A 57671-nucleotide genomic window follows, 5' to 3' on the forward strand; every position below is an offset into this window, starting at 1 on the left:
GTTTGGTTCAAACCATACTGAAGTAATTTGTACTAAAAACGAAGCTGCTGCAGAGCTATTCCAACGCAGTGTTGATGCTTCTGTAGTGATGGTTAATGCGTCATCTCGCTTTTCTGATGGGTCACAACTAGGGTTAGGCGCAGAGATTGGTATAGCAACTTCTAAGCTTCATGCTTACGGTCCAATGGGGCTTGAGTCGCTAACTACTGAAAAGTATTTAGTTAATGGGGTAGGCCAAGTTCGCGGATAACGACTAAAGCTTAATTTTATTAAAAAAGCCGAGCATGAAAATGTTCGGCTTTTTGGTTTTTAGACTACTCTGTAGTTAATTTAATTTATCAAGCCAATCATTTGCAGGTTCAGGTTTATGCAAATGGTAGCCTTGTAATATTACTTCAGGGTATTCTTTAAATAAATCAAAGTGAGATTGATTTTCCACACCTTCAGCCACTATTTCGAGTTCAAATACACGGCCTAAGTTTACAATCATATCAATAATTAATTTATCATTATTATCGGTAGGTGCTTCTAAAACAAAAGAGCGGTCTATTTTTAGTTCTTGTATTGGTAATTGTTTTAGGTAAGTTAAGCTCGAATACCCAGTACCAAAGTCATCAATTGATACTCTTACACCTAACTTTTTAAGACGATGGACAGCGCTAATGGCTGCTTCCATATGATTAAGTAAAGTCCCTTCAATAATTTCAATAGTCAGCTGTTGAGGATTAATCCCATATTGTTCTATTTTATTGCTGATGAAGTCTAAAAAGCGTGGCTCATGAAAGTGGCGTCCACTTATATTTATAGATAAGTTTAAATCAGGGTGTGTTTTACTAATCTGCGTTAAGATTTTTAGAGCGTTTGAGCTGACCCAGCAATCCAAATCATAAATAATATCAGACTCTTCAGCAATCGATATAAACTCCCCTGGGCTAATAAAGCCTTTTTGGGGATGTTCCCACCGTAATAAAACCTCAGCACCTTTAAGTTTATGATTTCTATCAAATTGAGATTGTAGATAAAGGGAAAGTTCATTTTGCGTAATTGCTTTGCGTAAATCTTGCTCAATTTCAAAACGACGCTTTGCTTGCTCGCCAAATGAGGTATCAAAAAAGGTAATTCTGTTACCCCCTTTCTCTTTTGCTTTGTAACAAGCAGCTTCGCAGTTCCTAATTGTTTCTATAGCACTTTCCCATTGATCTTCTCGAGGAAAAATATACGTGCCAATACTCACAGTTAAACTTATTTCTTGTTCATCAACAAAGAAAGGCTGATTTACGGCAATTAATAACTCTTGTGCTTTTCTTTGGGCAACTATTTGAGCTCTAGTTCGGCCTATACCTTTATCAAGTGTACACAATACTGCAAATTCATCACTGCCTAAACGAGCAATAATATCTTTTTTATCAAGATGGGAATGAACACGCTTAGTAAGCTCTTTTAGTATTTTATCGCCGGCAAGTAAGCCTAAACCATCGTTAATTGAGTGGAAGCTATCTATATCAATAATGTAAATATAAGCGTAATTTTTTTCAGAGGTGCAGACTTGGAGCTGTTGTTCTAATTGTTTTAAAAATCCATTTCGATTAGGTAGGCCTGTAAGTTCATCATGCCATGTTAGGTAATCTATTCGTTCTTGAGTGACTTTTAAGCTAGATATATCGCTAAAGACACCAATGTAATGTACGTTTGTATCTTGATCGCCTTTAACCATACTGAGAGTTAGTAATTCGGGATAAAGCTCGCCATTTTTTCGTCTTGTTACCAGCTCACCACTCCAGTAACCCGCTCTATTTGCATGATGCCAAACTTGATCAAAGCTAATACTTGGATGATTATTTTGTTTAATATCGTGCAACTGCATTTGCAGAGAATCAGCTTCACAGTAACCTGTAATACGACAAAAAGAGGGATTTACAGCAATTATTTTGCCATCACTATCTGTAATAACAACGCCATCTGCAGTGCCTGTTAAAGCTTGATAAAATAATTTTTGTTTTGAAGAAAGCTGTTTGAGTTCTTCTTCACGCTCACTTAATTCTAATGCAAGCGATTCTATTTCGAGGAGTTTATCGTGCAGATCAAAGTTTTTTTCTATAAGCCTATCTAGCATGCCTTGAGCGGTAATATGAGTGCGAATACGCGCTCTAACGAGTGCTAATTTATAAGGCTTATGTATGTAATCAATTGCGCCCATGGCAAAACCTTTTTCTTCAGACTCCTCTTCGGTAAGCGCTGTTACAAATATGACAGGGATCCCTTTCGTGTTCTGTTTAGCTTTAAGTATATTACATACTTCATAGCCATCCATGCCCGGCATCATTATATCGAGCAAAATTAAATCTGGACGTGTTGACTCAACAAATACGAGGGCTTGTTCACCACTTGTAGAAATACGTACGTCATAATCAGTTAAAAGTCCTTCAACTAATACGTGTAAATTACTAGGTTCGTCATCAACAATAAGAATTAAAGGTTTTTGCTTTTGCTCTGCAGTTAATCCATTGCCATTTGCGAGATAATTTGAATGCACTATCTATCCTTCTTTGCGTTCTTTGCAACATTAAATCTAGTTCAGGTTGGTGGTTATGCCTAATTTTTATTATTGTTGTTTCTATAGTTATCAATTAGCTCAATTACTAACGCGTAGCTAAAATTATCGATAGCTTCTTTGACCTTAAATAAAGGATGGTCTCGATCGTACTGATTTCTGTCTAATTGTCTAATCAAACTGCTAGGTATTGGACGAGCCGTTAATGCTAATGAATATATATCATCAATAACTGAATCTTCACTTCCTAGTTCTTGTAATTGTATATGCTCTTTTTTTAGATTTTCAGCTACTAAAAACTGTTTTACAGCAAAAAGTGTGAGTGTTAATTGATCAGTAAAGCTGGATGATTTAATGCTTTTTCCATCAATTAATTTTTTCTCAATACTTTGGGTACTTTGTTCTAGTACTTCCAAACCTAATGTACCAGCTAACCCTTTAAGTGTATGCACTAGTCGAGTTAGGCTTTCGAACTCTTCATTTTTGATTAATATATCAGCTTTAATCGAAAAGTCATTGTAATCGTTGACGAATTGAGTAAATAATTTCACTAATAATTCGTCATTATTCTCTAAGTTTTCTTTTGCTAATGGGAGGTTTATAGTGCTTAGTGGTTCGCTACTTTGTAGGTGCTTTTCTATACTGTTGTAAAGCGCATCAAAAATAATTGGCTTGACTAAAAAGTCATCCATACCCGCTCTAAACGCTGCTTTTCTATCACTAGGATCGGCGGCGGCAGTAATTGCAATTATTGGGGTTTTGAAGCCTCGTTCTCTTAATATTCTTGTTGCCTCTAGCCCATCCATAACTGGCATTTGTACATCCATAAAAATAATATCGATATCATTTTTATCTATTTTCTGTAAAGCCTCTTGTCCATTATCAGCAATGATTACAGTCATATCTAGTCTGGCTAAAAGAGCTGAGGCTATTTCTTGATTAATTTTGTTGTCATCAACAACCAGTGCATTAAATCCAGAAAATTTAGGATGAGGTTTTAATGGCTTTTCTTTAAAGTTACTAGGTGAAAGCTTTCTTAATACTTCTACTTCGCTATTTTTATTACCAATAATGATAATGTCTATATTTTCATTTTTTGTAATTGGTTCCGGGGACTCTTCATCGGTAATTAATAAAATGAGCGTCAATTTTTCATTAGTGTTTTTATTCTTAGCGTAAAGTTGTTGTAAAATAAAGTTATCGTTGAGCTCTTTTTGTTCTATAGACATTATTACAATACTAAATGGACTATTAGGCTGAGACATTTTAGCAATGGCTCTTAATGGTTCTTGTGTGGTTTCTGTTGTTATATTTATATCACTTAGCAAGTTCATTAATTTTTTAATTTGCTCATTATCGGGGCTAATTAATAGGGCATGCTTTTTAAGTTTTTGCTGCTCAGATAAGGTAAAGGGTAGAGTAAAGAAAAACTCGCTACCTTGATTAATCGTGCTTCTTACTTGAATATCTCCGCCAAGCAGTTTAGTTAATTGTTTGCTTATAGTGAGTCCTAAMCCTGTCCCGCCGTACTTCCTTGTTGTGCTCGAATCACCTTGTGAGAAAGACTGAAATATAATTTTTGATTGATCTTCCGTCATTCCAATTCCGGTGTCTTTTATACTAAAGCGTAGGTTTATTGTTTTTTCGTGTTGAGATGTTGCTTCTATAATTAATGATACTTCACCATGCTCTGTAAATTTAATTGCGTTGCCTACACAATTATTAATTATTTGGTTTAGGTGCATGGGATCGCCAATAAGTTCAAGGCCAGCATCTACATGTAAAATAAAGTTTAATCCTAAGCCTTTTTGTTTTGCATTAGTTGAAAACAAATTTTGAACGTTAGAAACAATAGTATGTAAGGTAAACGGGATTTGCTCTAGCTGAACTTTGTCAGATTCTAGCTTAGAGAAATCTAAAATATTATTTAAGATTTGTAATAGGTTTTGAGCGCTTGAAAAGGCTTTATCTGCATAGTGCTTTTGTCTTGAAGGAAGTTCGCTACTTTGTAAGAGTTGCAGCATGCCTAATATACCATTCATTGGAGTGCGAAGCTCATGGCTCATGTTAGCTACAAAATCTATTTTTGTTTTATTGGCTTTATCGGTTTGCTGCATAGCACTCGTTAGATCGGCATTCATTGTCTCCATTTGGGTATTTAATACACGAGTTTCGTTAAGTAGCTCTTTGGTTTGCTTATTTTTCAGATATAAAGCATTAGCTGCTTTTATTACCGATGCTATTTCAGTTTGGTTTTGGCTGTAATTAGAAATAGTTACGGGCTTTTCGTTATTCATATCTCTAAGCAATAAATTGAGTTGAGTAATCGGTTTTATAACCGATCTAAAAATAAAATAGCTTAAAATTAAAACGATTAACATAATTAAAGCGGCAAATATATTCGCCTGCTCTGTGTTTGTAGTTAAGTGATTACTTAGCTTATCTTCAGTTTTAGTTAGTTTGTTTTTTTCTATCTTTTTAATTTCATTTGTTAAGTATAGTAATTCGTTTTCTATACCTGTTAAAACTACATTTACAGAAAAAGTGTAGCTGCGGGTAAGCAGTACAAGTTGATTGTAAGCTTGTTTTAAATTTACTGCTTTATTAGAAAATGATTCATTAATGATCGAGGTGCTCGTTAGCTTTTTATATAAGTGATCTAGGTTTTGTTTAACATTTTGTGCTTCATCAAAATTAGGTTTATAGAGGTAACTTACCGCTGCGTGTTTTAAATTACTAATTGTAAGTAAAACATCGTTAAAAATAACTTTATTACTATTATTTGAAGACTCTTCTAAGTCACTAATTGTTACTTGTAATTCATCAATAGGTTGTTTAAATTGAGTACTGTAAAGATGCTCACGTTTCTTTCTGTTTATGACAACTTGGCCAAATGTATCTTGATAACTATTTAAATACTCGCCAAGGCGAACTAATGAGTTACTGTGTTCTGGTGCGTGGTTTAAGGTGCTTGTTTTTAGTTGTTCAAGATTCAGATTTGCCTTATTTAAATAAAAATTAAATTTGGTAATCGTATTTTCATTTGCATTGTCAATAAATGAGACTGCATGCGCTTGTAGGGAAATAATATCATTTTCTAAGTGGTTTACAGCTTCACTTTGAATTAGCGCATTATGCTGAGACTGTTGTAAGCTAAGTAAAGCGTTTTGTGAATAGTTAAATAGGTAACTTTGCAAAATAAGTAGCCCAACAAGTAAGCATAAGGCTAAAATTATTTTTGATTTAATAGAATTTATTATCATTATCGGCTAATCAACTCATACCATTTTTGCAAGCTGTAGTCATAGGTTGACATAACTGTATTCCATACTGCTACATTGCTAAAGCGTTTATGGTAACTACCACCATTACGTTGTCCACCTGCCTTTACTGCTACGTCGCCATTTGTATTTAATAAGTCTATGTTTGTTACCTGTCCACCGTACCAGTAATCCCATTCAGACTGAGATAGGAGTAGCTTAGAGCGCTGCGGGTTACTAATGTAATAACCTTGGCGAGCAATAAATGCACCTGGCCAGCCTGAAAGCCACCAATTCATATAATCGTAAGCTGCATCTTTTACGCTACTTTGTGTTTGTGATGATAAACACATAACACCATGCCAGCCTCGGTAGCCTTCTTTTGGCGCGGCAAATCGTACATTAATATTTTGGCTGTTTAACGCAGAAACAGCAGGCGAAAACATACTTTCTATATGGGCTCGTTTACTTTTCATAAATTCAATCGACTCAGGAACCGAGTTCCAATAGCCACTAAAGTGACCTTGGCGTTTAAAGTCGAGTAATATACTAAACAATCTATCAAGTTCTGGGCGGGTTATTGCACCTATATCGTTAAACTTTATAAGTCCTTTACTTTGTGCTGCTAGGGCTAGGTCAAATAATCCAATGGTAGGCGCATTTACGATAGCTACTTTACCTCTGCTCTCGTCATCAAGCAGCCAACTCCAGCTTTCGGTTTCGTATGCGATACCGGGCTTAATAAAATCGGTGTTGTAACCAAAAGAGTCAACATTATGCACATAAGGCAAAAAGCTAATGTGATCGCTCTCTTGTGCGCTTAATGTGCCATCGGGTTGAACATTTAATAATTTATAAGGGGCATCACCTGCACCAATACTTGCAGTCTCGGTTAGTTTTCCCGTTTTAGTAAGTGGATTTATCTCGTTAAAGTAGGTGAGCCGTTTTTTTTCTATTGGCTGTATAGAACCTGCATCCCAGAGCACATTAATGCTGTTTGACCATTGTTCGTATAAATCAAAGGAGCTAGGGGCCATTGATGCCTTTTGCAAAACAGCAGCGCTGCCTGCAGGAGTAAATTCTATATTAATACCTAAGTCACTCATCGCTTGTTTACGGATAGCCTCTTGGAGTGTTACATGCGTACCAAGCACCCTTAATGTGACTTTTTTTCGGGCAAAAACATAAGGCGCATGTGTTATTGCACCAGCTGTTAAACCTATTGCAGCTAGCTTTTTTAGCGTTGAACGCTTAGGGTTGTCCATGTTAAGCCTAAAGTATTAATGTGTGACATTATGTATAGCTAAGAACTTGTAAAGACACAAGTTGAATGGATAAATTTAAAATTATTTAGAATGAAAAATTAGAATGAAAAATTAGAATGAAAAATTAGAATGAAAAATTAGAATGAAAAATTAGAATGTTAGGGTGTCAAAAAATAATAAAAACAATGGAAAAATAGAAGAGTAGAGCGAATTTGAAAAGGAGTAGGAAAGTGGTGGAGCTAAGCAGGATCGAACTGCTGACCTCCTGCGTGCAAGGCAGGCGCTCTCCCAGCTGAGCTATAGCCCCACATTCCTAAGTTACATATAATGTAACTGCTTGACTGCTGAGTTCCAAGCGGGACGAACTTTAAGTTTTTTTATAAAATTGGTCAAGTATTTTTTCGTAAATTTTCACTGTTTACGTCAATTTTTGTTAGACTCGGCTTAATTCAAAACTAAAACGATAAAAAACAATGAAAAAATGTGTTCTAGCGCTTATGGTTTTACTCGCTGGCTGTGCCTCAAATGTTGAGCCGCCTTTTGAAATAAATAATAAACAGTTTCACGAAAAGCAAGATGAGCAAGGCAATAAGCTTTTTGCTTATGTTGTTTCGGTAAAAGCTAAGCATCGTGAAAACTTTAACTTAGACCGTGGTCCTAACAAGAGACCAAGTCGTGGTGAGGTTAAGCAGTATATAGAGAAAGAGCATTTTGAAGAATCGAGCATTTTGAAGTTACAGCTAGAAGACCAAGCAGTTGAATTATTAAATCAAGAGCTAAAAGAACGTAAATACTGCGATAACAAACATGAAGTTAATGATGTCTTATGGCGAGATTTGAGTGTACAGCTAAGAGGGCGTTGTTTGTAATATGTTGGCTGATAAAACTAAGTTAGCAGAGCTTTTGGCGCACCTAGATATTACTTACGATGCAATAGAACATCCACCGCTACATACTAGCTTAGCGGCAGATGAGTTTATGATTGAGCGCCCAGGTACTCGTCTTAAAAACCTATTTTTACGCGATAACGAAGGCAAGCGACACTTTTTAGTTATTACAGCGCACAATAAGCAACTCGACTTAAAGGTATTGTCAAAGCAGCAAGGTCTTTCACGCTTAGGGTTTGCATCAAGTGAGCGGCTAGCTAAATATTTAAAAGTGGTTCCTGGGTGTGTATCTATGTTGGCTCTTTTAAATGATAAGCAAAACGAAGTGAGCTTATGGGTCGATCAAGATATTTGGCGCGGTGATTTGTTTCATTGTCATCCATTTGAAAACACCCAAACATGGTTGCTTAGTAAAGCTGATTTAAAAACATTTTTTAATCACACAAAGCATCAACCGCGCGTTGTATTTTTACCCTCAAAATAAGCCCACATAATTAACGATAAACCACATAAGCAAACTGCAAGCAGCGTAAACATAAACGCTGTTTGCCCATGATGTTGGTATACCACACCGGGTAATAACGACCCCAATGCACCGCCACTGTAATAAAACGATACATATCCGCCATTGGTTACACTTGGCGGGGCTTTACTTATTTTATTAACGAGTGGCGCTGCGGTTGAGTGAATCACAAACATAGCACCACAAAACAAAGTAAATGCGATTAAAAATAAGCTAAGCTGGTGGCTGATTAATAAAATAATACTCACACTATAAAAACTAAATACCGCAGTTAATAAATGCCAAGGCGAAGGGACTTTTTTGAGTAGCCAAGGTGCAGCAATAGAGGCGAGGGCACCAATTAAATAACCACTGTAAACTAAACCTATGTCACGAGTATTGGTAATTAAAAACGTGTTTTGTAATATAAACGGCAAGTAATTAAGTAGTGCAGCGAAACAAAAAAACATACAAAAAACGGCGCCGTAAACTTTAAGTACAGCGCCTTCTTTAAGTTGTTTAATGTAATCGAGTGGGGAAAGTTGCGACTGTGTAGCTGGGTTTGTAAAGCGAGAATGCTTAATTGTCAAAGCTAAACAAATAAGCATAAAAGCAATTAGGTAATAAAAGCTCTGCCAATTCCATAAGTCGCTAAACAAAGCTGCGAGCACACGACCAAAGTAACCACCAACTATACTGCTACCTATATATAGGGTCATATTTTTTTGAAGTGTATCAGCGCTATAACTCATGCCTATATAACTAGTCATTGCAGTTAAAGCTGCGGGGAGCGTTAAACCTTGTAAAAATCTGACTAATAATAAAAGCTCAAAGCTATGTACATAAATAAAAAGTAAGCAGCTAAGGCCTAAAAGCACCATTGCAATACGTAATATAAGTAGTGGATTTATTTTTGCTAAAAATAAACCATAAACCAGCGGGGCAATGGCTAAGGGCAGCATAGTTGCAGTCATTAAGCTGCCAGCTACCGCAGGTGCTACATTAAATTCGCTCGCAAAAAGGCTAAGTAGGGGTTGCGGTGCATAAAGCACAAAAAATATAAATACCGAGCAAACGAGTAGATGAGGTAAACGCATTATATGGCTTGTGCATTTGCTTATTGGTTGCGTGGTATTGTATTAAAAATTGCTTTTAATTCATAATTAAAACCATAGTCATTGCGCTATATCATGATTTGTTTTAACTAGTTTGCTAGATTAATGTCGATAGCGCTGTTATTTGAACTCGTTGGTGATTAAAATAGCGATAATATTAGTTTTTAGTGGAACAAAGTCATGGGTTCATTACAAGACCAATTGCTTCAAGCAGGATTAACAACATCGCATAATGCTAAGGTTGCTAAATCAGAAAAGCGTAAGCAACAAAAAAAGCAAAAGAAAGGGGCGACTAGCAACCCAAGTGATCTGCAAAAGCATATTCAACAAACCAAGCTAGAGCAGCAAAAAAAAGCTGAAGAGCTTAACCAAACACGCCAAGTGAGCTTAAAGCAGCGCGAACAAGAAGCGCGTGTTAAACAAATTTTAGAGCACCACAACCAAGATGCTATTCGTGGTGAGCGCACATTTAATTTTACTTATCAAAACAAAGTAAAAAATATCGACGTGAACGAGAAAACGCAAAAAGCGTTATCGGGTGGTCGTTTAGCTATTTGTGTACTAGAAGGGCAATTTTACGTATTAGATGACGAACCAGCACGCAAAGTGGCTGAAGTTGACGAAAAGTATATTGTTTTTCATGTAGAGCCAGAAAATAAACCAAAAGATGAAGATGACCCGTACGCAGACTTTGAAGTACCAGATGATATAGTGTGGTAATAGTCTATTAAGGGTAAGCTCATTTTTATTTGCTAAAGTATATAAAAGTGAGATAGAAACGAGTTAGCGGCTTTTGGTTAAGTTGATCGTCTAGCGTCGTTTCGTACGTATGCTTTTTATTTGATTGTTTACTACAATCAATAGAACAGTTTTTCTAACCGTCAAAAAAGAAGAGTAAATACAATGAGCAAGATGAAAACACTACTATTAGGCGCGGGTATTACTTTAGCCGCAAGCTTCTCGTTTAATGCAGCTGCTGCCGATGGCGCTGCACTTTATACCGCTAAAAATTGTCAAACTTGTCATGGCGCTGAAGGCAAAGCACCAATTATGGGTATGTACCCTAAACTAAACGGTCAAAACAAAGACTATTTAGTAGCGCAAATGAAAGATATTAAGTCAGGTGCACGTAATAACGGTATGACAATGGCAATGAAAGCAATGGTTGCAACGGTAACAGATGAAGAGTTTGAAGCAATTGCAGATTACCTAGCTAACGTAAAATAATTTACGCAGTTATACCATTTAAATGCAATTGGTATTTTAGTTTTATAAACAGCCACACAATAGTGTGGCTGTTTTGTTTGGTGTTTGCTATAAAATAGAGACTGCTTTAGACTTCTAAACATCTGTTCGTACAGGTTAATAATGTACGTTTTTATAAGGCTCATTATGTTTGATTTACCCCAACTCGATTTAAAAAATAAAGTATCAGCACAAGAGTGGCAACTCCGTGTTGATTTAGCCGCGTGTTATAGACTGGTAGAGCACTTTCGTTGGGGGGATTTAATCTATACGCATTTATCAGCACGTTTGCCTGGCACAGATCACTACCTAGTAAATGCCTTTGGTTTAACCTTTGATGAAGTAACTGCGTCTAATTTAGTAAAGGTTGACTTAGACGGCAACATTATTGACGATACGCCATTTAGTATTAATCCAGCTGGCTTTACTATTCACAGTGCGATTCACGAGGTACGCGAAGACGCTCATTGTGTTATTCACCTTCATACTAAAGAAACAATCGCAGTCGCTACACAAAAAAATGGTTTATTACCGCTTAGCCAATATTCAATGTTTTCATTGCCATCGCTTTCTTATCATGGCTACGAAGGGCTTGCAGTAAACGACGACGAGCGAAAAGTGCTGCAAGATGATTTGGGCAGCACTAACCATATGTTATTAGTAAACCACGGTGGCTTAACAGTAGGCCCAACGGTAGGCGATGCGTTTATGCGCTTTTATGATTTACAGCGAGCGTGTGAAATACAACTAGCGCTACAATCAAGCTCGCAAGAAGCAATTGAAGTACCGCAACCTATAATCGACAATATTTATAATCAAGCAAACGTAGTACACAGTGGCAGCACCGGCGGGCAACTTGCGTGGCCTGCAATGTTACGTAAAGCGTATCGACTTGACCCTAGTTTTGCAAAATAACCCATAGCGGTTAATAAGGAATTTTAATGAAAGTAAATCGCGTTGAAGTATTTGATATTCACTGTCCAGATAGACCTTCTTGGACACCTGTGTTTGTACGTATTCATACTGACGAAGGCATTAGTGGTGTTGGCGAGGCGGGCCTTGCATACGATTTAGGTCACAGTGCTGCAGCGGCTATGATCAAAGAAATGGCCGACGCCTTTTTAATAGGTCACGACCCATTTCAAACAGAAAAACTATGGTCACGTATGTTACGTGAAAGCTTTTGGGGTTTAGGCGGCGGACCTGTTGTATATGCTGCAATGAGCGCAATTGATACCGCACTTTGGGATATAAAAGGTAAAGCGCTTGGTTTACCTGTATACCAGTTATTAGGCGGTAAGGTTAACGACAAACTACGCACTTACGCTTCGCAATTACAGTTTGACTGGGATAGCGAATTTAAAGCGCTAGTACAACCGCAAGAATATGCAGAAGCTGCTTTAAAAGCGATGGCCGAAGGCTATGATGCAGTTAAAGTAGATCCAATTCAGTACGATAAAGACGGCAATACTTATTACGACCGTACAAAAATAATCTCACGTACTGAAATGAAGCTATACCGTGCGCGCATGCAAGCTATTCGTGAAGCTGTGGGCGACGAAGTAGACATTATTTTTGAATGCCACAGTTTACCGGGCGTAACAACAGCCATTCAGTTGGGTGAAATTGCAGAAGAATTTGACTGTATGTACTTTGAAGAGCCAGTTAACTACCTAAACCATTCATTACATGCAAAAGTAGCAGATAAAGTTAATGTGCCAATTGCTGGTGGTGAGCGTTTGTATAATCGCTGGGGTGTGCGCCCGTATTTAGAAGATCAAAGTATTGATGTTCTACAACCTGATATTGGTTTATGTGGTGGCTTTACCGAAACTAAAAAAGTGTGTGATTACGCTGATATTTTTGATGTGCGAATTCAAGCTCACGTATGTGGTGGGCCTGTTGCAACTGCAGCATCACTGCACTTAGAAACGGCTATTCCTAACTTTTTAATTCATGAGCACCACACTTATGCGATTAAAAAGTGGAACCGCGAGTTATGTTTACAAGACCCACAACCTAAAAATGGTTTCTTTGAAGTGTCAGAAGAGCCCGGGTTGGGTATTGAATTAAACGATGAGATTGTTATGCGCTCTCAACGTGTAGAAATAAAGTAACTTTTTAACCTAACTTTAGGTCATACATTAAAAAGCCGGTAAGTGATTAGTCACTTACCGGCTTTTACTCGTTTGGGGGGAGGTAAAGCTTGTTATAACTCGTTGATTTTACATTCCACGTCTTTAAGTTCAATAGTGGCTTTACTATCAAGGTGGCGTATATAGCATTGCTTGCCTTTAATCATCAATTCAAACTGATCGGGTGTATTGCGACTTTGCGTGTCGATAATATTATTACCACCCACATTGCTAAGAGTTACTGTGCTGCTGGTAGTAAATACATCATCAGCTAATTGAGTCTCTTGCATATGTACAAGTGTTTTAATTGCTTTGCTAACGGCTGTTTTATTTGGCTTTGCCAGTAGGGCATGTTGCAGCTTAGGTGTCGGGTCTGGGTTTTGAGATATGCAGCCATTGAGAAGAAGCGCTGAAAATACAACGATTAGTAAAAAGTACATTTTCATAAATTGGCCGTATTATTATAAAAAGAGAGTTTAATATAACTAGTTTTACTTAAACTTGGTAGTAGTGCTTAGCGTTTGCATAGCTAAGGTTATGCCAGATCTTATCGTTTGAGCATAACGCCTTATGGCAGTGCCATAGAGTGCTGTAGCTAGTATTTACTTGGCACACAGGGAAGTTGCTTGCAAACATAATACGCTGCTGGCCAAAGTGATTAAAAAGAAAATTAAAGCACGCTGCTTGTTGCTCACTGGTGAGCTGCAGTAATTCAAAACCAGAAAATTTAATAGCTATGTTGTCGTGCTGAGCAAGTAACTCAACACCTTGTTGCCATGCACCTAGATTACTTGGCAACCCTGCATGATTGATTATAATTTGAAGTTGCGGTAGCTGCTTAGCGTAGTAAATTATTTGTTTGGTTATTTCGCTGTTTTCAATATCAAATTGAGCTTCAAAATGCAGTTTATTTGTAGCCAATAAATTAAGGTTATTAATACAGTGAGGGCTTATTAGTCTCACCGCATCATCTCCTTCGGTTATATCTCTTATACCACAAAGGCTTGAATGAGCCAGTGCACTTAGCGCGTGATTAAATTGCTCTGCGGGCGCATCAATTTGGTTGTAACTAATAGCCTTAAATGAAAGGCTTTTTAAATGCGAGCTTAGCCAGTTTAACTCGTTAATAGGGGAGGTGTTATCAAACCCGGCTTCTATATGAACAAGCCCTACGAGTTCAAAATCAGTACTTTCAACAAGTTGCTCTGCACTTACTGGTTGTTTAATTTTTTCTAGGTTAGGCCATGCTGGTGGGTTTTCGCCTTGTAGCCAAGTATATTGCCCCTCGGCAAGATTAAAAAAATGCACATGAGGGTCAATAATTTGCATCCTCATTGGGCAGTGTAACCACCATCAATACTTTGTAGGCTACCTGTTATAAAACTGGCATCATCACTTGCTAAAAAGCTCACAAGGGCAGCAACCTCATCGGCTTGACCTAATCGGTTAAGCGGTTGCAGACTTGCTTCCTCGGCAACGATTTCAGCTTTGTTTGCGCCACTTTTTGCGCAGTACGCATCTATCGCGTTATGAAATAGCGGGGTTTCTATTGTGCCAGGGCATACCGCATTTACTCTAATATTAAAGCTCGCGTAATCAAGCGCCGTTGTTTTGGCCATTGAGGCAAGGGCATGTTTTGTTAGGTTGTACGCAAAAGAGTTTTGCTTACCTATAATTGCCTGATCGGATGCGACTAATATAATAGCGCCGCTACTTTGCGCTTTCATGCTTGGCAATACGGTTTGTATTGCGGCATAGGCGCCTTTAACATTAAGCGCAAAAAGCGCATCGAGAGTTTGCTCGTCGGTGCTTTCTATATTTGCGCTTAAGTGTTTTCCAGCATTAGAAACAAGTACATCAATACGTTTGCTTTGTTCACAGATAGCGTTGATACAGCTTTGTACCGCCGATACATCACTTACATCACACTGATGAAATATACCCGTTTCGCTTGGCTCTATATCAAGGTTATGTACTTCATAGCCATTGTTTAGCAAACGCTTTACTACGGCTAGGCCAATACCTTTTGTACCACCTGTAACTATTGCAACTTTAGACATACTTACTTCCTTTATTGCTAACTAGTGAGAGTGACCGCAGCCGCCTTCAGCGTGCACATGTCCGTGAGAAACTTCTTCACTCGTCGCTTCACGTACAGATACAACTTCAACGTCAAATGTTAGTGTTTTGCCCGCAAATGGGTGGTTTAAATCACAATCTGCGTTAAAACGACCAACCTTAACAATAGTAACCTGATGACGACCTTGGTTAGAGCTAACCATTGCTGTCATACCTGGTTTCCATACTTTAACGTCGCCTTGTAGGTGCTTAAGCGGAATACGTTGAATTAAGTCATCAACACGCTCGCCGTATGATTCACTTGGCTCTAGAGTTACACTAAATTTTTCGCCGGCTTCTTTACCTTCAAGTGCTTTTTCTAAACCTGGAAGCATGCCTTCGCTGCCATGAATGTAAGTAAGTGGCGCTTCGTTTGTGCTGCTTTCAATTTGTTCGCCCGCTTCGCTAAGGGTGTAATGAAATTCAACTGCTGAATTTTTACTAATTTGCATGCTTGTCTCTTCAAGTTATAACTATGTTAGGGCGCGATTTTACGCGAAATATACTTGTTTATAAACTTAACGTGGCTGATTTAGTGTTTTTTGTAAATCTAGCAGTAAATCTTTTTTTATGGGTGCTGCTTTTTGCTTTTCAGCCTGTGGTATAAACAGTACTAATTGAGTACCAGGTTTTAGAATGCTCGATGCAGATAGCTTATTCCATTTTGCCAAGTCGCTATGGGGTACATCGTAAAGCTGACTTATACTCCAAAGGCTATCGCCCGACTTAACTTCGTAATCTATTTCAATGGTGGGGATCGCAATCTCTTGGTGTTCTAAATAAGGGCTGATTTTGTAATCAACAGTTAATGTGCTTGGCAGAGTTTTAGGTTGTCCAACTAATAACTTTTCTCCAACACCTATTAAATTATTATTTTTATTATTAAGTTGTTTTAACGCTTTTACAGACATACTAAAACGCCTAGCGATACCGTAAAGCGTATCGTTTTGTTTAACGATGTACTCTCCAGCAAAGTTTGATTTGAAGAACTGACTTTTTAATAATGCTTCTTGTCCTATAGGTAGCAGTAAAGTATGCGGCCCATTAGGTGAGCTTTGATTTTTTAAATACCCCTGATTAATAGCATGTAACTGCTTTGAACCTATACCAGAGAGCTTAGCTATGACTGAAAAATCGAACTGCTGGCCTATATTCATCTGTGTTGTAAATGGTTTATATGCAAGCTTTGGGCGTTTAATGCCCTTTTGTGGGTGTTTAACTAAATAGCTTAAAGCGAGTAACTTGGGTACATAGTCAGCGGTTTCTTTTGGCAGACTGAGCGACCAGTAATCGGTGCTTTTACCGCGTTTTTTGTTTTTTTCGATTGCGCGTTTAACACGGCCCTCACCACTATTATAAGCGGCCAAAGCATGTAGCCAATTACCATCAAAGCGTTTATGTAAGTAACTTAAGTAATCAAGTGCAGCATCGGTTGAAGCAAGTACGTCTTGGCGCCCGTCATACCATTGATCTGATTTAACACCAAAGTGATGCGCCGTTGCGCCAACTAATTGCCAAACACCAACAGCTTGCTGTGATGAGGCTATTGTTGGTCTAAAATCGCTTTCTACAAATGGGAGTAAAGCGAGCTCCATAGGTAATTGCTTTTGCTCAATTTTTTTTACGATGTGATACAGATAAGGCGCTGCGCGTTTGCTCACCGTTTGTAAGTAGTTAGGTTGCTTTGCATACCAGCTGATACGCTTTTTTAAGGCGCGATTTTGATAAATCGTAAAGTGTAGATTATTGGCTATATGCACCCACAGATCGGTAGTTTTAGGTGGGCGCTTTTTTACGATTGTTTTTTTGAATTGAAGTGGCGTAACTATCTCATTAACTTGAGGCGTTTGAGCTATTTCCTCGTCAGTATCATAAGTATAGTCAGGCTCAAAATGAGTAAATATTTGTGGAGCTTCTTGTGGTTCTTGCTCCGTTGATTGACAACCAAATAACAAAATACCCAAACAACATAAAACCAAACTGCGCATAGTGATCACTTTTGTAAATTCCTTTTATTATTTTAACACAATCCGTTGTGTTGAGTTATTCCGCGCTTTTTACGCGATTTAGGCCTGCTTGTAAAAAAAAGTTACTCGATTTTATATTAAGCGCTTCTTGTTTATAGGGCTTAATAACTGATTCAGGAAACGACAGCATTAATTGCTCAATACTTTGATCTTTATTGTTTTTAACATGCTCTGTTATGGCTGTTAAAAATGATAGTGGCTGTCTCAGCTGCTCTTTTGTTAATGTGCCGCCGTGGCCCGGTATAATAATAGCGAGCTTTTCGTCGTTAATATATTGCTTAAGCAACGTTTGCCAACTTTTAAGTTCGCCGTGACCAGGATAAGGAAGCCAGTCAACGATATCGCCACCAATCAGTACACTGCCATTATTAGTAGTAATAGTTAAATCACCGTTAGTATGCGCTTGCTGCGGCTCAAGCGTTACCTCAAAACCACCAAGGTCGATAATTTTACGACTATCAATTACTATTTCGGGTTGGCTAAGCTGATACTCCTGCCAGCGAAAAAGTCGCTTTTTTGCAAGCTTTAACTTATCACGCCATTTAGATTGCTCTTCTTTGGGTACATTCGCTAACCGTTGGTAGCTCAGCTCAATGCTCTTTTCATAGGTGTCTAGTTTGTCGGTATATGCTGTTTGGTAAAGGCTAAAATTTTTATTTACTTGCTGATGAACAACGAGCTTGGCATCAGGATAAAAATTTTGCATAACCGCCATACCTAGCAAGTGATCGTCATGGTAATGCGTGGCAACCAAATAGCATAAAGGTGTTTTAAGGCGTTTTTTTAAATCTTCAGCAAGTTGTTCAACTGCAGCAAAATTGGCACTCGTATCAACCAGTAGGGCACATTTTTCGCCTTCAATTAATACTTGGTTAGAGTCGTAAAAGCGAAGCTTGTCTTGTTGCTTTAAAAACTGAATATGAGGGTTTATTGTATTCCAAGTTACGGCAGCGTAGGTGTTTGGTGCTATTGATAGTAAGGTGCATGCCAATAGTAAGTGCTTACATGAAGAGGTTATGTTTGAAAGTTTTAACTTCATTTATTATCTCTACGCTGAGGTTTAATTACTTTAATAATAAACAAAAAGCGCAGTATGCGCTTTTTATTTTTGGTGTTTGGGGTCATTTGTCAAATGCTGACTGAGTTTATCAATCAATTGGTCTTGATGCTGTTGTTCAACTGTAGCCTGTGTTTTTGCTTCTAGCAATTCGTGGCTTAAGTTTAATGCTGCCATTAATAGGGCTTTTTGATCGTTTCTAACGGTTGAGCGTTGTTTCATTTGCTCAACTAAGTCATTTAGATTTTTAGCTGCTGCTATTAATGCATCTTCCTGCCCTTCGGGGCAAGCAAATTGCTGCTCTTTACCTAGCAACTCAACAGTGACCCGCTGGTTTTGCAGCTCAGACATTAGCTAGCCTGTTGTGCGCTTTGTAATTTATCAAGAAGACCAGATAAAGTAGTGCTGGCATCTTTTTGCTTTTCTTCATTTTCTAAAGCTTCAAGCTGTAGTAATTCGTTTTCATCGCTTAGTTTAGTGTTCTGTTCTTTTAAAGTAGCAACATCTGTTTGTAATTGATTATTACGTTCGATTAAAGAATCGATCAGTTGTTCGAGTTGTTGAAGAGTAGTGTTGTTCATAAAGGCGCTCATATAACTGTAATTAATGTCATGCAAATGTAAAGCAAAGTGTGTTGATTTGCCAGCATTTACGGTGGTTTTAGCTGATTTTTCTTCTGCGTTAAGGGATAATTCAGTATATGAGCTTTTTCATTCAGAAATGGTTCACTTTAACACTCTCTTATCTTGGTGTAAGTTGCCAAAGCCTAGTGCTTATGGTTCACTTACGATATTAAATTGCGTATGGCGAAAATAAATAATGCTTAGTTACAGACACTCATTTCATGCGGGTAATCCTGCCGATGTACTTAAACATTTAGTACTGGCACAAGTACTAAATTATCAAACAATTAAAGATAAACCGCTTGATTATATAGACACGCATTCAGGTGCTGGCTTTTTTGAACTGGCAGCTGCTGATGCGCAAAAAACGCAAGAGTATCAAGATGGTATTGAAAAACTTTGGCAACATAAAAGTGAACATGCTGAGCTTAATGAGTACATTGAATTAATTAAGTCATTTAACGACACTGACGAGCTTGCATTTTATCCAGGTTCACCAAAAATTGCAGAGCATTACTTGCGCCGCCAAGATAAGGGCTGGTTTTTTGAGCTTCACCCGCGCGATTTATTATTACTTGAAGAAAATATGCAAGGTAAGCGCTCTATTCGTGTGCGCGGAGAAGATGGCTTTACCGGCTTAGTAGGGTTATTACCACCAGCATCTCGCAGAGCCTGTGTATTAATTGATCCACCGTACGAAATTAAAGATGACTACGAAACGGTTGTAAAAACCTTAGTTAAAGCTCATCAGCGTTTTGCTACAGGTACTTACATGATTTGGTATCCGGTTGTTGATAGAGAACGCATTGATAATATGGAGAAGAGTTTAATTGATTCAGGAATGCGCAACATTCAGCTATTTGAACTAGGCACTGAAGCGGATACTGACGTACACGGCATGACAGCATCTGGCATGATTGTGATTAACCCTCCATGGAAGCTAAAGCAAACAATGGATGCAATAATGCCTGAACTTGTTGGTTTGTTAAGTGAGCCAAGTGGTTTTTATAGAAGTGAACAACTCGTTGATGAGTAGCTTTAAATAGCGCTTACAATGAATGATAAAACGCCTAGCTTTGCTGGGCGTTTTATTTAAAGCTTGAACCGATGTGCTAAAAAGTCGTGTTTAATGCTTTGGTATTAATTAAAATAAACAGCGTTAAAAGTAGCAAGCGTATTACCGCTGTTGTTTTTAAGTTTCAGTGACTCGCCTGTAATTTCCCACTTTGAAGTATTGTTAAGTACGTTAGACATAGCTGCTTCTTGGTCCATATTCTCCGAACACATCTTTTTTGTACTCGCTAATTGACTAAGTGTAATTGTGTGCTGCTCGGTACTATAACTTCCGCTAAAATTATTACAGCCTAAAAAGCCATTAACACGGTAGTCTTTGTCGAACTGAATAAACGGCTCTTTAGTTGTAACATTTACTGTTTGAGCATTTATTGTTATTGCTTTCCAGTACGTATTTGTAAGCGTTACGTCTGGCTTTTCAACGGATACTTTTGAAAGCTCAATTTTATAAGGGGCAGTTAGCTGTGATTCTCTAAATGGGTCGTTATTTGTTGTACTTGTGTAAAGTACTTTGTCTTTATTTATGATTCTGGCGCTTAGATTATAGTGGTGTTTATCGTTAACTTTACCGGCATCATAAGTAAGCTCTACAGTAAATGGTGGGGCCTGGGTAATATCAATCACTTCTTGTGTGATTATATCGGCTTTTACATCCATTTTAGATACATCCGAAAGCGTAACTATTAACTGTGAGCCGGGGCGAAGCATACTGCGATCTTTGTAGCTAACTTGGGTAGTTAGAGTAGATATTGATTTTGCTTGCTCTGTATTTTCAGTCGGCTTAGTTTGTTGATCACAACCGGTTATAGCAAAAGCGCTCAGTGCTAATAAACTAAGTCCTGTAAGTGCTTTTTTACGTGAATGTACTGCTTGATGCTTTTCCATGTTTGTTATCCTTACTCAATATTATCCCCTAGTGTATTACCTAGTGACTTAATCATTCCTTAACTTATTTTAAACATAAAAAAAGGCGCATTAGCGCCTTTGATAATTCAAAAAAGCGATTATTTTTTAACAAACTTAGTTAAAATAACAATGCGCTGGCCGTCAACTCGCCCTTCAATATGTTCAGGGTTGCTGGTTAGGCCAATATTACGAACAGCTGTTCCACGTTTAGCGGTAAGGCTACTACCTTTAACGTCTAAGTCTTTAATTAGGGTTACAGTATCGCCTGCTTGAAGTACTACACCATTGCTATCTACATGCTTTAAATCGTCATCTTCAGCAAGTGCTTTTTTAGCCCACGTTAGTGTGTCTTCTTCAAGGTAAATCATGTCTAGCGCATCTTGTGCCCAGCCATTATCCGGTGCTAAACGCGAAAGCATTCTGTAAGCCACAACTTGTACTGCAGGCGTTTGGCTCCACATGCTATCGTTTAAACAGTGCCAATGTGTAGGCGTTATTTCGCTGTTATTCTCGATTTGATCTTTACATGTTTGACACGTGTAAATACATTTATCTGAGTGGGTTTCAGTTACCGGTGGTACTTCATAAACAGATAAGTTCTCGGTGGCTGCACACAATTCACATTGATTATTACTACGTTCGATTAAGGCTTTTTCAATACTCATGGGGCTCTTTCTGATTCTGGTCGAGTTAACATTTGCTGCTATTATACTCCAAAACAGGAGCTCTGTGCCATTAGTCCCTTAATTTTGTGTGGGTATATTACTCATATACTTATCTTTAATGCTTTTTTGATTATCCCCGGGGGGATGCCTAGTTTGCCCGAATCATTTTTATAAAATTGATAATGGTTGCCTAATACTCTCACATTATATTTTAAAGGCGTGGTGTTAGGCTTTGCTAAAATTGAAAATATAAGTAGCAAAGGATAAACCTTTAATATTTGAATAAAGTTGGTCAAAGCGCCACCTTTTATATTAAAGTTATTATATGAGTGTTGTGTAGTTTTTAGCTGTTTTGTAATGACGACTATGTTTATCTTATGCAAGTTGCATTAAAGTACACGTACTATTGGCTGTTTTGCCATCTCTTATTTATAGGTTTAGAGCCAAGTGAAATTACATAATATCTCTGATGAGGCCCAAAAAATAACTCAGTTTGTCGCGCGGCAGCCTATTTTTGATATAGATCAGAATGTTTTTTCGTACGAACTGCTTTATAGAGATTCAGCCAATAATGCGTTTCCTGTAGGCACTTCTGATGTGCATGCGACAAGCCGCCTGTTTTTTAATGCTTTAATGTTGGTCGGTTTAGATAGACTTACCGCACATCATTTAGCTTTTATAAACTTGTCATCAGAAACTATTCTCGATAATTTCCCCAAACTTTTATTGCCAGAAAATAGTGTTATTGAAATAGTGGAGCGCACGGGTAATATTCCGGCGGTGGCTGAGCGTGTGCAAGAACTAAAAAAAGAAGGGTATGTTTTTGCGTTAGATGATTACGATGGCGATCTAAAATGGGAGCCACTGTTAGCACATGTTGATTACATTAAAATTGAGATAGATGATCCGGTTATTAAAACCAATATGCGCATTAAAAAAATAAAACGCGCAAATCCACATGCAAAAGTAATTGTTGAACGAATAGAGACGCATGGGCAATTTAATACATTAAAATTGGCAGGCTGCGATTTATTTCAGGGGTTCTTTTTTTCTCGCCCAGAAATGATTACGTATAAAGGTGTAGAGCCTTCAAAGCTAACCGTTTTTGATCTATTGCGTTTTACAGCAAAAGAAACGCTTTGCTTTAAAGAAGTTCACCAACGTGTAGCTAGAGATGTAGCCATAACAGCAAGGGTTTTAAAGCTAGCTAACGCGCGTTCAGGCAAAGCAAATTTAGTCATTACGTCTATTTCACAAGCGGTTATTTATTTAGGTGAAGATACAATAAGACAATTTGTTCGCGTATTAGCCATTAGTGAGTTGGGGGTCGAAAAACCAACCGAATTAACTAAGCTTGCATTAACGCGGGCTCAATTTATGTCGCTAATATTGGAGCAAAATAATAAAGAGTTGACCGAGCAAGGGTATCTGGTGGGTTTGTTCTCGGTGCTTGATGCTATTTTAGATGCTGATTTAAAAGATATAGTTAAAGAGTTTACTTTAGATACTGCAATATCTGATGCGTTATTATTAGAGAGTGGTATTTTAGGGAACTGTTTATCGCTTATAAAAGAGTTTGAATTAGATAATATAGATGAAGCTATGGTCCATTTGGCCAATATAAACTCAGAGCTGCACATTGGCGATATATTTAATTTTTTACTGGATGCTGTTTTATACAGTGATGACATTATTGAGGCAATAGCAGAATAAATATGCGTAATTGGTTGTCGGTTATAAGTGTAGTGGTTGCTCTTTGTTTATTGTTTCCTGGTATTACAAAACCAGTATTAACAATAGAGGGCAACATAGATAAATCAAAATTAGCGCAAGCGGGTATTGAAATGCTGGCTGAAGAGGGTGATGGCCGGACTCGCAGTATGCTAATGATGTTCTCGAATATGCTAGGGCTTGATAAGTTAGAGGGCGAGATTAGCGCCTATAACAAAACACAAAGTATTTTAGGCACAGTTAAAGAGCTTGCCAGCAATAATAATTTATTTGTAGCCGCTTTAGTGGGGTTGTTTTCTATTGTTATTCCAAGCCTGAAGCTGCTATTACAATTGCTTTATTGTTGCCTACCTTTGAATGGGTTTAAGCAAAAGCTCGGTCTGGTTATTTGTGCATTAAGTAAGTGGAGCATGGTTGATGTATTTGTTATTGCATTAATAGTGACTTACCTAGCAGGTAACGCGCATGGTAAAAGTGGCGAGCTACTTGTTATGAATGCCCAATTTGGTGAAGGGTTTTGGTATTTTAGCGCGTATTGTATATTTGCAATTATCGCCAGTAACTTAATCAAAACACCCGATAAACCGCAGTCTAAATAATTAAAGTATTTGTGGTTGCTGTTAGGTTATCTTACAATCATTTTAAAATTTATTAAAAGGCATAATGTTGCAACGTTTTTACTCTAGTTTACTCATGATAACTTTGCTGCTCACTTTTGTGGGTCAGGCAGTTGCGTCTGTAGCTATGGTATGCGAAATGCCTCATATGCCAACCAAAACAGCAATGCATGCCCAAATGCCAATGACACAAAGTAGTGATATAACAGCTGTCGCTAGCATGTCTGAAAATATGATGCAGATGGATTGTTGCGACGACGAAAGTACGCCACAAAACGATTGCAAATGCCCTATGGGTGGCTGCGCTGCTAATTCAATGCTTAATGTTGATACTTTATTTAGCGTTACCTTACTTGAATCTGAAAAAGTAAATGTAAGTGTATTTACTACACAAATTAATATACCTCGTTCACTCTACCGCCCTCCTATGTCTGCTTAATAGCAGGATAGGTGTAATATCAATTTTATTGAAAACATGCTCATTCTAGCGAGTTAAATAACTCTCTAACTGCGTTAAAAATTACTTATATAAAGCAACTATACTGCGTAATTTTTTCCTTGTTATAGAGCTATTTCCCTACCGCAATAATAGATCATTAATTCAATGCAATTGATATAAAAGGTTTTTGTAAAACTCCTAAACACCTTTTTTGCTTCCTAATTTAAGAATTTCTTTTATTTTTAGATGGAGCAGGTGATGAACCACGCTGTAAGTATTAAAGCCGTATTATGTAGTGTTGTGTTATTTAGCACAGCTGTTAATGCGCAAAACAATCAAAATAACCTAAATATCGATACGCTAAAGCAAGCCCGCAATGAGCAAACGCTTAGCTTAACGCAAGCGCTTAATTATGCACTAACGCATGAGCCATGGCTAAAAGCGAGTGGCTACCAAGAAGATGCCGCAATAGCGCAAAGTATTGCCGCAGGCACCTTACCCGATCCTGTTTTAACGGTTGGCTTACTTAACTTACCTACTAACGGTTATGCGTTTGATCAAGAAGGGATGACGCAGCTTAAAGTTGATTTGAGCCAAAAGTTTAGCCGAGGGAATAGTTTAGCGCTTAAAAAAAAGGCATTAGCTCAGTCTGCTCAACAATATTCTTGGCAGCGCGCCGATCGCTTAGCACAAGTAAAAGTAATTGTGATTGAGTCGTGGTTAAACGCGTATCGTGCTCAGCGAAGTATTGCTTTAATTGAGCAAGATAAAGGGCTATTTACTCAGCTTATTGAAATTACCGAGGCAAGCTACGCAAGTACCTTAGGTAAAACACGCCAGCAAGATATTATTCGTGCGCAATTAGAGCTCACTCGCCTTGAAGATAAGCTGGTTATGCTTGAGCAGCAATTTGAAAGTGCTAAAAACCGTTTAGCACAGTGGTTACCTATGAATATGCTTATGCAGCCCTTAAGCACCGAGTTTACTAAAACAACAGGGCTTGTTAATTTTGAAAATCTTGAATTTAATAAAATAATACAGTTGCTTATGGCGCATCCCGCAATTATTGCGATAGAAAAAACCGTCACCGCAAAGCAAACCGAAGTTGCACTCGCCAAGCAAAGTTACAAACCTCAAATGGGCGTTAATGTAGGTTATGGTTACCGAGATGATACGCCTATAGGGGAGTCGCGAGCTGATTTACTTTCAGTAGGATTTAGCATTGATTTGCCATTGTTTACTGATAACAGACAAGATCAACAGGTTAAATCGGCTATTGCCAGTGCAGAAGCTACTAAAACACAAAAGCTGGTGGCGCTTCAAAAACTCAAAGGCATGTACTTTAAGGAGTTTAGCCAACTCGCTCGTTTGCAAAAACGCGATGCGCTTTATCAAAATACGTTATTACCGCAAATGTCAGAGCAATCTCAAGCAACATTAAATGCTTATACGCGCGACGATGGGGATTTTTCTGACGTGATGCGCGCGCGTATTAGTGAGCTTAACGCCAAAATTGATGCACTGAATATTCAAGTAGATCAACATATTATTACCGCCCGCCTTAATTATTATGCAAGTAGCTTAGACCCCCAAGTAATGAGCGATAAAACTGGAGAATTACATAATGAATACTAATTTAAAGTTACTTGTTGCAGCCTTAGTCGGTGCGGGCACATTTGCATTAATTGGCGCCTTAGTGATGCAGTTTTTACCTAGCAGCTCGGCAATGCATGAACAGCAACGCGCTGAAAAAAAGCCCTTATATTGGGTAGCCCCTATGGATAGTAATTACAGGCGTGACGCGCCAGGGCTTTCGCCAATGGGAATGGATTTAGTCCCTGTATATGAAAACGATAGCAACGCTCAGGATGGACCAGGTGCAGTAACTATTTCGCCTGCAGTCATTAATAACTTAGGTGTAAGAACCGCCAAAGTAGAGCTTAAAACACTTCACAGCGATATAAATACTGTGGGTTATGTGCAATATAACCAAGACCAACTTATTCACATTCATCCGCGTGTAGAGGGCTGGATTGAAAGCTTGTACGTTAAAGCGCAAGGTGCACAAGTTAAAGCCGGTGAGCCTTTATATACATTGTATTCACCACAATTGGTGAATGCACAGGAAGAGCTTTTACTGGCGGTTAATCGTAATAATACCGTGTTAATTCGCGCTGCAAAGGCGCGTTTAGAGTCGTTAAATGTGTCTGATGGATTTATCGAGCGCTTACAAAAAAATAAAAAGATAATGCAAAACATTACTTTTTACGCAAAGCAAAGTGGTGTGGTAGATGAGCTAACAGTAAGAGAAGGCTTTTACGTTAAACCAGGCACATCAATGATGAGTATTGCTCAGCTTGATGAAATTTGGGTAGAGGCAGAAGTGTTCGAGCGCCAATCAGAACAGGTTAGCGTGGGCTTACCTGTAACAATGACGCTTGATTACTTAAAAGGTCAAAAGTGGGAAGGTAAGGTTGATTACATTTACCCCGCGCTTGATGCTAAAAACCGGACTCTGCGTGTAAGGCTTAGGTTTGAAAATGCAGATCATCGGTTAAAACCAAATATGTTTGCACAAGTGAGCATTCACGCTCAAGCGAGTAAAGCGCAATTTACAGTACCTAAAGAAGCGGTAATCCGCACGCAGCATCAAAACCGTGTGGTTATTGCATTAGGTGAGGGTCGTTTTAAATCAGTAGAAGTCGAAGTTGGGCAAATTAATAGTAATGAAGCGGTCATTTTGTCAGGTGTAGCGACAGGTGACACGGTAGTGACCTCAGCGCAATTTTTAATAGACTCTGAGTCGAGCAAAAGCTCCGACTTTAAACGAATGGAAATACCTAGTTCTGGTATTAGCTCAGGTATGGGGTCGGATTCTGGTTCAGGCTCGAATATGAACATGGATATGCAGCCACAAAACGCCACGGTTAACGGCACTATTAACGCAATAGATACACAAAATCGCATTATTAATATTAGCCGAGAAGCCATTGAAAAATGGAATCGAGAACCCGCCACAATGGACTTTGTATTAGCGCCAGATATTGATATTACTCAGTTTGAAAATACCCAGTATATTAATTTTACTTTTAGCATTATTAATGACGAATTTGTAATTACTAAAGCGCAAAACGCAGAGCCGATTGATCACTCTACTATGCAACACAGTTCTCACTAGGAGCCATTATGATAACTGCCATTATTCGCTGGTCCGTTAGCAATCGCTTTTTTGTGTTGTTGCTTACATTAATTTTACTGGGTGGAGGGTTGTTTGCGATAAAAAATACGCCCGTGGATGCCTTGCCTGACTTATCTGATGTTCAGGTCATTATAAAAACTACTTATCCGGGGCAAGCGCCGCAAGTAGTGCAAGACCAAGTCACATTTCCTCTCACCACAGCAATGCTTTCTGTGCCGGGTGCACAAACTGTAAGGGGTTTTTCGTTTTTTGGTGACTCGTACGTTTACGTTATTTTTGACGAAAAAACTGATTTGTATTGGGCGCGTAGCCGAGTACAAGAATACCTAAGCCAAGCAGCAAACCGATTGCCCGATAGCGCTACGCCAGAGCTTGGTCCCGATGCAACAGGCGTAGGTTGGATTTACTTATACGCACTGGTTGATAAAACAAATAAACACGATATTAGTCAGCTACGAAGCTTACAGGATTGGTTTTTAAAGTTTGAATTACAAACGGTACCTGGTGTATCTGAAGTGGCTGCTGTTGGTGGCATGGTTAAGCAATACCAAGTTAATGTAGAGCCCGATAAATTACGTGCATATGGTATTCCGCTTAGCCTTATTCAAACCGCTATTCAACAAGGCAACCAAGAGATGGGTGCCTCAGTAGTTGAAATGGCTGAAGCTGAATACATGGTAACAAGCACCGGCTACATTAAGAGTGTTGCCGACCTGGAAGCTATTCCGCTTGGTGTAAACGCTAATGGTACTGCGCTGCAATTGCGTGATGTAGCTGATATTAGAGTTGGGCCGCAAATGCGCCGCGGTATTGCAGAGCTTAATGGTGAAGGCGAAGTAACCGGCGGCATCGTTATTATGCGCTATGGCGAAAATGCACAAAAAACTATTGAACTGGTAAAAGCAAAGTTAGAGTCGCTTAAAAAGGGATTACCAGAGGGCGTTGAAATAGTCCCTGTGCACGATCGCTCCAACTTAATAAATAACGCGGTAGATAACCTAACAAGTAAGCTAATTGAAGAGCTGATTGTAGTTGCTTTGGTGTGTGTGGTGTTTTTGTTTCATGTGCGCTCATCATTGGTGGCAATTATCACATTACCGCTTGGCATTTTAACGGCATTTATCATTATGTATTGGCAGGGGATTAACGCCAATATTATGTCTTTAGGGGGAATTGCAATAGCGATAGGTGCAATGACCGACGGCGCTATCGTCATGATTGAAAATATGCACAAACACATGGAAAAAACGCCTCTTACCAACGAAAACCGCTGGGAAGTTGTGGCTAAATCGGCAAGTGAAGTGGGTCCTGCATTATTTTTTAGTTTATTAATTATTACCGTCAGCTTTATGCCGGTATTTATTTTAGAAGCGCAAGAAGGACGTATGTTTGCGCCACTGGCTTACACTAAAACCTATGCTATGGCAGCGTCTGCTGGGCTTGCGATTACCTTAGTGCCGGTATTAATGGGCTACTTTATTAGAGGTAAAGTTATTTCGGAGCAAAAAAATCCAGTTAACCGATTACTCGTCGCAGCGTATCGTCCACTACTTAACTGGGTGCTTAAATTTCCAAAAATGACATTGGTACTCGCGGTGGTTGTTTCTGTTATTGGCTTTTATCCGGTAAACAAAATAGGCAGTGAATTTATTCCGCCACTCGATGAGGGCGACTTAATGTATATGCCCACAACGTATCCTGGTTTATCGGTAGGTAAAGCGCGCGAAATACTACAGCAAACCGACAAGTTAATTGCCACAGTGCCCGAGGTTAAAACAGTATTTGGTAAAGTTGGGCGAGCAGAAACAGCAACAGATCCTGCGCCGCTTACAATGATAGAGACGTTTATTCAGTTAAAACCAAAAGACGAATGGCGCGAAGGTATGACTCTTGAAAAACTTAAAAAAGAACTCGACGGTTTGGTTAAGTTTCCTGGGCTTACAAATGCGTGGGTTATGCCAATTAAAACACGTATTGATATGCTCGCAACGGGTATTAAAACCCCTGTGGGAATTAAAGTTGCGGGACCAAAGTTGAGTGAAATTCAAAAAATTGGTCAACAAATAGAAGTACTTTTAAAGGATGTGCAAGGTACTGCATCGGTTTACTCAGAGCGAGTAGCCGGTGGACGTTATATAAAAGTAGATATAAATCGTGAAAAAGCCGCGCGTTATAGCTTAAATATTAGCGACGTACAGCAAGTTGTATCTACTGCAATAGGGGGTACAAACGTAACTCAAACCGTAGAAGGGCAAGAGCGTTACCCTGTTAATTTGCGTTACCCGCAAGCATACAGAGACTCGCCAGAAGAGCTAATGTTGTTACCCATTGTAACGCCTACAGGGCAGCGTATAGCACTTGGTGATGTAGCTGATGTATTTATTGAAGATGGACCGCCTGGCATAAAAAGCGAAAATGCACGTTTAAACGGTTGGAGTTTTATTGATATAGATGGCGTTGATATTGGTACTTACGTTGAGCACGCTCAGCAAGTGCTCGATAAAGACCTAATACTACCTGCTGGCTACTCAATTACATGGGCTGGGCAGTATGAATACATGCAGCGCGCTAAAGACAAATTGACTTATGTATTACCACTTACATTAGCGATTATTATTGTGTTGCTTTACCTTAATTTTAGAAGCTTTGCTGAGGTCACTATTATTATGGCTACGTTGCCACTGGCAATGATTGGTGGCGTATGGCTAATGTATTTAGAGGGCTTTAACTTTTCAGTTGCAGTAGGTGTAGGCTTTATTGCCTTAGCTGGGGTAGCGGTAGAAATAGGGGTCATTATGTTGGTGTATTTAAACCAAGCCTATCAAGAAAAGTGCCTCGAAGCAGAGCAGGCTGGTAAGCCACTTAGTTTAGTGCAATTACAGCAAGCTATTATTGAAGGAGCAGGGCTTCGAGTACGCCCAGTTATGATGACTGTCGCGACCATTATTATTGGCTTGCTGCCTGTGCTATATGGCACAGGCACCGGAAGCGAAGTAATGAGCCGAATAGCAGCGCCTATGGTTGGCGGTATGGGAAGTGCAATTGTACTTACTTTACTTGTTATTCCTGCTGTTTACTTGCTGTGGCGCAAACAAGGACTTAAATAATATAAAGCAACAAGACGATAGAGCTGTGCAGTGTGTTTACTACCCACGCATTGCTCTATAAAAATTACCTATAATTTGTAAGTTATTCTATTAAATTGCTAATTAATATTCGTTTTAAAAATAACCTTCTGTTTTTAAATGTTTTTTTAATTGGCACGCTTTACGCAATGTAGTACCTATACAGTCAACTAAGTAAGGAATGCACATGCAAGTTAAAACAATTAAAGAGGTATACGATTGGACCGTTTTGTTTCATACGCAAATGGCGGCTAATTTTCATAGCGTAAAGGATTTACTCGATGAACATAATGCAATGCTGGTGGACTACTACCTAAATTACGAAAAAAAACTCGCTGAAGATTTAGTCGGGTTTAAAGCGATAACCGAAATAAATACGCTCGATACGTACTGTTATGAATACTTTGCTAAAAATCCTGAGCTAATTACTTTCGAAGACATTAGTAAAGACCAGCAATTTGATGAGAAAGTTATTCAAGCTTACTTATCAGAGCAGCATCAAAAGGTAATTGAATTATACGAATACCTACTTGAGCGCGCTGAAACTCAAAGTGGCCAAGAAAAGCTGCAACAAATACTAGAGCTGGAAAAGCAAGGTATAAAGCAAATGATGCAAAGTACGAATCGTCATATGGATATGTAGCTTTATAAAAGAGCGGGATTATTGAGTTTATCTTGCTCTTATTAGCTTTAAGGTGATTATTTTATGTCTGCGTTAAATAACCTGCAGAGCATTTTGGTGGACTAAAAGGGTATGCGTGTCAGTTGTATGGCACGCATAAATTGAGGTCAAACTTCTTCTGTATCTACAATTAAATCACTTGTTATTGATTCCAATGCTTCAATGACTTCATCTTTATTCATACCATTGGGTAAAGTAACAGTAGCAACAGCACTAAAAATAGGCACCCCCCAATTAGGCGCACTTTGTTGCCTTGAATTTAAATGAGTAATGTTAGCGCCTTTGTGGCGTATTACACTTGCCAACTCTTGAACAATACCAGGGCGATCGTTACCTGTTATAACCAGATTGATTTGCTCTAATGTTGATGATTCAATTTCTGTGTTTCCGGTTTCAATTCGAACGTCTAGCTTAGGTAACTTATTTAAAGCACTTTGTAATGATTGAAAGTGCTCCTCAGCAACTTCAAGTTGAATAATACCTGCAAAATGACCTAATAAATGGCTTAAGTTACTGCTTAGCCAGTTGCCATGATTTTGTAACACGACGGATGAGATACTCTCTACTAAACCAGGGCGATCTTGCCCTAGAATAGTTATAACCAACTGCTTCATAAATAATTCTCTTTTTAAGCCAAAGAAAGTAAATGCATAGGCATTAAGTGTATTGTCTAATCTAAATTGTGTGTTGTTGCACTTTTTATAAATCGTTGATTTTAAAATAATAAAAATGAATATAGTTGTGTTGACTATACGCGGTATTAATAGTCATTTTTATTTAGTAAGTACTCTTTTAGTATTGACCTCGATAAATGCTTTGTCCAATTATTTTATAATTTAGTTCACTTAAAAATCATCTATATGATACTTATTTAGCGATTTTCTTCGCTAGTTTTATCTAAAACCGTTTTAACGTGCTTATTATTACTGCTGTAACATTACTGTCATCTTGATGAAATATAATTTATGCAACGTTAAGATTTAAGGGTGTTTTGATGACTTCAAATCCGAATAAACCGACTTTTAATACGGATCGAAGCCGTCTATTTAAAGATCGGTTTGCCAAATTTGGTATAACCGCAGGTGGGATAATGGTATTGGTAGCACTGCTATTAATATTTTTCTACCTTCTTTATGTAGTACAGCCAATTTTTGAATCAGCAAAAGTAGAAAAACGCGATAGCTTTCAGGTCGCTAATTCGCAGCAAATAGCAGGCCTAGGTGTAGAAGAGCAAACTGAAGTTGCTTATTTATTAAGTCTGCAGGGGCAGGTTGATTTTTACAGTGTGCAAGATGGCAGCTTTGGTAAAAAGCTTAAAACATTAAACGCCGAGTTACCAAGTGATGCAACAAGCTTTGCCACTAGCGCGCCTTTTCAAGGGCATTATGCGTTTGGTTTAAAAGATGGCACTGTAATGGTGGTAGCACCTAAATTTTTGGTTACCTTTCCTAATAACGAGCGTAAATTAACGCCTCGTTTAGACTTTCCTCTAGGGGAAATGGCTCTGGAAGTAGATGAACAAGGCGCAGCTATTAAACGCTTTGCATTTAGCCACTATGAAGACAGAACTGCTGTTGTCGCACTTACAGAAGACAAGCGGGTGCTGTTTAGTAGTTTTGTTGCTGAAGAAAATATGTTTACTGGCGAAGTAGAGTGGGTTGTTGAGCGTACAGAGCTAGATGTTGAAGGGCGTGTAGATGAGCTATTAATGTCGCCAGATACAACCCGTACCTTTGTACGTTCTGCTAATCAAGTTTATGTATACGATACACGTGACCCAAGTGATGTAGAGCAGATTCAGTTACTTTCAGCTAACGAAGAAAATGCCAATATTGTATCTGCACAATTACTAGCAGGTGCAAACTCACTCATGCTTGCCAATGATAACGGCGAAGTTTCGCAGTGGTTTGAAGTAAACACTGACACTGGCCGTGAATATCAAAAAATACGTTCGTTTGAAACGACTAAGCAAAATAAATTAAATGTATTTACAGAGTTTTACCGTCGTACTTTTTTTACGACCAGCAGTAACGGTGAGCTTGGGGTGTACTACACAACAAGCGAAGCAAAATTATGGCAAGGTAAAGTAAGTGAAGGCGCAATACAAAACTTTGCAATTTCACCGCGTTCAAATGCTGCATTAATTTTAGCGGATAACAAACTAACAGTATTAGAAATACATAACGAGCATCCAGAAGTTACTTGGTCAGCGCTTTGGCAAGAAGTATGGTACGAAGGTTACCCAGAGCCAGGTTATATATGGCAGTCAACATCAGCCAGTGATGACTTTGAATCTAAGTTTTCATTAGTGCCAATTTCGTTTGGTACATTAAAAGCAGCCCTTTACGCGATGTTATTTGCAGTGCCTATTGCGCTTTCGGCGGCAATTTACACAGCATACTTTATGTCGAGCAAACTACGTAAGGTAGTTAAGCCTACGGTTGAAATAATGGAAGCATTACCTACCGTTATTTTAGGTTTTTTAGCCGGTCTTTGGTTAGCTCCATTGATAGAAGAGCACTTACCTGCAATTGTTGGGTTACTCATATTATTACCTTTAGGCATGTTAGCGACAGGTTTAGCTTGGACTAAATTACCAACAAAAATTCGCCATCGAATTCCTGAAGGATCTCATTCAATTATCCTTATTCCGGTCGTTTTACTTATTGGCTGGTTTTCGTTTGCGATGAGTGGATTTGTTGAGCTTTGGATGTTTGACGGCAATGTACGTCAGTACTTAACAAATGAGCTAGGTATGACATTCGACCAACGTAACTCGCTGGTTGTTGGTATTGCGATGGGGTTTGCAGTTATTCCAACTATATTCTCAATTGCAGAAGATGCCGTATTTAGTGTTCCAAAGCATTTATCAAATGGCTCATTAGCATTAGGTGCAACACAGTGGCAAACACTAATACGTGTTGTATTACTAACAGCAAGCCCTGGTATTTTCTCTGCGGTAATGATGGGACTTGGCCGCGCCGTTGGCGAAACTATGATTGTACTTATGGCAACGGGTAATACACCTATTATGGATTGGAGCATCTTTCAAGGTATGCGTACGCTTGCAGCAAATATTGCCGTTGAAATGCCTGAGTCAGAAGTAGGTAGTTCGCATTACAGAATATTGTTCTTAGCGGCCTTTGTACTATTCATATTCACATTCATTTTTAACACAGTCGCTGAGTTTGTTCGCCAGCAACTGCGTGAAAAATATAGCTCAATGTAAGCGGAGAGACATGACATGGTAAAGCAGTGGTTTAAGTCTGGTTCTCCTTGGATTTGGATGACCGGTGGTGCAGTGAGCATCAGTTTAATTTCAGTTTTAGGCTTATTAGCAATGATAGCCTGGAAAGGATTAAGTTTTTTCTGGCCTTCAGAAGTTGTGCAGTTTGAACTTGAAGGGTCAATTTCAAAACAAACCGTTATTGGCGAAGTTTATGACCGTGAATTAGTACCAAAAACGCGTTTAGCGGCAACAGGTATTGACGTTAGCGGATTTGAAAAAGAAGAGATAGAGCGCTTACTTATTAAAACAGGTAATCGTGAGTATGTAGATTTAGATTTTCGTTGGATATTAGAAACCGACATTAAAAATAAAACAACGCCAGCAACGCTTGCTGTATTTGAGCGTAGTAAAAATGGTAATTTTTATGGTTATGTTGAAAGTGTAATTAAAGATGGTAAACCAGTCGAAGGCGATAAAATTGAAGCTCTACATGAACTTGTAGAGCGTGCCGTGGATTTAAACGACGAAGCACTTGATTTACAAAATGGTGACATTGGGCATATTAACTATGAGCTTGAACGTCTTCGTTTAAAAGAAAAGGGCTACTTACTAGATAACGCACTCACTGATGAACGTGTTGCTGAGCTTGCTCAAGAGCGTGCTGAATTACGTGCGCAGTATGGTGTACTTGAAAAAGATTTATTTGCACTACGCAAACAAGCTAAACGTGACCACGTAACTGTAAAAGATATGCGCGGTGAAGTAGTTACAATTCCAATGTATCAAGTGCTTGATGTTTGGTTTCCAAATGACATGGGCTTTTTTGCAAAGCTAGGCCACTACTTTGTGCAGCTAGGTAAGTTTGTATCTGATGACCCACGTGAAGCAAATACAGAGGGCGGTGTTTTCCCTGCTATATTTGGTACTGTGTTTATGGTTATGCTGATGGCTGTAATAGTGACGCCGTTTGGTGTTGTCGCTGCAATTTACTTACACGAGTATGCTGCTAAAAACGCAGTCACTAAGATGATTCGTATTGCGGTGATTAACTTAGCCGGTGTGCCTTCAATTGTTTACGGTGTATTTGGCCTCGGCTTTTTTGTATACATGTTAGGTGGCAGCTTAGACCAATTATTTTACCCTGAAGCGGCACCAACGCCAGTATTTGGTACGCCTGGTGTAATGTGGTCGGCGTTAACGCTTGCTATATTAACTTTGCCAGTTGTTATTGTATCGACTGAAGAGGGCTTATCTCGTATTCCAAGTACCGTACGTGACGGTTCGCTAGCGCTTGGCGCAACAAAGGTTGAAACGTTATGGCGCATAATTATTCCAATGGCAAGCCCTGCAATTATGACTGGTTTAATACTGGCAGTTGCGCGTGCTGCAGGTGAAGTTGCACCATTAATGTTAGTAGGCGTTGTAAAAATGGCCCCTACATTACCACTAGATGGTAACTTCCCGTATTTTCACTTAGATAGAAAGTTCATGCACTTAGGCTTTCATATATACGATGTTGGCTTCCAAAGCCCTAATGTTGAAGCGGCACGTCCGCTGGTATACGCCACTGCCTTTTTATTGGTGTCGGTGATTATTACCCTAAACATAACGGCCATTGGTATACGTAACCATTTGCGTGAAAAATTCAGATCGCTTGAACACTAATTAGTAAAGATTTTATAGGTAACAAAAATGATTACAGTCGCTCCACAAGTAAACCAAGCTAATATTGGTCAAAAGTTAGACCTAGAAAATTTAACGGATGACCAGAAAGCGCTAGAGATTAAAGACCTCGATCTTTACTACGGTGATAAGCAAGCGCTTAATAAAGTAAATATGAACATCCCTAAAGGCCAAGTAACTGCGTTTATCGGGCCGTCTGGGTGTGGTAAATCAACATTACTGCGTTGTATTAATCGCATGAATGATTTGGTTGATATTTGCCGTATTGAAGGTGAAATATTACTCCATGGTCAAAATATTTACGACAAGAGCGTAGATGTAGCAGCACTTCGTCGTAATGTAGGTATGGTGTTCCAGCGCCCTAATCCATTTCCTAAATCAATTTATGAAAATGTAGTTTATGGCCTGCGCTTACAAGGCATTAAAGAGAAACGTAAATTGGATGAAGTGGTAGAGCAATCACTTCGTGGTGCAGCTTTGTGGGATGAAGTAAAAGATAGATTGCACGATAGCGCGTTTGGCTTGTCGGGTGGTCAGCAACAACGTTTAGTTATTGCTCGCTCAATTGCAATTGAGCCTGAGGTACTTTTACTTGATGAACCAACATCAGCGCTCGACCCTATTTCTACTTTGGTAATCGAAGAGCTAATAAACGATTTAAAAAACAAATTTACCGTTGTTATTGTTACACATAACATGCAACAAGCAGCGCGTGTATCTGATCAAACAGCCTTTATGTATATGGGTGAATTGATTGAATACTCAGACACAAATACCTTATTTACTACACCAACGAAGAAAAAGACTGAAGATTACATTACCGGTCGTTACGGTTAACTAGCCCGTTATAGCGTGTTGTACAAGATTAAAAGAGAAGGTAACTATGGAACATAATATTAATAAGCATATTTCTGGGCGCTTTAACCAAGAACTAGAAAATGTACGTAACCATGTATTGAGTATGGGTGGTTTAGTTGAGCAGCAATTAAATAGCGCGCTCGATGCGGTGAGCCGTAACGATGCTGAGCTTGCGCAAAAGGTACGTCAGAACGATTACAAAGTAAATGCAATGGAAGTCAGCATTGATGAAGAATGTACGCGTATCATTGCCCGTCGTCAGCCTGCAGCAAGTGATTTACGTTTAGTAATTGCAATTGCAAAAACTATTGCAGATTTAGAACGTATTGGCGATGAAGCTGAGCGAATTGCTAAAGTTGCACTAGACTCATTTACTAAAGATCAACAAGATTTGCTAGTAAATATTGAGAATATGGGCCGCCAAGTTTTAAAGATGTTACATGATGTACTAGACGCATTTGCACGTATGGATGTGCAGCGCGCATTTCAAGTACATAAAGAAGATGCAAAAGTTGACCGTGAATATGAAGCTATCACACGTCAAATAATGACTTATATGATGGAAGATCCACGCTCAATCCCTAAAATTATGGACTTAGTTTGGTCTGTTCGCTCATTAGAGCGCATAGGGGATCGCTGTCAAAATATTGCGGAATACATTATTTATTTTGTAAATGGCAAAGATATTCGTCATACATCTCAAGAAGATATAGAAAAATCGCTATAATTTTTTACCTATTTTTCTTTTTTACTAAAGCGGCTTAGTGCCGCTTTATGCATTGTTAGCCATGGTGAAATAATAAAAAGCGTTCACAATCTTGGTTAATACTGTAAAATTCATGCTGCAAAGCATATCAATTTGATTAAAGGGTCAGTTATGCCTACAAACGCGTTTTTAGGAGTATTTGCAAAATCTCCTATCAAACCAATGGAAGAACACATCAAGAAGGTTCATCAAGCAAGTAAAGCCTTGATACCTTTTTTTAATCACGTATTTAAAGAAGAGTGGGTACAAGCTGAAGAGCTTCGCATCACTATTCGCAATTTAGAACGTGAAGCTGATGATATGAAAAGAGATATACGTTTACAATTACCACGTGGTTTATTCATGCCGGTAGAGCGTACAGATCTTCTCGAATTAGTAACTCAACAAGATAAAATTGCCAATAAAGCAAAAGACATTGCAGGACGAGTGATTGGTCGTGAAATGACTATTCCTAAAGTAATGCAAGCAGATTTTTTAGCTTATTTAACTCGCTGTGTTGATGCGACTAAACAAGCATCTAAAGCAATCAACGAGTTAGAAGAACTGCTAGAAACAGGTTTTAAAGGTCGTGAAGTGACCTTAGTAGAAAAAATGTTAGTAGAATTGGATGCGATAGAACAAGACACGGATGAAATGCAGATAAAAGTACGCCGCCAGCTACGTGCAGTAGAGGGTGAGTTAAATCCAATTGATGTGATGTTTCTATACAAAATCATTGAATGGGTTGGCGAGCTTGCAGATATTGCAGAGCGCGTAGGATCACGTCTTGAGCTGATGTTAGCTCGTTAATTTAAAATCAGTTCAAACACGAAAGATTAAGGTTTTACAATGGATATCATTGCATCTTACGGCACGGTATTAATTTTAATTGCCGCAGCAGTCGGCTTTTTTATGGCTTATGGTATTGGCGCGAACGACGTAGCGAACGCCATGGGTACATCTGTAGGTTCAAAAGCGTTAACAATCAAACAAGCTATTTTTATAGCGATGATTTTTGAATTCGCAGGCGCCTATTTAGCAGGTGGTGAGGTTACATCAACAATTCGTAAGGGAATTATTGATGCAGCACCATTTGCAGATATTCCGGAATTAATGGTTCTGGGTATGATTTCGTCTTTATTTGCAGCCGGTGCTTGGTTATTAATGGCTTCGTTCTTAGGTTGGCCTGTATCAACAACTCACTCAATCATTGGTGCAATCATTGGTTTTGCGTTAGTTGCAGTAGGTACTGAGGCGATTCAATGGGATAAAGTAGGTGGTATTGTAGGTAGTTGGATTATAACGCCTGCTATATCTGGCTTTATTGCATACTTAATATTTATGAGTGCACAAAAACTTATTTTTAATACAGATGCACCACTAAAAAATGCTAAACGTTATGTTCCTCTATATATGGGCTTAGCAGGTTTTATCATGGCATTGGTTACAATTAAAAAGGGCTTAAAGCACGTTGGTATAGACCTAGGCTCAGCTGAAGGCTATGCACTGTCAGTAGCTGTTGCAATAGTTGTTGCTGTGATTGGTAAAATTGCTATATCTCGCTTAAATATTGATCCAAAAGCAGATAAACAAATGCAGTTCAACAATGTTGAAAAAGTATTTGCTGTTCTTATGGTACTAACAGCATGTTGTATGGCATTTGCACATGGTTCTAATGACGTTGCTAATGCAATTGGTCCATTAGCAGCTGTTGTAAACATTGTTGAAAACAATGGTGAAATTGCTAAAAAAGCAGCTATTGCTTGGTGGATTCTACCTCTAGGTGGTTTTGGTATTGTTGCCGGCCTTGCTATTTTAGGTAAAAAAGTAATCAAAACAATCGGTGAAGGTATTACACATTTAACACCTAGCCGTGGTTTTGCTGCCGAACTAGCTGCTGCTTCTACCGTTGTTATTGCCTCAGGTACTGGTATGCCAATCTCTACTACTCAAACCTTAGTGGGTGCGGTATTAGGTGTAGGTATGGCACGTGGAATTGGCGCGCTTAATATGGGTGTTATCAGAAACATTGTAGTTTCTTGGGTAATTACATTGCCAGTTGGCGCTGCCCTTGCTATTGTTATTTTCTACGTACTAAGAACCGCATTTGGGGTTTAATAAAAAAGTACTCAAAGACTTTTAGCTTGAAAAGATCTCAATGCCCTAGGTGTTGGGGTCTTTTTATTTGTGGAAAGAAAAAATGACTAACCTTCCAAGTATTAAACAACTACAGTATTTATTAGCTGTTCATCAACATCAGCACTTTGGTAGAGCCGCTAGTGCTTGCTTTATAGGACAATCTACTTTAAGTAGTGCAATTCAAAATCTTGAAGAAACACTAGGGTGTCAGCTAATTGAGCGTGAAAATCGCAGCCTTATGTTTACCAGTATTGGTGAAGAAGTTGTTGAGCGTTCTCGTAAAATAATTAACGATACAATTAGTTTAAAAGAACTTACAAAAAGCTTTTTAACACCGCTAAATGGTAAGTTAACCGTGGGTGTTATACCTACAATTGCAAGCTTTATAGCGGCTCCGCTTTATCATTTTTGTAAAGAAACCTTCTGTGATTTAGAGCTGGTATTAATAGAAGATACGAGTGACAAGCTACTGGATAAACTTGAACATGGGCATATTGATTTAGCGCTACTTGCACTGCCGTACGAAACAGATAAATTTCATACACAAGTATTGGCAAAGGATCAGTTTAGTTTAGTGCACCATAAGGATTACAGCGCTGCAAAGGGCGTAGTCGACTTTAATCTATTACCAGAGGCAAGCGTATTCCTACTAGAGCGTGAGCACTGTATGACAGGCCACGCGCTTAGTGCATGTCATTTAAATCGTGCCAGTTGTATTAACCCATTTGAAGCGGCAAGCTTACATACTCTATTAAGCATGGTTGAGCATCAGCTCGGGGTGACTTTTTTACCACAAATGGCGATTAATGCTGGTATTTTAGATAATAAAAATATGGTGGCCACACCATCACAAAGTGATGCATATAGAGATATTGGCATCCTGTGGCGTAAAACTACGGGACGTATCCGTGATTTTAGGCTATTTAGTCAACAGCTTGAGGTGTTTTTAAAGCGGCAATGTAGTTTAGATTTTTCTAAAGCAGAATAATACGTGAACTAATAAGTTAGCTAAAGCAGCCTATAAAGGCTGCTTTTGATTTTGAAGATGGCTTTCAAAAGGCTCAAGTCCGGGTAAAAATAGTAAATAAATCCACACCACTAAATTAAAATAAGGCACACAGCCTAATACAGTAAAAACTTTAACTGGGTAGCCTTTAATATTCGCGTAGCGATAACACTGATACGCAATTACAAAATGTATAATCAGTAACAACATAACTAGTTGTGTCATACCTTTCTCCTTAAAAGCTTAAATAGCTTTGAAACCCACTATAAATATCAGTACTACATCGACAAAAGGTAATGTCATGTTTTTAAAGTGAAATACATTAAAAGGCACGACATTTTTATCTGGTACTGAAAGTATAGGCAAGAAAGGTAATATTGGTAGTAATAAAATGATTAAAATTGTTTAATTTTGTTTATTTTGAGCTAGCTTGTTGTTGGTAAAACGTTTTATTTTTTGAAATTTTTTCAAGCTCAACTTTTACTTTTTCAACCGGTATTGGGCGTGCAATAAAATAGCCTTGCCCATAATCAACACCAATTTCTTTTAGAGCAAAAAATATCTCTTCGTTTTCAACGTATTCAGCTACAGAGCGCTTATCGAGTGATCTACTAATATCATTTATGGCTTTTACTAACGCTAAGTCTATAGGGTCATTAAGCATGTCGCTTACAAATGAGCCATCAATTTTTACATGTTGTGCTGGTAGCTGTTTTAAATAGTTAAACGTACTAAAGCCTGTTCCAAAATCATCAATAGAAAAATGACAGCCTAAGCTATTAAGCTTCTCAATCATTTTACGAGTGGCCTTTAAGTTATTAATACTTGCAGATTCAGTTATTTCAAAAATTATCCGCGAAGCGGGCACGTTATACTTTTCAAGATTAGACTCAATTAAAGGCAGTAAGCGCTCATCTAAAAATGATTGTGCAGACAAATTAATAGCAACTTGATTTAACTCAGGGTGCTTAGACACACAAGCAACGGCATTACGTATAACGCATTGATCCATCAAAAATGTATCGTTGAGCATTTCTAAAGAGGGAATAAACTGATTTGGGTATACGAGTTCATCTTTGAGTTTTAAGCGTAAGAGCGCTTCAAAGTAAGCAACTTTACACTCTTTAAAATCCCAAATAGGTTGGTAATGTAGTTCAATATTATCTTGCTGTAGTGCTTGGCGAATTTCGTGGCCCCATTCAAGCCCTGTTTGTAGTGTATTGTTTTGAGCATCTTCTTTTGAATAGCAATGTACTAAGTTACGCCCTAGGTTTTTGGCAATATACAAAGCAATATCGGCTTGTTTTAAACACTCATTAGGGTCGTTATTTTGTGTTGTGATTTGAGTTAAACCAATAGAGCAGCTAATAGTGTATATTTGATCTTCTGATTTAAAAGCATGTTTTTCTATCGCACTACACACACCTTCTGCAATGAGGTGGGCATCCAATAAATTCATATTGGTAAGTATGACTGCAAATTCATCCCCACCTATTCTGCAGACCAGGTGATCGTCGCCAATATTTGCTTTAAATAATTTTGCCACTTCTTTTAATACTATATCGCCTTGGTGATGACCTTTACTGTCGTTTATTATTTTAAAGTGATCGAGGTCAATATAAATAACAGCATGTTCAATACCATCATACGTGTATTTATCTTGGCATATTTTATTAAGCTGTTGGTCAAAGTAATAACGGTTGTGTAAACCAGTTAATGGGTCATGGTGTGCTAAATGACGTAGTTGAAGTTCTGCTTGCTTTCGTTCGTGTATATTGTCGATAGTTGCGGTTATGGTCGCGTTATTACGGCTATTTTTTATTAGCTGTAATCTGCATTCAACCCAAATTAAGCTGCCATTTTTATGGGTGAGTTTTACTTCTATTTGTTGTTGCTGCTCGCCACCATGTAAAATGTCGTTAATTGTATAGTTTAGTCTTCCCTTATCTTCGCTATTACAATAAGTACTTAATGGGTTTTGTAGCGACGATTTAACACCAAAGCCACTTAAAGTTTCCCATGCAGGATTAATAAAACGAATATTACCTTGTTGATCAAGCTCTAAAACAACAGTATTTAAGTGTAATAAAATGCGCTGATGAGCCGAAAATAGCTCTTTATAACGTACTTCACTCACGCTTAGCTGCTCTACCTTGTATGCAAATTCAGCGTAACTCACCATAAAGTCTTCACGTCGTGCAGCGTGGTCACACACTTTATTTAAAAATGAAGGGTCGTATGGGGCTCTAATAAAATCGGTAACACCAGACAGCAAAAGCTGCTCAGCGTAATCGGCATCGTCGCTTTCTATAATTGTAACAATAGCCTGTTTAGAATTATGTTGGAGGATTTCTTCAACGAGTACGCTCGAGCTCTCTGCGCTTGATGTAGTGGCATCGAGTAGCACAATTGAAAACTGCTGTTGGTTATAAGCGTTAAGTGCCGCTTTAGCTGAAGTTACATGAGTAATAGCAAAGTTTAATTTTAGCTGTTCACTTATTCTGTCGGCCGTATTTTGAGCTGGCTCTAATAGTAATAAATTTAGTCGGCTGCTTTTTTCTAGGTGAGTAGATAAAACATTCGCAAGTACTTGAGGGAGCATGTCTTTATGCTCAAACGGCAATACAGCATCTATCCCATAGCTTCGGGCTGTTGTTTCGGCAATACGCTCACAGTAAATTGGCGGAATAAGTAAAATAGGAGTATTTTTTGGTGTTTTTAATAACCCTGAGCGGATCATTCTTGAAAAGCGCCAGCCGTCAATTTTTCCAACATTAATGCCCGTTATTATAATATCAACAGGGTGTTGTTTTAAAAGCTTTAAAGCTTGTTGGCTATCTTGTGCATCAATAAAGGTAAATACATTTAAGCTATCTAAAGTGGCCTTAATCGCGCGACGTTCAGCACTACTTGCGTTTAATATTAGCAATTTAAGCTGGTTTGGCACGAGTTGAACACCCCTAATGAAACTTATAATAATTTAGCCGAACAAGAATAGTGATATTTAACCATAAGAACAAGAAAATTTAATGGCAAACACGCAAACAAACATTATAAGTTTGGCTGATTTCTTGAGCTTAATATCCGATACATATACACTTGGCGCGATTTTAAATGATGTGGATTACTAATTATGCGCGTGGCTGACTTTAGCTTTGACTTACCTGATGAATTAATAGCTCGTTTTCCTAAAGCGGACAGAACCAGCAGCCGTCTACTCACTTTAGATGGCCCAAGCGGAACTTTAGAACATAAAGTGTTTAGCGATATACTTGATTTAGTAAACGAAGGCGATTTATTGGTATTTAACAATACACGCGTTATCCCAGCACGTATGTTTGGTCAAAAAGCTTCAGGCGGAAAAGTTGAAGTACTTGTAGAGCGAGTATTAGATGAGCATCGCGTACTTGCGCATGTACGAGCAAGTAAGTCGCTTAAGGTCGGTAACGAAGTTGTTTTAGAAGGCAAAGCCAAGGCAATAATGGTTGCACGCCACGATACTTTATTTGAGCTTGAGTTCGATCATAGCCAAAACGTGCTAGATATACTTAATGATATTGGTCATATGCCACTACCTCCTTATATTGACCGGCCAGATACCGATGCTGATCGTGAGCGTTATCAAACTGTTTATGGAGAAAAGCCAGGTGCAGTTGCAGCACCAACTGCAGGTCTACATTTTGACGATAAGCTAATGGCAGCACTGAAGGATAAAGGTGTAAACATGGCTTTTGTTACGCTACACGTTGGCGCTGGTACTTTTCAGCCGGTACGAGTTGATAGTGTTGATGAGCATGTAATGCACTCAGAGTACATAGAAGTACCTGATGACGTAGTTGCAGCTGTTGCGCAAACTAAAGCAAATGGTGGGCGTGTAATTGCGATAGGCACAACTTCAGTTCGCTCATTAGAGTCGGCTGCTAAAGTTCATGGCGGCAAGTTAGATACATATTTTGGTGATACCGATATATTTATTTTTCCGGGTTATCAATTTAATGTAGTTGATGCGATGGTCACTAATTTTCACTTACCAGAATCAACGCTTATAATGTTAGTCAGTGCATTTAGCGGGCAAGACAATATTATGGGCGCTTACAATACTGCAATAGAGCAGCAGTACCGCTTTTTTAGTTATGGCGACGCGATGTTTTTAACACGTAAGTAACAAAATATTGTTTAATACTCAGTAGAATATATTAAAACCCCCAGCTTAGTTGCTGGGGTTTTTGTTTGCGGCAATTGGCAAAACTGAATTTATCGCAGCTAATAGTATTAGTGAGGCAAAAAGGGTAGAATCAGGCGGTTAAATTATAGCTTGTTGGACTGTTTTTCCGACATTGAGGATGATATGAAATTTGAATTAGATTGTACTGACGGAAAAGCGCGCCGCGGCCGCTTGATTTTTGACCGTGGTGTAATAGAAACACCTGCTTTTATGCCTGTTGGTACTTACGGTACTGTAAAAGGTATGACGCCAGATGAAGTTAAAGCCACTGGTGCGCAAATATGTTTAGGTAATACTTTTCATTTAATGCTTCGCCCAGGTACTGAGATCATCAAGCAACATGGTGATTTACACGACTTTATGAATTGGGACTTCCCAATTTTAACTGACTCAGGCGGTTTTCAGGTATTTAGCCTAGGCGCAATGCGTAAAATCACTGAAGAAGGCGTTTTATTTCAATCTCCAGTAAATGGTGATGAAATTATGATGTCGCCTGAAAAGTCGATGGAAGTACAGCGCGACTTAGGCTCAGATATCGTTATGATTTTTGACGAGTGTACGCCATACCCAGCAACTGAAAAAGAAGCTAAAGATTCTATGGAGTTATCTCTTCGTTGGGCTAAGCGCTCAAAAGAAGGGCATGGCGATAATCCATCTGCTTTATTTGGTATTATCCAAGGTGGTATGTACCCAGAATTACGTGCACAATCACAAGCTGGTCTTGAAGAAATTGGTTTTGACGGTTATGCATTAGGCGGCCTATCAGTAGGTGAGCCTAAAAACGAAATGATGAATATCCTTGATCATTGTGCGTTTAAAATGCCAGAAGACAAGCCTCGTTACCTTATGGGTGTAGGCAAGCCAGAAGACTTAGTTGAGTCGGTTCGCCGTGGTATTGATATGTTTGACTGTGTTATGCCAACACGTAATGCGCGTAACGGCCATTTATTTATTACCACGGGTGTAGTAAAAATACGTAACGCAGTGCATAAAACAGATACAGGGCCACTTGACCCTGAGTGTGATTGCCATACGTGTAAAAACTATTCACGAGCTTATTTGCATCACCTTGATAAATGTAACGAAATTTTAGGTGCGCGACTAAACACAATTCATAACTTACGTTACTATCAACGTGTTATGGAAGGTTTACGTAATGCAATTAGCGAAGGTAAATTAGAAGAATTTGTACAAGATTTTTATGCTCGCCGAGGCCAAGATGTGCCAGAGTTAGCAGATATAAAAAATTAAACTTTAAAATTAAAGAGGAAGTATCATGAGTTTATTTATTTCAAATGCACACGCAGCAGCTGGTCAACCTGCGGCAGGCGGTGGTTGGGAAATGCTAATAATGTTAGCTATTTTCGGTTTGGTTTTTTACTTTTTAATCTACCGCCCACAAGCTAAGCGCGTTAAAGAGCACAAAAGCTTAATGAGTATGATGGCTAAAGGTGATGAAGTACTTACCCAAGGCGGTTTAGTGGGTAAAATTGTGAAAATTTCTGAAGAGAAAGATTTCATCGTTATCTCTTTAAACGAGCAAGCAGAAGTTACAGTACAAAAATCTGCAGTATCTGCAGTATTGCCAAAAGGCACAATGAAGTCGCTATAAAAATAATAAGGACGACCCCGTGTTAAACAAGTTTCCAGTTTGGAAGTATTTACTTGTTTTAGCTGTGGTAGCCATTGGCCTTTTATATGCCTCTCCAAACTTGTATGGTCGCGATCCGGCTATACAAGTTTCAGGGGCTAAAGGCGCTGATGTCGATCTCAGTGTTGTAGACAAAGTAAACGCAATCCTTAAAACAAATAATGTAACCGCTAAATCGACAATACTTGAAGATGGACAAATTTTAGTTCGTTTAAAAAATGTTGAAGAGCAACTTAAAGCGCATGACTTACTGCGTGATTCGCTGAGCGATGACTACATTTCTGCTATTAATATGGCACCTGCTCAACCAGCTTGGTTAAAAGCGGTTGGTGGTAACCCTATGAAGCTAGGTCTTGATTTAAGTGGTGGCGTACATTTCACCATGGAAATCGACATGGCAACAGCGGTTGATAACCAGCTTGAGCAAATGGAACAAGATTTTCGTAGTGACCTGCGCGAAGAAAAACTACGTTATCGTAGTGTTCGCCGTGTAGCTGGCTCCGATCGTATGCGTGTAGAAATGCGTACCGAAGAAGACAAAAATGCGGCAGAGAGCTTTTTAGAAACTCGCTACCCGCTAAATGTCTACATTGATGACAGCAGTAACGATAAAGCATTTTTTGCGACAATGAGTGAGCAAAAACTCAAAGAGATTCGTGACTACGCTATCAAGCAAAATGAAACGATTATTCGTAACCGTATCAACCAAATTGGTGTTGCAGAGCCTAACGTACAACGCCAAGGCGCTGAGCGTATTATTGTTCAACTACCAGGCATTCAAGACACTGCACGTGCTAAAGAAATTTTAGGCGCGACAGCAACACTTGAATTTCGTGAAGTAGACGAAAACGCAGATATTAGTGCTGCTGCTCAAGGTCGTATCCCAGCAGGTACTGAAATGATCATGAGCCGCGACGGTTACCCTGTTGTACTTAAAAAGCGTATTATTCTAGAGGGCAGCCATATTACGGGCGCGCAATCTGGCGCTGATGAATACCAACGTCCGCAAGTAAGTATTACGTTAGATAGCAAAGGTGGGGCAAAAATGAATGCCTTTACCAAGCGTGCTATTGGTAAGCGTATGGCAACGGTATTTATTGAGTACAAGCCATCAGGTAAAAAAGATGCAGACGGTAAAGCGCTTCCGCCTATTAAGGTTGAAGAAGTTATTAACGTGGCAACTATTCAAGCTCGTCTTGATCGCTCGTTCCGTATTACCGGCATTGATAACCCAGCAGAAGCACATAATTTAAGTTTACTACTTCGTGCTGGTGCACTTGTAGCGCCAATTCAAATTGTTGAAGAGCGCACAGTAGGTCCAAGCTTAGGACAAGAAAATATTGAAGCGGGTATGACTGCGGTTGCACTTGGCTTTGCGTTTGTTCTTGTGTTTATGCTTGTGTACTACAAAGGTTTTGGTATGGTTGCAAACCTTGCGCTTGCGGCTAACTTAGTACTAATTGTAGGTGTTATGTCTTTAATTCCGGGCGCTACACTTACGCTACCTGGTATTGCCGGTATTGTATTAACGGTAGGCATGGCGGTTGATGCTAACGTACTTATTTTTGAACGTATTCGTGAAGAGCTGGCCGATGGCCGTAGCCCTCAACAAGCGATTCATTTTGGTTACGATAGCGCATTTAGCACTATATTTGATGCCAACATCACGACACTAATTGCTGCCATTATACTGTTTGCAGTGGGCACTGGTCCAATTGCGGGCTTTGCAGTGACACTTGCGATAGGTATTTTAACTTCAATGTTTACAGCCATCGTTGGTACCCGTGCGGTAATCAACTTATTTGTTGGTGGTAAACGCATTGATAAACTTTCGATTTAAGGAGCAGACATGCAAATTTTAAGTTTGGGTAGTAGAACCCTTCGTTTCATGTCTCTTCGAAAAGTGGCTATGGGTTTCTCGACGCTACTAATTTTAGCGTCGTTTGCATCAATTTTTATCAAAGGCTTAAACTTTGGTTTAGATTTTACCGGCGGGACTGCGGTAGAAGTGGGTTTTTYACAACCGGCTGACCTTAAAAAAGTACGTGATGCACTAGCTGATAATGGTTTTGCTGATGCATCAGTGCAGTTATTTGGTTCAAGCCAAGAGATTTTAGTTCGCTTGGCACCACGCGGTAGCGATGTAAAAGCGGAAGTGATTGGTAACCAAGTAATTGATGCACTTAAAAAAGCAGATGACAGCGTAGTAATGCGCCGTATTGAGTTTGTAGGCCCAAGTGTAGGTGAAGACTTAAAAGAGCAGGGTGGCCTTGCCATGTTAACTGCGCTTATTTGTATCTTAATCTACGTTGCGTTTCGTTTTGAATGGCGCTTTGCAGTAGGTGCGGTAGGTGCACTACTACACGATGTTATCATTACTGTGGGTTTATTTTCAGTATTAGGTTTAGAGTTTGATTTAACTATATTAGCGGCAATTCTTGCGGTAATTGGTTATTCACTCAATGATACGATTGTTGTATCAGACCGTATACGTGAAAACTTCCGTAAGGTACGCATTGACGATACGATAGAAATTATTGATATTTCACTTACGCAAACACTTAACCGTACACTTGTAACATCAATCACGACTATTTTAGTATTGATTGCCTTGTTTGCATGGGGCGGACAAACCATTCATGGTTTTGCAACTGCATTACTGTTTGGTGTGTTTATTGGTACTTATTCTTCGATTTATGTTGCAAGCTCTGTTGCTATAGCAATGGGCGTAAGCAAAGAAGATTTAATACCAGAAGTAATTGAAAAAGAAGGTGCAGACCAAGACGCTATGCCGTAATGGTTTTGTAACTACTTAAAAAAACCGCTCAATGAGCGGTTTTTTTATTGCCTGTAATATATATTTTTGCTCACGATTGTTTTAGCTTTACTGTGCAAGTATGAATAAACAGTGCTAACTTTGTAGAGTACGTCATGAGTGTAACGTCGTACTATGTATTTAAAATAAGTATTAATAATGCGGTTATTAATTAAGTACAGTTACATAATATCGTCACCTTATATTTAGGCGCTGGAAGCTATTTAGCTTAAATAACGCGATAATTTAAACTATCAATAATAACTGTTAAAACTACCGATAATAACTAGGGTGATAATTATGTTGCCATTAAAGTATTTGATTAACGTAGTAAGTTTGTTTGTATGCAGCGTTTTAGCGAGTGAGGTAAATATCGTAAATATAGCGCAGGAGCAGCGTGTGCAATATGCTCGTGACGACTACCTTAACGAACTATTAGAAAAAGCATTGGTAAGCGCACAATACCCTGCAGAAATTAACCCCGTTTTAATTCATCCCCATCAACAACGTACTTTAATAGCGCTAGATACAAAAAATTTAGATTTATACTGGAGTATGAGCAGCCCCGAAAGAGAGTCTTTAGCTATTGCGATTAAAATCCCATTATTTAAAGGCTACATAGGTAAGAGGGCACTATTAACAAGTAAGAACAGCATTGCTAGATTTAAAGGTATTACTAGCTTAGATCAGCTAGGTAGGCTTTCTGCGGTGCAAGGTCATGATTGGCCTGATACAAAAATAATGGCGTTTAATGGCCTGCATATAAGGCCGTTTGCAAATTATCAGGCTATGTTTGCCTTAACAAGTGCAGGGCGTATTGATTACTTCCCACGTTCATTTATCGAGGTTAATTCAGAGCTAGCGGCAAATAAACAAAGTAACCTAGTAATAGTACCTAATTTATATATGAGTTATCCAACAGGGTTTTATTATTTTGTATCAAATAGTAAGCCAGAGCTTGCAGTGGCAATTAAAAAAGGGCTTGAGATAATGCAAAAAAATGGCGAGTTTGATGCTTTATTTGATGAATATTTCGCAAAAGATTTAAACTCGTTACCTTACGAAAAAGGTAAAACAGTAGAACTGGAGCTAGATAACCCTTATTTTTAAGCACAAAAAAAGGAGCCAGAGCTCCTTTTTGGTATACTATTAATGGCATTTAATTAGCGAAGTAACGACTCAGTTAATACTGGACGAATTTCGCGAATAATTGCTTGAGTCAGTTTTGGTGAACCACAGATAATATTACCGCTGTGGTTATAGTTATTACCACCAGCGAAATCTACAACCATACCGCCCGCTTCTTTAACCATTAGTTCGCCCGCAGCAGAGTGCCAAGGTTTTAAACCAATTTCAAAAAATCCATCAACACGGCCAGCTGCAACGTATGCCATATCTAAAGCAGAACAACCTGCACGGCGAATATCAGCAGTGTGTACAAATAATGCTTTAAATGCTTCAGTGTATGCATCCATGTGGTTTTTGTTTTTGAACGGGAAACCAGTAGCAAGTACAGTACCTGCAAGAACCGTAGTTTTGCTAACACGTAGACGTTTGCTGTTTAACTGAGTGCCTTGACCGCGAGATGCAGTGAAAAGCTCACCACGAATTGGATCATAAATAACAGCTTGGTCTAAACGACCTTTAACTTTAAGTGCTATAGAAACCGCGTAATGAGGGATACCTTTGATGAAGTTAGTTGTTCCATCGATAGGATCTACAATCCATTGGTAATCATCATCCTTGCCTTTATGCTCACCTAGTTCTTCACCAACAATTGAGTGAGTAGGGTAAGACTGTAAAATAGTGTCACGAATTACGGCTTCGGCTTCTTTATCAATGTTAGTTACTAAGTCGTTAGCGCCTTTTTGTTGCACTTCAACTTTTGATAAATCTTCACTTGCGCGAAGTAAAATTTTGCCTGCGTTGCGCGCAGCGCGAACCGCAATGTTTAACATTGGATGCATGGTATTACCTTTGGGTTGTAAAAGAACGTTTATATATTTCAGCCGGCGTATTTTAGCGACTTTTGACATAAAGTAAACAATAAACCCCAAATACTTATGTTTGTTTTTTATACAAGATTGAAAAGTGTATATATTTTTAAAAAATAATTATCTGCATTTAAATAAATTAATTTTAAATAACACTTTACCTAAAGTTAACTTGAGGTTTTATCGTGCTCCTAACTTAACTGATAGGATAACATTATGTATTTAGAGCACGTAAACTTAGTCGCGAGTGATATAGATAGTATGCTTACTTTTTATCGCGCTGTATTTCCGCATTGGTCAATTAGAAGTGAGGGCAGAGGTGACTGGCATGGAAAACCAAGACGCTGGGTACACTTTGGAGATGACACGCATTACATTGCGATAAGTGACCATGGTGAAGGTGAAAACAGAAACTTATCGGGCCATCAAATTGGTTTTGCACACTTTGCTTATGTAACTAATAATTTAAGTGCAGTAGTAATGCGCTTAAATAAAGTGGGTTTTACTCTAAGCAAGCAAGGTAGTGAGAACCCATTTAGGAAAAACGTCTACTTTATTGATCCTGCAGGGTTTGAAGTTGAGTTTGTAGAATACCTAAGTGACATACCAAGCGAGCGCAATAACGATCTATAATAAAATACCAAGCAGCACGTTAAAGTGCTGCAACTCAATTATAGTGAGCGGTTATTGTTACCTGTGCCAAACTGGGTTTTTAGCTCATTTGCAAAGCTTATAAATTTTTCTTTAATTGTGCGCTTTATTTTCACTTCAACCGAGCCCATAACTGCCTTTCCTTCAATATGAATTGTAGGTCCTTGGCGTTTGTTAAGCGACACAGATTTATTTTCAAGGCTACTTAAAATACAAAACATTTTAGACACTACATTGACATGCTCTGGTACGTAAATTTCATCGCTACCAAAAATACAGTTAACGTGAATAGTCACATTTTGATGCGCAAAAATGGCATCAGTAAAATCAAGCACCACCGATCCCATAAAGTTACTCAAATATATATTTTTTGGCACAACCCACTGACCACTTCGCTCGTTAGATCCTAAAATACTGCGCAATGTAAAATCATCATCACTGTTTTGCTGTGCACTATAATGTGGCGTAAATTGCGATTGTTTTTCTGCTTTATATTGCTGATCGGTATTAAGTGTTAAGTCTTCTACTAAGGCTAGCAGTGCTTCGTTATTAGGTGCATCCATCGCATTATCTAAACGTCTTTCAAATGCATCAACAGAAATAACACCATGACTGTAATTATAAATTAATTGATCAATCACTTGTTCGCGTACTTGCTCTATTGGGCGGTCTTCAACTTTTACAGACATTAGGATCAATCCTTTTATTTAGTTAGTACGAATAGAAAAGCAATCAACGTACCAATTTAAAAGTACTTAAATATCAGTGATTTGTTTTATTATGATGTTTAAGCGTTGTTTATATTAACGATAGATTAACCAAAATTGCAATTATCTAGTTATTTTCACTACTTGAGAAAGTTTTACCGATAAGCCTGTAAAACTTTACTTGAGGCCTAGGTGCTGAAAATACCAATTTAGACTCAAACAATTGAATTTTATGAATAAATAAAGTTGGCCTGAAGCTCGCATTAGTTAAAGTGTCTTTAATCAAAAGGAGAAAGATTATGAAAACATTTAACAAGTCTATTATCGCAGCTCTAGTTCTTGGTACTACGGCTATGGGTGCCCAAGCAAACAGCTGGGAAAACGAAAGTAAAGATGCTTGGATTGATGGTAAGGCAGAAACAGTTCTACTTATGAACACTAATCTAAACAACTTTGACATTAACACTGATGTAAAAAATGGCAAAGTAGTACTTACTGGTAAAGTTAATAGCGAGCTTGATAAAGAGCTAGCAGAAGAGCTTGTACTTAGCCTAGATGGTGTATCTGATGTTGATAACAGCCTTACTGTTGTTAAAAGCATGGATACCAAAGATAGAAGCAATGACATGATGGACGATGATGATAACGACCTAACGGACGCTAAAATCACCACTGTAATCACAACTCGCTTCCTGTTTGACTCAGAAGTAGGTGGTACAGACATTGATGTTGATACCGACAACGGTGTGGTAACTCTGAATGGCTCTGTAGAGTCTGAAGCTGAAAAGCAACTAGCAGTTAAAATTGCTAAAAATGCTGAAGATGTTCGTGACGTAGTTGATAAACTAGCTATTGTCGCTGAATAATACAGTATAGTTAAGGCCCAGTAATGCTGGGCTTTAAGTCTTTTCAATGTTTAATTTAAATGGAGTTTAGTCATGGATATTATTCGTATAATACTTTCGGTTTTATTACCGCCATTAGGTGTGTTTTTGCAAGTTGGCTTAGGTATGCATTTTTGGTTAAATATTCTATTAACACTGCTAGGTTATTTCCCAGGGTTAATACATGCAATCTACATTATTGCGAAAAAATAATGACAGATTATATATTGTGTAAGCCGACTACTGAGGTTTAGCCAAATACTTCAGTACCGATCGGCTCACAATATTAGTTTTTAAAGAATTTTTAGATAGTTTTTAGATAGTTTTTAGATAGTTTTTAGATAGTTTTTTAGGTTGAATCCAATTTTTAGCGCCCTTCAACCCATTGATTTACTTCCTTAACTCACTCCCAATATTATTTTAAAACCATACTTATTGTTTACTGACAAGCTTTCCAGCTAACAGTCGCGCTCAGATTCTGATTTGATGCCATTTAGGAAATCTTCAACATTAGTGTGTTTATACATCTACAATATACAATCAAATACTTTATCATTTAGTGACAATATTACCTTCACTTCTAGTGTTATCATTAAACTAGGTTTTAGGCATATTGAGGTAGTTAATTGAATATTCGACTTATACTGTCAGGCGTTGTGTCATTCGTTTTTTATTTTAGTTGGGCCTACTGGGCGAACAGTTCGGCAGACATTGCTAAATCGGTCACGCTTCAAGCTGCATTAGTACAAGGTTTGTATAGTGGATTTGTAACGCTGTTTTTTACTTTTATTTTAGAAAAGGTCGTCAACAAGTATAGGTATAGTTATGTAACGCTTGCGTTCGTAACTCCAATTATTTGTATGTTTCATTCTAAAACACCGCAAAACGTAGCAATACGACAAAGTTTTAATAATGCAATTAACTCTAGCGCCTCGTATTTAAGTAATAAAAAAATAGCAGGCGTACTTTTTGCGCCTATTATTCCGATTACTGTCCAATCAAGCTTAGTGATTATGGTAAATGTAATTAATCAGACACCTAATTTGGCACTGACAGTAGCCCCAAGCATATTTTTTACAGCCTTGTATGCCTACACATATATGTTAGCTTTACTTAAAAAGTAGAGGGGTAAATATAAAAGACCATATGTGGGAAAGAGGGTTTTATAATTTAATACAGAGAATATCATGGGAAATATCTTACATTTTATATTTATGCCCACTTAAAAGATTACTATTTAAGCAGTTAGCTCGTTGATTGTTAAAATAAAGGTTTTTGGTAGTGACAAGCACCTAAAAAGTTTTTATACTGCAACCCGCTTTAGTCGCTCTGTGATTGAACGCTTCAAAAATTAACTGCCTAGCAGTTATATAAAGTTGGCCCCTTAGCTCAGTTGGTTAGAGCACACGACTCATAATCGTTAGGTCCCCAGTTCGAGTCTGGGAGGGGCCACCACTTTTACAAATTTCCCAAGTAAATATCTATTAAAACTGCATTAATTTAATATCGGGTAATTTAATATTCTTTATTTATCCTTAATAATAAACGTAATCTAAATAAAGTTAATCCATAGATTAAGCTAAGCCTTCTTAAATTTTAAATATTGCGAATGTACTATTAAATCCCAGCGTTAGATCAGATGCTTTGCTTTATAAGTGACAGTGATCAGCATTTAATTTTAGAATACAAAAAAAGCCCCTATTGGGGCTTTTTACTTACTAGTGTTTACTTTAATTGCTCAAAACTACAAGAGTTAACTAATTTTTACGGTATATCTCATGCTCAATATCGTAAATATTTACGCTTAGGCTGTCTGATGCTCTGCAATATGTTTTTAAACATGAAAGTAGTAGTTCGCTTAACATTTGTTTTTGCTCAATTGAGCGCCCTGCCAAAATATGTACCGCGATATGTATAAACCCTGATTTTCCTGCGCCAAGTTGATATTGCTGATAAGCAATAGCACGTGTTTTTATGGTTTCTAATTCAAACAAGTTACTTTCGAAAGCGGTTGTATGAATTTTTTCTACCAATACTTGAGGTAAAACGGGGAGGTCTTCTGAGTGTTCAATAATAATGTGCGGCATTTAGGCGTTTCCTATTATGAGTTACTGCATGAGCGAGAGGTAATTGTATCAAATACAAGAGGGGTCGCTAAACCCTGAGCTATCTAAAATCTTTACTTTAAACTAATTTAGTCGTATTTATTTTTGATGTTAGTATAAAAACAAACAGGTGAACCTTCGCTTAGTAACTTATCTACTAAGTTACCTATATATTGATTAAGGATAAGTATGAAATTACCACAAAAATTTAAACGTTTAGCTTTACTTGCAGGTGCAATTGTTACGTTAAGTGCTTGCTCTGACGATGTTGCGTCGGTAAGCCTTGGGTTATTTACAACTAAAGATGTTGTGGTGAATTCGCAGCAAGATCCTATTGTTGAGGGCGTTACTTGTCATATTAGTCACATAGAGGCTAATTTGGACTTTTCTGATCCCTCTGATATGTCTATAGCGTGTCGTCAAACGGGGCCTATTACAGCGCAGCAGCTACAAAAAATAGACCGTAGCAAGTCGGGCGAGGTAATTTTTAAATCATCTAAAAGTATATTATTTAAATCACTAAAAGTGCGTCGTATTTACGATGCTGAAAATCGTACTTTATTGTACTTATCGTACTCAACTAAAGAATCCAGTGGTAGCCACCACCATGCGCTATCAACAGTACCGCTATACAATACTCAAGCGTGGGACTGGGCGCTTACACAGAAAAACTAAACTAGCATTTAAGCTAGCACCAAAACTAAAACCTAAAAGAGCACACTATGTTAGCTTTATTTAAATCAAAGCCATTATTAGATCAGCAAGAACAGCAATGGCTTATTGATACATTTATTTGGGCTGTAGAAAACTTTGATGCTGAGTTTTTTACAAAGCACACTCAAATAATACTGCCAACGGCCACTTTTTTCCCTGATTCAGTATCGAGCATTGAAGAAATGGCGAGTAATGTTTTTACCCGCGTTACTAATTATGCGGGTATGAACGCATGGCCTATTCAATTAATTGCACCGCAGCAATTACAACCGCAAGTTTTTCCACACTTTGAATTTAGCAATGAAATACGTGGCCAAGGCAGCCATTTAATTGTGCCGCCAAGCCATACGATTAATATTTCTTTTAACCCTAATCAGATTAATCAGCCACAAGATTTGGTGGCAAGTTATGCAGGTACTCTGGCTACTATACTTATTCATCACGTTGGGGTGCTGCCGCCTGGCGGTAGGGAGTATTTACCACAAGCTGCTGATGCACTTGCTTGTTTTTTAGGGTTTGGTGTGATGATGAGTAATACGGTGTATCAGTTTAAAGGCGGGTGTGGCTCTTGCTATAACCCATACGCTAACCGTGAAGCTAAGTTAAGTGAAACGCATACGGTATTTATGCATGCCCTGATTAGCTACTTTAAAAACGATAAGGTGTCTAAAAAACACTTAAAGCCGCATTTACGTGGTCAGTTTAAAAAAGCACAAAAAGAAATTAAAGTATTGGTAAATAACTCGGCCAACCCGCTGTTATTAGCTTATTCGCCAAACTAGCAAGGATTTGCGTGGAATACTTAGATGAATTTTTACTGATTGTTATTGCTCATTTTTTTGCAGTAGCAAGCCCTGGGCCTGACTTTGCCGTTGTGCTCAAGCAAAGTGTGCAACAAGGTAGGCGCAATGCATTGTGGACAAGCGCCGGTGTTGGCGCTGCTATTTTACTGCACGTTGCCTATTGTGTGTTAGGTGTTGCGCTTATTTTAACGCAATCGCCTAGTTTATTTATGGCGCTTAAGTACCTTGCTGGTGCATAT

At 38.4% G+C, this 57671-nt stretch carries 55 protein-coding genes and 2 tRNA genes (2 of these 57 cut by a window edge); 36 read left to right on the forward strand and 21 right to left on the reverse strand.

What is annotated here, in order from left to right; translation table 11 throughout:
• A protein-coding gene (locus EU510_RS12475) for a glutamate-5-semialdehyde dehydrogenase (RefSeq protein ID WP_149593763.1) crosses the window boundary here: on the forward strand, positions 1-250 show its 3' end. It extends 998 nt beyond the left edge of the window; the window shows 250 of its 1248 coding nt (coding positions 999-1248); the start codon falls outside the window, past its left edge; the stop codon is at positions 248-250.
• A gap of 75 nt (positions 251-325) precedes the next feature.
• Here EU510_RS12475 and EU510_RS12480 read toward each other — a convergent pair whose 3' ends face one another.
• The 4 genes from EU510_RS12480 to EU510_RS12495 form a co-directional block, all read right to left on the reverse strand.
• Positions 326-2533 carry an EAL domain-containing protein gene (locus tag EU510_RS12480; protein ID WP_149593764.1) on the reverse strand — a complete coding sequence of 736 codons (2208 nt, stop codon included), beginning with the start codon at positions 2531-2533 and terminating at the stop codon, positions 326-328.
• A gap of 59 nt (positions 2534-2592) precedes the next feature.
• Complete coding sequence (locus EU510_RS12485; protein ID WP_149593765.1) at positions 2593-5814, reverse strand: response regulator; 3222 nt, start codon at positions 5812-5814, stop codon at positions 2593-2595.
• Entirely contained in the window at positions 5814-7076 is a 1263-nt protein-coding gene (locus tag EU510_RS12490) for a PotD/PotF family extracellular solute-binding protein (RefSeq protein ID WP_149593766.1), read from the reverse strand. The genes EU510_RS12485 and EU510_RS12490 overlap by 1 nt, the downstream gene beginning before the upstream one ends.
• A 231-nt stretch (positions 7077-7307) precedes the next feature.
• Positions 7308-7383, reverse strand: a tRNA-Ala gene (locus tag EU510_RS12495).
• A 166-nt stretch (positions 7384-7549) separates the two neighbouring features.
• Between EU510_RS12495 and EU510_RS12500 the strand changes: the two genes are divergently transcribed.
• Entirely contained in the window at positions 7550-7945 is a 396-nt protein-coding gene (locus EU510_RS12500) for a hypothetical protein (protein ID WP_149593767.1), read from the forward strand.
• A 1-nt stretch (position 7946) separates the two neighbouring features.
• Positions 7947-8447 carry a prolyl-tRNA synthetase associated domain-containing protein gene (locus tag EU510_RS12505; RefSeq protein WP_149593768.1) on the forward strand — a complete coding sequence of 167 codons (501 nt, stop codon included), beginning with the start codon at positions 7947-7949 and terminating at the stop codon, positions 8445-8447.
• Here the strand turns inward: EU510_RS12505 and EU510_RS12510 are convergent.
• Entirely contained in the window at positions 8414-9562 is a 1149-nt protein-coding gene (locus EU510_RS12510; RefSeq protein ID WP_149593769.1) for an MFS transporter, read from the reverse strand. The two genes, EU510_RS12505 and EU510_RS12510, sit on opposite strands and share 34 nt — an antisense overlap.
• A 198-nt stretch (positions 9563-9760) precedes the next feature.
• Between EU510_RS12510 and EU510_RS12515 the strand changes: the two genes are divergently transcribed.
• The 4 genes from EU510_RS12515 (at position 9761) to EU510_RS12530 (ending at position 12942) form a co-directional block, all read left to right on the forward strand.
• Positions 9761-10300, forward strand: coding sequence for a DUF2058 domain-containing protein (locus EU510_RS12515; protein WP_002957867.1), 540 nt, complete (start codon positions 9761-9763; stop codon positions 10298-10300).
• A 183-nt stretch (positions 10301-10483) separates the two neighbouring features.
• The gene (locus EU510_RS12520) at positions 10484-10807 is read left to right on the forward strand and encodes a c-type cytochrome (protein WP_002957866.1); all 324 of its coding nucleotides are present in this window, start codon (positions 10484-10486) and stop codon (positions 10805-10807) included.
• Between the two features lie 165 nt (positions 10808-10972).
• Positions 10973-11740 carry a class II aldolase/adducin family protein gene (locus EU510_RS12525; RefSeq protein WP_149593770.1) on the forward strand — a complete coding sequence of 256 codons (768 nt, stop codon included), beginning with the start codon at positions 10973-10975 and terminating at the stop codon, positions 11738-11740.
• A gap of 26 nt (positions 11741-11766) precedes the next feature.
• A complete protein-coding gene (locus EU510_RS12530) occupies positions 11767-12942 on the forward strand; it encodes a mandelate racemase/muconate lactonizing enzyme family protein (RefSeq protein WP_007375956.1) in 1176 nt (391 codons plus the stop codon).
• Between the two features lie 92 nt (positions 12943-13034).
• Here EU510_RS12530 and EU510_RS12535 read toward each other — a convergent pair whose 3' ends face one another.
• The 8 genes from EU510_RS12535 to zapB all read right to left on the reverse strand — a co-directional run bounded on the left by EU510_RS12535 (position 13035) and on the right by zapB (position 18743).
• Entirely contained in the window at positions 13035-13406 is a 372-nt protein-coding gene (locus EU510_RS12535; RefSeq protein WP_149593771.1) for a hypothetical protein, read from the reverse strand.
• 49 nt (positions 13407-13455) lie between these two features.
• Entirely contained in the window at positions 13456-14295 is an 840-nt protein-coding gene (locus EU510_RS12540) for an amidohydrolase family protein (RefSeq protein ID WP_149593772.1), read from the reverse strand.
• Complete coding sequence (locus EU510_RS12545) at positions 14292-15020, reverse strand: SDR family NAD(P)-dependent oxidoreductase (protein ID WP_149593773.1); 729 nt, start codon at positions 15018-15020, stop codon at positions 14292-14294. The genes EU510_RS12540 and EU510_RS12545 overlap by 4 nt, the downstream gene beginning before the upstream one ends.
• A gap of 21 nt (positions 15021-15041) precedes the next feature.
• Positions 15042-15530 carry a peptidylprolyl isomerase gene (locus tag EU510_RS12550; RefSeq protein ID WP_002957860.1) on the reverse strand — a complete coding sequence of 163 codons (489 nt, stop codon included), beginning with the start codon at positions 15528-15530 and terminating at the stop codon, positions 15042-15044.
• A gap of 66 nt (positions 15531-15596) precedes the next feature.
• Complete coding sequence (locus tag EU510_RS12555) at positions 15597-17066, reverse strand: LysM peptidoglycan-binding domain-containing protein (protein ID WP_149593774.1); 1470 nt, start codon at positions 17064-17066, stop codon at positions 15597-15599.
• 55 nt (positions 17067-17121) lie between these two features.
• Positions 17122-18144: an MBL fold metallo-hydrolase gene (locus EU510_RS12560; protein ID WP_149593775.1), complete on the reverse strand. Its 1023-nt coding sequence runs from the start codon at positions 18142-18144 to the stop codon at positions 17122-17124.
• A 63-nt stretch (positions 18145-18207) separates the two neighbouring features.
• On the reverse strand, positions 18208-18513 hold the full coding sequence (locus EU510_RS12565) for a cell division protein ZapA (RefSeq protein ID WP_149593776.1): 306 nt from the start codon (positions 18511-18513) through the stop codon (positions 18208-18210).
• Positions 18513-18743, reverse strand: a complete 231-nt coding sequence (gene zapB / locus EU510_RS12570) for a cell division protein ZapB (protein WP_002957855.1) — start codon at positions 18741-18743, stop codon at positions 18513-18515. The genes EU510_RS12565 and zapB overlap by 1 nt, the downstream gene beginning before the upstream one ends.
• A 238-nt stretch (positions 18744-18981) precedes the next feature.
• Between zapB and EU510_RS12575 the strand changes: the two genes are divergently transcribed.
• Positions 18982-19821 carry a 23S rRNA (adenine(2030)-N(6))-methyltransferase RlmJ gene (locus EU510_RS12575; protein ID WP_149593777.1) on the forward strand — a complete coding sequence of 280 codons (840 nt, stop codon included), beginning with the start codon at positions 18982-18984 and terminating at the stop codon, positions 19819-19821.
• A 104-nt stretch (positions 19822-19925) separates the two neighbouring features.
• Here EU510_RS12575 and EU510_RS12580 read toward each other — a convergent pair whose 3' ends face one another.
• Together EU510_RS12580 and EU510_RS12585 are read right to left on the reverse strand one after the other, a co-directional pair.
• Positions 19926-20744 carry an META domain-containing protein gene (locus EU510_RS12580; RefSeq protein WP_149593778.1) on the reverse strand — a complete coding sequence of 273 codons (819 nt, stop codon included), beginning with the start codon at positions 20742-20744 and terminating at the stop codon, positions 19926-19928.
• Positions 20745-20863: 119 nt separating this feature from the next.
• Complete coding sequence (locus EU510_RS12585) at positions 20864-21430, reverse strand: PhnA domain-containing protein (RefSeq protein WP_007586451.1); 567 nt, start codon at positions 21428-21430, stop codon at positions 20864-20866.
• Positions 21431-21877: 447 nt separating this feature from the next.
• Between EU510_RS12585 and EU510_RS12590 the strand changes: the two genes are divergently transcribed.
• From EU510_RS12590 to EU510_RS12620, 7 genes are all read left to right on the forward strand, one after another.
• On the forward strand, positions 21878-23143 hold the full coding sequence (locus EU510_RS12590; RefSeq protein WP_149593779.1) for an EAL and HDOD domain-containing protein: 1266 nt from the start codon (positions 21878-21880) through the stop codon (positions 23141-23143).
• Positions 23144-23145: 2 nt separating this feature from the next.
• Positions 23146-23760, forward strand: a complete 615-nt coding sequence (locus EU510_RS12595) for a paraquat-inducible protein A (protein WP_149593780.1) — start codon at positions 23146-23148, stop codon at positions 23758-23760.
• A 94-nt stretch (positions 23761-23854) separates the two neighbouring features.
• Positions 23855-24217 carry a hypothetical protein gene (locus EU510_RS12600; protein ID WP_262501228.1) on the forward strand — a complete coding sequence of 121 codons (363 nt, stop codon included), beginning with the start codon at positions 23855-23857 and terminating at the stop codon, positions 24215-24217.
• A gap of 258 nt (positions 24218-24475) precedes the next feature.
• Positions 24476-25852, forward strand: a complete 1377-nt coding sequence (locus EU510_RS12605) for a TolC family protein (protein ID WP_149593781.1) — start codon at positions 24476-24478, stop codon at positions 25850-25852.
• Positions 25842-27395 carry an efflux RND transporter periplasmic adaptor subunit gene (locus tag EU510_RS12610; protein ID WP_149593782.1) on the forward strand — a complete coding sequence of 518 codons (1554 nt, stop codon included), beginning with the start codon at positions 25842-25844 and terminating at the stop codon, positions 27393-27395. Before EU510_RS12605 ends, EU510_RS12610 begins: the two co-directional genes overlap by 11 nt.
• An 8-nt stretch (positions 27396-27403) precedes the next feature.
• Entirely contained in the window at positions 27404-30523 is a 3120-nt protein-coding gene (locus EU510_RS12615) for an efflux RND transporter permease subunit (RefSeq protein WP_149593783.1), read from the forward strand.
• Between the two features lie 205 nt (positions 30524-30728).
• On the forward strand, positions 30729-31184 hold the full coding sequence (locus EU510_RS12620) for a hypothetical protein (protein ID WP_002957844.1): 456 nt from the start codon (positions 30729-30731) through the stop codon (positions 31182-31184).
• 146 nt (positions 31185-31330) lie between these two features.
• Here EU510_RS12620 and EU510_RS12625 read toward each other — a convergent pair whose 3' ends face one another.
• The gene (locus EU510_RS12625; protein WP_149593784.1) at positions 31331-31837 is read right to left on the reverse strand and encodes a glycine cleavage system protein R; all 507 of its coding nucleotides are present in this window, start codon (positions 31835-31837) and stop codon (positions 31331-31333) included.
• Positions 31838-32217: 380 nt separating this feature from the next.
• Here EU510_RS12625 and EU510_RS12630 point away from each other — a divergent pair, with 380 nt between their 5' ends.
• The 7 genes from EU510_RS12630 to EU510_RS12660 all read left to right on the forward strand — a co-directional run bounded on the left by EU510_RS12630 (position 32218) and on the right by EU510_RS12660 (position 40865).
• Complete coding sequence (locus tag EU510_RS12630; RefSeq protein ID WP_149593785.1) at positions 32218-34452, forward strand: ABC transporter permease subunit; 2235 nt, start codon at positions 32218-32220, stop codon at positions 34450-34452.
• A gap of 15 nt (positions 34453-34467) precedes the next feature.
• Complete coding sequence (gene pstA, locus EU510_RS12635; RefSeq protein WP_002957841.1) at positions 34468-36117, forward strand: phosphate ABC transporter permease PstA; 1650 nt, start codon at positions 34468-34470, stop codon at positions 36115-36117.
• A 27-nt stretch (positions 36118-36144) separates the two neighbouring features.
• Positions 36145-36972, forward strand: a complete 828-nt coding sequence (gene pstB / locus EU510_RS12640; protein WP_002957840.1) for a phosphate ABC transporter ATP-binding protein PstB — start codon at positions 36145-36147, stop codon at positions 36970-36972.
• 46 nt (positions 36973-37018) lie between these two features.
• Positions 37019-37720: a phosphate signaling complex protein PhoU gene (phoU, locus tag EU510_RS12645; protein ID WP_007586465.1), complete on the forward strand. Its 702-nt coding sequence runs from the start codon at positions 37019-37021 to the stop codon at positions 37718-37720.
• Positions 37721-37870: 150 nt separating this feature from the next.
• A complete protein-coding gene (locus tag EU510_RS12650; protein WP_149593786.1) occupies positions 37871-38548 on the forward strand; it encodes a TIGR00153 family protein in 678 nt (225 codons plus the stop codon).
• A 39-nt stretch (positions 38549-38587) separates the two neighbouring features.
• A complete protein-coding gene (locus tag EU510_RS12655) occupies positions 38588-39856 on the forward strand; it encodes an inorganic phosphate transporter (RefSeq protein ID WP_149593787.1) in 1269 nt (422 codons plus the stop codon).
• 82 nt (positions 39857-39938) lie between these two features.
• The gene (locus tag EU510_RS12660; RefSeq protein ID WP_149593788.1) at positions 39939-40865 is read left to right on the forward strand and encodes a hydrogen peroxide-inducible genes activator; all 927 of its coding nucleotides are present in this window, start codon (positions 39939-39941) and stop codon (positions 40863-40865) included.
• A gap of 30 nt (positions 40866-40895) precedes the next feature.
• Here EU510_RS12660 and EU510_RS12665 read toward each other — a convergent pair whose 3' ends face one another.
• Positions 40896-41108, reverse strand: a complete 213-nt coding sequence (locus tag EU510_RS12665; protein WP_149593789.1) for a hypothetical protein — start codon at positions 41106-41108, stop codon at positions 40896-40898.
• 190 nt (positions 41109-41298) lie between these two features.
• On the reverse strand, positions 41299-43830 hold the full coding sequence (locus EU510_RS12670; protein ID WP_149593790.1) for a GGDEF domain-containing protein: 2532 nt from the start codon (positions 43828-43830) through the stop codon (positions 41299-41301).
• Positions 43831-44016: 186 nt separating this feature from the next.
• Between EU510_RS12670 and queA the strand changes: the two genes are divergently transcribed.
• The 6 genes from queA (at position 44017) to EU510_RS12700 (ending at position 50684) form a co-directional block, all read left to right on the forward strand.
• Positions 44017-45048 (forward strand): tRNA preQ1(34) S-adenosylmethionine ribosyltransferase-isomerase QueA, encoded by a 1032-nt coding sequence (queA, locus tag EU510_RS12675; protein ID WP_149593791.1) that lies wholly within the window; start codon positions 44017-44019, stop codon positions 45046-45048.
• Between the two features lie 183 nt (positions 45049-45231).
• On the forward strand, positions 45232-46359 hold the full coding sequence (tgt, locus tag EU510_RS12680) for a tRNA guanosine(34) transglycosylase Tgt (protein ID WP_002957831.1): 1128 nt from the start codon (positions 45232-45234) through the stop codon (positions 46357-46359).
• A 25-nt stretch (positions 46360-46384) separates the two neighbouring features.
• Positions 46385-46720, forward strand: a complete 336-nt coding sequence (gene yajC, locus EU510_RS12685) for a preprotein translocase subunit YajC (RefSeq protein ID WP_002957830.1) — start codon at positions 46385-46387, stop codon at positions 46718-46720.
• Positions 46721-46739: 19 nt separating this feature from the next.
• Positions 46740-48599, forward strand: a complete 1860-nt coding sequence (secD, locus tag EU510_RS12690) for a protein translocase subunit SecD (protein ID WP_002957829.1) — start codon at positions 46740-46742, stop codon at positions 48597-48599.
• Positions 48600-48608: 9 nt separating this feature from the next.
• Positions 48609-49556, forward strand: coding sequence for a protein translocase subunit SecF (gene secF / locus EU510_RS12695; protein ID WP_149593792.1), 948 nt, complete (start codon positions 48609-48611; stop codon positions 49554-49556).
• 318 nt (positions 49557-49874) lie between these two features.
• Positions 49875-50684, forward strand: coding sequence for a substrate-binding periplasmic protein (locus tag EU510_RS12700; protein ID WP_149593793.1), 810 nt, complete (start codon positions 49875-49877; stop codon positions 50682-50684).
• Positions 50685-50737: 53 nt separating this feature from the next.
• On the opposite strand, the gene suhB is transcribed toward EU510_RS12700, so the two are convergent.
• A complete protein-coding gene (gene suhB / locus EU510_RS12705) occupies positions 50738-51541 on the reverse strand; it encodes an inositol-1-monophosphatase (protein ID WP_149593794.1) in 804 nt (267 codons plus the stop codon).
• A gap of 243 nt (positions 51542-51784) precedes the next feature.
• Here suhB and EU510_RS12710 point away from each other — a divergent pair, with 243 nt between their 5' ends.
• Complete coding sequence (locus EU510_RS12710) at positions 51785-52201, forward strand: VOC family protein (RefSeq protein WP_149593795.1); 417 nt, start codon at positions 51785-51787, stop codon at positions 52199-52201.
• 38 nt (positions 52202-52239) lie between these two features.
• On the opposite strand, the gene EU510_RS12715 is transcribed toward EU510_RS12710, so the two are convergent.
• Positions 52240-52908, reverse strand: a complete 669-nt coding sequence (locus EU510_RS12715; protein ID WP_039488234.1) for a LiaF domain-containing protein — start codon at positions 52906-52908, stop codon at positions 52240-52242.
• Between the two features lie 317 nt (positions 52909-53225).
• On the opposite strand from EU510_RS12715, the gene EU510_RS12720 reads away from it, so the two are divergent.
• From EU510_RS12720 to EU510_RS12735, 4 genes are all read left to right on the forward strand, one after another.
• The gene (locus tag EU510_RS12720; protein ID WP_149593796.1) at positions 53226-53792 is read left to right on the forward strand and encodes a BON domain-containing protein; all 567 of its coding nucleotides are present in this window, start codon (positions 53226-53228) and stop codon (positions 53790-53792) included.
• 72 nt (positions 53793-53864) lie between these two features.
• Positions 53865-54023 carry a YqaE/Pmp3 family membrane protein gene (locus tag EU510_RS12725; RefSeq protein ID WP_002957822.1) on the forward strand — a complete coding sequence of 53 codons (159 nt, stop codon included), beginning with the start codon at positions 53865-53867 and terminating at the stop codon, positions 54021-54023.
• Between the two features lie 413 nt (positions 54024-54436).
• Positions 54437-54934 (forward strand): hypothetical protein, encoded by a 498-nt coding sequence (locus EU510_RS12730; protein ID WP_188085423.1) that lies wholly within the window; start codon positions 54437-54439, stop codon positions 54932-54934.
• Between the two features lie 254 nt (positions 54935-55188).
• Positions 55189-55265, forward strand: a tRNA-Ile gene (locus EU510_RS12735).
• A gap of 302 nt (positions 55266-55567) precedes the next feature.
• Here EU510_RS12735 and EU510_RS12740 read toward each other — a convergent pair.
• Positions 55568-55897, reverse strand: a complete 330-nt coding sequence (locus tag EU510_RS12740) for a 5-carboxymethyl-2-hydroxymuconate Delta-isomerase (RefSeq protein WP_002957818.1) — start codon at positions 55895-55897, stop codon at positions 55568-55570.
• A gap of 207 nt (positions 55898-56104) precedes the next feature.
• On the opposite strand from EU510_RS12740, the gene EU510_RS12745 reads away from it, so the two are divergent.
• The 3 genes in view from EU510_RS12745 to EU510_RS12755 are tightly spaced (at most 47 nt apart) and all read left to right on the forward strand, a layout consistent with a single transcriptional unit that may run on beyond the window.
• Entirely contained in the window at positions 56105-56590 is a 486-nt protein-coding gene (locus EU510_RS12745; protein ID WP_149593797.1) for a CreA family protein, read from the forward strand.
• A 47-nt stretch (positions 56591-56637) separates the two neighbouring features.
• Complete coding sequence (locus tag EU510_RS12750) at positions 56638-57411, forward strand: hypothetical protein (RefSeq protein ID WP_149593798.1); 774 nt, start codon at positions 56638-56640, stop codon at positions 57409-57411.
• Between the two features lie 11 nt (positions 57412-57422).
• Positions 57423-57671 carry the 5' portion of a LysE family translocator gene (locus EU510_RS12755; protein WP_149593799.1) on the forward strand. The gene runs 390 nt beyond the window's last position, so only the first 249 of its 639 coding nucleotides appear in the window; its start codon is at positions 57423-57425; the stop codon falls past the right edge of the window.

Source organism: Pseudoalteromonas sp. FUC4 (genome assembly GCF_008370255.1).
In the GTDB taxonomy this organism is placed as follows: Bacteria; Pseudomonadota; Gammaproteobacteria; order Enterobacterales; family Alteromonadaceae; genus Pseudoalteromonas.

Excerpts from the sequence above, each read along its gene's own strand:
- EU510_RS12715 (WP_039488234.1), bottom strand. The coding sequence starts at position 52,908 with ATGTCTGTAAAAGTTGAAGACCGCCCAATAGAGCAAGTACGCGAACAA.
- EU510_RS12575 (WP_149593777.1), top strand. The coding sequence starts at position 18,982 with ATGCTTAGTTACAGACACTCATTTCATGCGGGTAATCCTGCCGATGTA.
- EU510_RS12615 (WP_149593783.1), top strand. The coding sequence starts at position 27,404 with ATGATAACTGCCATTATTCGCTGGTCCGTTAGCAATCGCTTTTTTGTG.
- EU510_RS12540 (WP_149593772.1), bottom strand. The coding sequence starts at position 14,295 with ATGAGGATGCAAATTATTGACCCTCATGTGCATTTTTTTAATCTTGCC.
- EU510_RS12655 (WP_149593787.1), top strand. The coding sequence starts at position 38,588 with ATGGATATCATTGCATCTTACGGCACGGTATTAATTTTAATTGCCGCA.
- EU510_RS12625 (WP_149593784.1), bottom strand. The coding sequence starts at position 31,837 with ATGAAGCAGTTGGTTATAACTATTCTAGGGCAAGATCGCCCTGGTTTA.
- EU510_RS12665 (WP_149593789.1), bottom strand. The coding sequence starts at position 41,108 with ATGACACAACTAGTTATGTTGTTACTGATTATACATTTTGTAATTGCG.
- EU510_RS12560 (WP_149593775.1), bottom strand. The coding sequence starts at position 18,144 with ATGAAGTTAAAACTTTCAAACATAACCTCTTCATGTAAGCACTTACTA.
- EU510_RS12740 (WP_002957818.1), bottom strand. The coding sequence starts at position 55,897 with ATGCCGCACATTATTATTGAACACTCAGAAGACCTCCCCGTTTTACCT.
- EU510_RS12710 (WP_149593795.1), top strand. The coding sequence starts at position 51,785 with ATGTATTTAGAGCACGTAAACTTAGTCGCGAGTGATATAGATAGTATG.
- EU510_RS12585 (WP_007586451.1), bottom strand. The coding sequence starts at position 21,430 with ATGAGTATTGAAAAAGCCTTAATCGAACGTAGTAATAATCAATGTGAA.
- EU510_RS12550 (WP_002957860.1), bottom strand. The coding sequence starts at position 15,530 with ATGCAAATTAGTAAAAATTCAGCAGTTGAATTTCATTACACCCTTAGC.
- EU510_RS12660 (WP_149593788.1), top strand. The coding sequence starts at position 39,939 with ATGACTAACCTTCCAAGTATTAAACAACTACAGTATTTATTAGCTGTT.
- EU510_RS12595 (WP_149593780.1), top strand. The coding sequence starts at position 23,146 with ATGCGTAATTGGTTGTCGGTTATAAGTGTAGTGGTTGCTCTTTGTTTA.
- queA (WP_149593791.1), top strand. The coding sequence starts at position 44,017 with ATGCGCGTGGCTGACTTTAGCTTTGACTTACCTGATGAATTAATAGCT.
- EU510_RS12530 (WP_007375956.1), top strand. The coding sequence starts at position 11,767 with ATGAAAGTAAATCGCGTTGAAGTATTTGATATTCACTGTCCAGATAGA.
- EU510_RS12490 (WP_149593766.1), bottom strand. The coding sequence starts at position 7,076 with ATGGACAACCCTAAGCGTTCAACGCTAAAAAAGCTAGCTGCAATAGGT.
- EU510_RS12720 (WP_149593796.1), top strand. The coding sequence starts at position 53,226 with ATGAAAACATTTAACAAGTCTATTATCGCAGCTCTAGTTCTTGGTACT.
- EU510_RS12580 (WP_149593778.1), bottom strand. The coding sequence starts at position 20,744 with ATGGAAAAGCATCAAGCAGTACATTCACGTAAAAAAGCACTTACAGGA.
- EU510_RS12605 (WP_149593781.1), top strand. The coding sequence starts at position 24,476 with ATGAACCACGCTGTAAGTATTAAAGCCGTATTATGTAGTGTTGTGTTA.
- EU510_RS12500 (WP_149593767.1), top strand. The coding sequence starts at position 7,550 with ATGAAAAAATGTGTTCTAGCGCTTATGGTTTTACTCGCTGGCTGTGCC.
- EU510_RS12750 (WP_149593798.1), top strand. The coding sequence starts at position 56,638 with ATGTTAGCTTTATTTAAATCAAAGCCATTATTAGATCAGCAAGAACAG.
- EU510_RS12700 (WP_149593793.1), top strand. The coding sequence starts at position 49,875 with ATGTTGCCATTAAAGTATTTGATTAACGTAGTAAGTTTGTTTGTATGC.
- EU510_RS12525 (WP_149593770.1), top strand. The coding sequence starts at position 10,973 with ATGTTTGATTTACCCCAACTCGATTTAAAAAATAAAGTATCAGCACAA.
- EU510_RS12620 (WP_002957844.1), top strand. The coding sequence starts at position 30,729 with ATGCAAGTTAAAACAATTAAAGAGGTATACGATTGGACCGTTTTGTTT.
- suhB (WP_149593794.1), bottom strand. The coding sequence starts at position 51,541 with ATGCATCCAATGTTAAACATTGCGGTTCGCGCTGCGCGCAACGCAGGC.
- EU510_RS12510 (WP_149593769.1), bottom strand. The coding sequence starts at position 9,562 with ATGCGTTTACCTCATCTACTCGTTTGCTCGGTATTTATATTTTTTGTG.
- phoU (WP_007586465.1), top strand. The coding sequence starts at position 37,019 with ATGGAACATAATATTAATAAGCATATTTCTGGGCGCTTTAACCAAGAA.
- EU510_RS12545 (WP_149593773.1), bottom strand. The coding sequence starts at position 15,020 with ATGTCTAAAGTTGCAATAGTTACAGGTGGTACAAAAGGTATTGGCCTA.
- EU510_RS12725 (WP_002957822.1), top strand. The coding sequence starts at position 53,865 with ATGGATATTATTCGTATAATACTTTCGGTTTTATTACCGCCATTAGGT.
- EU510_RS12650 (WP_149593786.1), top strand. The coding sequence starts at position 37,871 with ATGCCTACAAACGCGTTTTTAGGAGTATTTGCAAAATCTCCTATCAAA.
- EU510_RS12600 (WP_262501228.1), top strand. The coding sequence starts at position 23,855 with ATGATAACTTTGCTGCTCACTTTTGTGGGTCAGGCAGTTGCGTCTGTA.
- EU510_RS12555 (WP_149593774.1), bottom strand. The coding sequence starts at position 17,066 with ATGCGCAGTTTGGTTTTATGTTGTTTGGGTATTTTGTTATTTGGTTGT.
- EU510_RS12745 (WP_149593797.1), top strand. The coding sequence starts at position 56,105 with ATGAAATTACCACAAAAATTTAAACGTTTAGCTTTACTTGCAGGTGCA.
- EU510_RS12505 (WP_149593768.1), top strand. The coding sequence starts at position 7,947 with ATGTTGGCTGATAAAACTAAGTTAGCAGAGCTTTTGGCGCACCTAGAT.
- pstA (WP_002957841.1), top strand. The coding sequence starts at position 34,468 with ATGGTAAAGCAGTGGTTTAAGTCTGGTTCTCCTTGGATTTGGATGACC.
- yajC (WP_002957830.1), top strand. The coding sequence starts at position 46,385 with ATGAGTTTATTTATTTCAAATGCACACGCAGCAGCTGGTCAACCTGCG.
- pstB (WP_002957840.1), top strand. The coding sequence starts at position 36,145 with ATGATTACAGTCGCTCCACAAGTAAACCAAGCTAATATTGGTCAAAAG.
- EU510_RS12520 (WP_002957866.1), top strand. The coding sequence starts at position 10,484 with ATGAGCAAGATGAAAACACTACTATTAGGCGCGGGTATTACTTTAGCC.
- EU510_RS12515 (WP_002957867.1), top strand. The coding sequence starts at position 9,761 with ATGGGTTCATTACAAGACCAATTGCTTCAAGCAGGATTAACAACATCG.
- EU510_RS12630 (WP_149593785.1), top strand. The coding sequence starts at position 32,218 with ATGACTTCAAATCCGAATAAACCGACTTTTAATACGGATCGAAGCCGT.
- EU510_RS12610 (WP_149593782.1), top strand. The coding sequence starts at position 25,842 with ATGAATACTAATTTAAAGTTACTTGTTGCAGCCTTAGTCGGTGCGGGC.
- EU510_RS12565 (WP_149593776.1), bottom strand. The coding sequence starts at position 18,513 with ATGTCTGAGCTGCAAAACCAGCGGGTCACTGTTGAGTTGCTAGGTAAA.
- EU510_RS12535 (WP_149593771.1), bottom strand. The coding sequence starts at position 13,406 with ATGAAAATGTACTTTTTACTAATCGTTGTATTTTCAGCGCTTCTTCTC.
- tgt (WP_002957831.1), top strand. The coding sequence starts at position 45,232 with ATGAAATTTGAATTAGATTGTACTGACGGAAAAGCGCGCCGCGGCCGC.
- zapB (WP_002957855.1), bottom strand. The coding sequence starts at position 18,743 with ATGAACAACACTACTCTTCAACAACTCGAACAACTGATCGATTCTTTA.